We start from the raw sequence: 57,671 nt of genomic DNA on the forward strand, positions 1-57,671 counted from the left end.
CTTATATTGACTTTCCTGTTCAGATAAGTGGCCAATCTTTGAAATGTAATGATCAATTTCATGTTTATATTTGTTTATCTCTTTTTTATGTTGCCCTTCCTTATCTGAAAGTGCTTTCTCTAAGTGATTAATCTCCACTTTATATTGCTTTTCTTGATCGGATAAATGATCAATGGTTTTAGTAAGCTGATTCATTTCATTTTTATATTTCATTTCTTTTTCGTTGAGAGATTGAATGGTTCCTTTTAATTCTTGAATTTCATTTTTGAAAATATTTTGCTCGTGAAAATAAAACATAGCTTTTTCAATTAATTTCTCAATCTCTAAATTTATGCTTTGTACATCTAAATTAGTTATTTTTTTATTTACTGGAGCAAGAAGTGATTTCACCTCTGTAAGCCCATCCGCCATTTTTTGAAAACCATCATGGCTTTTTAATTGCTCATTTTTAACATATTGTTTTTGAGCAGACTCATAATCTTTAACTTTCTTTTGAAGAGAAGCAATTTCACTTTGTAATAATTTATTCTTATCTCCAAGAGTTTTTATGTCATTATTTTTCTTTTCGTCTTTTGTTTTGGTTTCTTTAAAGTACTGTAGTTCAGCCTTATATTTCTTAATTTCTTCTTCCAATTTCTGAACCTTGGTTTCTGCACTCTTCCTTTCATGTTCCTTCCGATTGATTAGTTCTTGATATGTTCTTTGTTCATTTACCATTTCTTCATTGTGTTTTATTAGTTTTCTTATTTTCTTTTTACTATAATCTACTTCGTATTCATTAACTTTTGATTTGTATAGGGAAAGTTCAGATCTAAGGTGAATGATCATTTGCTGAAGTTGAACTGGAGTTATTTTATTCAATTTACTTTTTTGAATTTCATTGCCTTTTTCATCATCTGTGTACAAAATAACCACTCCTTATTTTTGATCACATGTGAACAGGCGGCAATCTCCGGCCAGTACTAATAAGGAATCAATTAGACAGGGTGAGATTGAGCGACTGTAAATGACCAAGAAGTTCCTATGCGGAGATGTTTATCAAGATTTTTATGGGTGTGGAGTACCGTTCGTGAGAGTGTTGGTGTTGCTTCATGATTAGGAACACAGCGACATCCAAATCATTGAAGGGGGTATGGTAGACAAAAGAAAATTCCTCCTCATAAAATGATCATCTTGACCGTAAAATCTTTGTTTTCAATTTTTTATTATTCATGCGACTGGTTTTAATCAAATACTGATCCCTTTATAAATGATTCCATAATAGTTATATGTACCGTATTCAAATTGGTGATTATATTTATCCGCTTTTTGAATCCCTCATTAAATCCTTAAGAATTTAAGTGGATGAAGCACTACATTTCCTTTTAATATTGTATACACAAATTTACACAAGGAATTAGAGTCTGCTGAGTGCATTCTTTATCATTTCTTCATTCCTCTTACATATTATAAATATTGGGTGATATAAGGGGTGTGGGAAATGGGCCGTACGGTATTAATTAAATGGTAAAGCTGCTACCAGGATTAACAAGAAGGGGGATACATAAATGGATATTAAAGTAGAAGTTGGAGATAAAAGGGCAGGAACCATCCCCTATGAGTCTCTCCCGGCATTTACTTATCTTTTCAGGGAATTGGGTTTTGATGTGCAGCCAGACACTGAAAATCAGAAAGTACAATTAAGTTCTGCATTGCATGGAAAAAGAATTGTCATTTCTTCCGACTATGATGTTAAATATAACACCTTTAGAAAGCACCTTCTTGAAAGGAAGGTGCTGGAGTATATTCAAACATTCATGTCTGCATGCGGGGCAAAGGTGATACTTAGAGATGAAAAGAAGGAATCTGAAGGGGCTGATCTTCATGTATGCTTTTCACTCTTTGAAATTCCAGGAATAAAAGAGCCCATTCTTGAATTAATCCACAATTCGAAATCAGCTAATAAAAAGGTATTGGATATTTTTCATTATGAATGTACAAGAACTGGAACAAAATTTAAATCTAATGAGGTGGTCAGAAGCTCAAGTAATCCTTTTATTAATATACAGATTATGTATCCTGTTATTACGGATGAAGATTTTTGGAAAAAACTTGGTGAGAAATATGCGATGTCCATAACAATAGGAATATTGGCTAGATTTCACGAAAGTTCGCCTCTATCTGCTTTGTCATTAGTTCCAATTGAAATATTCTCAAACATGTTTCTTCATTCTGAAAAAACTGGGGTGAATTTAGAGCCTGCCATGCAAAAAGTAAAAAGGTTACCAGAAAAGAAAAAGTTCTTATTAAAGAAACCAGCTATTACTAAAAGAAAAGAAGCAGAAGTGTTTTTAGATTATCATATTTTTATTGAAGAACTTGAAGAACGTAACAAAATCAAGCTTATTGGAGATCTTCATATTAAAAATATAGGTACGGAAGTTTTGCGGAATCCCGTTATCTGTCTCCGTTCCAGCCCTTCAGAAAGTATAAAAATATCTGGGCAAATATTGCCGCCCAATGTTGCCGAAACTTTAGGGGTCATGAAAAATGAAGAAACAAAAGGGTGGAAATATATGAATGAGGAATGGTTTGAAGAAATGGAGAAGGGTGAAACCTGGATATGTCCAATTCAATCTAAAAATATAAACCCAAGGCAAACAGAATCTTTAACTAACTTACAAATAAGCGTCCTTCAACCTGAAGAAAACAGCAATATTCGTTTAGAGGCTTTTGTGTTTTTTAAAGAACAAGATCTGGAAATCAGTTCAAGCAATCAAATTTCCTTATTATTAACGAAGAAACAATAAGATAATAAATTTAATGGCATAGAAAACTGGGGGTGGGAGTGGGTGATTGAAGGAAATTATCACTTTGAGAAATACATATTAGATAATAGGAAAGTGATAAGATTGTTGGACCAAGCGATAAAACAGAATAGAGGCTTTTCTCTTGCCCGTTTTGGAATCGGTGAAATAAGCTATTTAAGCTATCCAGCCAATGGATTACTTGTACAGGAATTTAAACGGTATGAATCTTATGCGGGTGTATCACATGCACCAGAGTTAATCAGGAGGGAATTGGTCAGGGCATTGCGGGATACTGATATTGCTGGTTTGATAGCTCCTTGGAGACTTGACCCTTGGGCAAAACAAACTAGAACTGTACTTGAACAACTGAAGTTCATGCCTACGAAATCCTGTTGTGCTTGGATCATGCAGAGCCTCTTGGACGAGGGGACATTATGGCCATGGCTGAGTGATAAGAAGGTATTTCTTGTTGGACGCCGTTCAAAAGAAGCAGAAATCGTTTTTAGAGAACAAGGCATACAAATTACTGGCAGTATAGGTTTAAATGGGTATGACGAGTTAATTAGAGTGCAAAATGAGCTCCAGTCTAATCAGGAATGGGATATAGCGTTAATTTCCGCTGGGATCCCGGCAACCATTTTAGCTCCAAGAATTGCAAAATCGACCCAGAAGGTTGCCATTGATTTCGGGCATGCACTTGATATGATTCTTGATGGAGAAGAATATAAACTTTCCGTCTTAGTAAAAAAGTGGAATGATCAGTTTTCCTAAATAGGAAAACAAAAATTAATGTAACATTGTAGGGAAAAAAATAATACTCGCAAATTCAACCTTGAATTCATAGGAAGAGGTGCGAGTATCTTATTCACTAAATTCAGTTTACGAATTTTAATTGTATCGGAAACACTTTTTTTCCTGTTAGTTGAAAACATTTTAATTCAGGGGTAGAGCTTGCAAACGAAATAATAAGGTGACCTACCTCTGGGTAGTTATTTAAAGTAATATCTCCTTCTGACGGATAAGCACTATCTGTTGGGTGGGAATGGTAGATACCGATAAAATCTTCATTCCTCCTATCGATAAGTTCGAATACATGACGAATTTGATTTAAATCCATCGAAAAGGAAAAGGAGCTCCTATTTACATTCTCCATTGGCCAAATTGTTTCTGCAATCCCATTTCCCCCTGAAAGCAGTCCACAGGCTTCATAAGGAAGTTCTCGTTTGCAATGAGAAATCAATTTTTGCCTAACATGATTGGTCATGTAAAAAGTACCGAATGTTAAACCTGGATCATTTGTTTTTTCCACAGCAACCTTTTGCCCGTACTGGCCGAACCTGGAGGGCTGAGGGAGTGATTTGTTGATGTTGTTGGGCGGGCTGCGGGTTAGGCATTCCTAATTTTCTTCTAACTTTACGTCTTAGCTTATCAGATGCCATTTTTTTCTCTCCTTTTATAGGTATGCTCTATAAATATGAAAACATGAATCTTTATGTAACCTAATAATTAATAAATGGGTCGCCTAAAATGTGGGGTGCATTTACTAAGTATTGAAGTGAATGATGGAATTAGACTTACCCAAAAAAAAAACCGAGAGATAAGATCCCTCGGGTTTTTAGTATTATACAGGGAAACGATCGCAATCTCCTACTTCAACCTCTAATCCAGGGTTAGCTAATTCTGTCAGAGAAATTGTGATGCTTGTAGTTGGGCCAGTTATTACAAGTGTAGCGGCATCTCCTGTAGGGTCAGCATCAGTTAGAGTCAGTGTGAATGTCGCGTTTTCTGGTACACCTCCGGCTGGCGTTATAACACCGGTACCAGTTGCAGTAAGCCCAGTTACTAATCCAGTAGCAGGATCTGTAACACATTCAGGCTGGTTAAAGTCGTTGGCTGTAAACGTGAAGCTTTGGTCAAGATCAGCATCTGGTGTTCCAATTGGGGTAGGTCCTAATGTATCGATGTAGGTAACTTGTATCCTGCTACCAGAAAGGGTACATTGGTCACAAACCAGGGCAGTCAAATCTAGGTTTCCTGTTGTCGGACCACCTAGACCGCTTTCGAATACAAGGATGGATGCTTCGCCAGTAAAGTCTGCTGAACCTTGGCAGTCGCAGTTCAACGTCGGGAAGAAGGTTGGGCATTGTTGCGGGAATCGTGGTGTTGGGCATACGAACCCATCTTCTTCAATTGGAATGACAGGACGTGGTCCACAGAACTTAGCCTCGACCTCTAGCTTAACCTCAGCCTCGACTTGAACATCTTTACACATGGTCACATCAAGTACAACCATATCACCTAGCATTTGATTTAAAACAACTGTACATTGAACATCGAAAATATTACAGTTGATTTCTGTTCCCTCAGGGAAACATAGGATTACTTCATCCATGAAACTAACAGGTACTACGAAATTACAACCTGGTAGTGGTTCTCCATTGCAAAAGAATTGAACGCGGATATGGACATGGAAGGCAAGGGAAACAATTTGAGCCCCTGGAACACTAGGAATGTTAGCTGGAATGGCTCCGATAAAATCACAGCTTCGTGTACCAACTACTTCCGAACAAGTAGCGGTTATTGTGTTACCATCATGACGTGCATCTTCAATTGCCGCAAAGCATTCTTCAGGTATTTGAACTTTATTGCGGTCGCGATTTGTTAGAACAACCCAGTCATATACTTTAGTAACTCGAATACATTCAGGTCCGATGGGGTTCGGTACCACTTGTCGGCCCTGAATAGATTTGACGTTCCTTTTTTTCATCAAACATCTTTCCCTTCAGTATCAGGTTTTGAACACATTAACATACTATGGGGATATCTTTTTATGGGTACATTTTTCTTAGAAAATGGGCTAATAAATTATTATGAATTTATAAATGTATATTTATATAATCAAACTTCAAAACATAAAATCTTAAAAGAAAGATCAGGAGGTGAATAGGTGTTGGCTATTGAATGGCTTGATTTTTTTATTTTAATTTTGGCTACCTTCCGATTAACTCATTTAATTGTTTTTGACGAAATCACTTCATTTATCAGAAAACCTTTCTTGACTGCCACCATCCAAGAAAATGCCTCTGGACAACTGGAGGAAATCATTGAAATAAAAGGATCGGGACTTCGTCATTTCATTGGTACGCTTTTGAGTTGTTATTGGTGTGTAGGGTTTTGGTGTTCCGTCATTACTGTATTTATTTATTATTATTTTCCTGCTGTTTTTCCGATCATAGTGGTCTTTGCTGTTGCTGGAGCTGCCGCTTTTATTGAATCTAAAACATGAAAGCATAATCGTTTAAGGGGGAGAATTTTATGTAATTTGATATTCAGACTAAGATTATATGCTAAACATCATAAAAGTGCTTCATAGACAGAGTGGCTAGGTTTTGGATGATGATCTACCTAAAAAGCTGTTGTGGATTGATAGCAAGTACGAGGGGCGTTACATTTTATTATTAAGCATCAGGGAAGCTAATGATTGATTAAAATCCATTCTGTACGAATGGATTTTTTCTTAAAATAATAGGAATTGAAATGGGAAAAAACACAGTTTCTCCAGCAAAAAATGTTGGAACTCCCCATACAAAAGATGAAGGTAGATTAATATATATGGGATTAAGACAGGAAATGCTCAGGAGGTACTTAAAGCGACTTGAGTTTACTCGTCCTAAGGGTGGCTGAGTTCTTATTAGAGGCATGAAGATAAATGAAGGCGAGTAAGCTAATGTAAAGAGACTATTCAAAAGTTGATAGCTTTTGGAGGGGATGTATCCGGAATAATCAATTTTCCATTTCTATAATTCGGTATTCTTTATTCAACGAATGGAGAAGGATAGTTCAAGTATGTTATTGAGCGTTAGTAAATTTTAAGTGAATATACAATTGGAGGAGGATTAATGAAAGCAATCGTGTACACCAAGTACGGTCCCCCTGACGTTCTTCATTTGAAAGAGGTTAAAAAACCGGATCCTAAGGAGAATGAAATACTGATAAAAGTAAAAGCGGCAACGGTAACAATGGGGGATATTCGGTCACGGAGCTTTACAGTTCCCCTCTCTGTTTGGCTGCCAGCTAGATTTATTATGGGATTAAGAAGTCCCAAGAAAACCATATTGGGCTTGGAGTTATCTGGAGAAGTTGAGTCAGTGGGCAAAGATGTCAAGCTGTTTAAAGCAGGTGACCAGATTTTTGCAGCTTCCCAAGTGGGTTATGGTGCTTATGCCGAGTATAAGTGCTTGCGTGAAGACGGGCCCGTTTCCATAAAACCTAATAATTTATCTTATGAGGAAGCCGCAGCCATTCCAATTGGGGCACGTACAGCATTGTTTTATCTAAGAAAAGCTAACGTTCAGAGTGGTCAAAAGATTCTTGTCTATGGTGCTTCAGGGAGTGTAGGAAGTTATGCAGTACAAATTGCCAAGTTTTTCGGAGCAAAAGTTACAGGGGTTTGCAGTACCGCGAATATAGAATTGGTAAAATCTCTTGGAGCCGATAAGGTCATCGATTACACTTCAGAGGATTTTTCCAGAGATGGTGAGACCTATGATGTTATCTTTGAAGCGGTAAACAAGAGTAGGTTTTCAGCTTGTATGAAATCGTTGAAGAAGGACGGAACCTATCTAAATGTCACTGTACCGGTACCTGGCGTTCGAATGTTATGGACTAAATTGACAACCGGCAAGAAGCTGATATTGAGTCAAAATTCACCAGAAACTCCCGAAGCTCTAAACTTCCTCAAGGAGCTTGTTGAAGCAGGGAAGATAAAAGTGGTCATTGACAGATGTTATGCGTTTGAAGAATTAGTTCAAGCCCATAGGTATGTAGAGAAAGGACACAAGAAGGGAAATGTCGTAATAACTATGGAACATAATGGGGAATCCTGATGGGTGAAAAAACGAAGCCCTTAAAAAGCTAAGGAATGTGTTCTTAATTATAAGGCAGCAGGTTTATACGGAAGTATCGGGTACGGGTGTTATTTAGGTGCGCCGCTGGTACGATATAGGTCTGATTATAGAAAGGGAGTGGAAAAATGTTTCCGATTTTAGAAACAAAGCGGTTGGTCTTGAGAGAATTGGTTGAAGGTGATGCAGCAGATCTGTTAAAATGTTTTTCCAATCCGGATGTATTAAGATATTATGGGCAAACTCCATTAACGAATACAGATCAGGTGAAGCAAATCATTAGGAATTTTTCAAAGAGTTTCGAAGATAAACATGGAATTAAATGGGGAATTGAATGGAAAGGGAAGGAGGGCATCATTGGAACGATTGGATTTCAAGAATGGTCTCATGAACATAAAAGAGCCGAACTGAGCTATGCACTTTTCCCGAAATATTGGGGTAACGGTTATGCAACAGAAGCAGTCAGTAAAGTGATTTCTTATGGTTTTAAAGAGCTTGAATTAACGCGTATTGGAGCAATTGTTTTTATTGAAAATAAAGCATCCAACAAATTGTTGATCAATTTAGGTTTCAAAAAGGAAGGGATATTAAGAAATTATATGTACCAAAATGATGTTTCATTTGATACTAATCTATATTCCCTTTTACAGTAAATCCTTAATGATATGCCAAGGAATATTGAAAGGTTCACAGACAAAAAAGTGGGGGATGGTAACTGTTTTACGGAAATCAATAAATGAATATTCAGATATATATTTAAAAATTCATTGTTTTCCTGTAAGATAACAATATATAAAAAACCTGTCGACTTGTCGACTTACTTAGAAAACGTGAGGAATATAGTAATTATGGAATTCGAAAAAAGTGTTGAAAAAAGTTGGAGCAATCAACAAAACATAGGTTTAACAGCATATTTAAAGAAAATGAAGGGCGAAGCTAGGGAAAAGGATAGGATTGATTATATCGATTCTTTTGTTTCAGCTATAGGTGGGCTCATTGCTATAATCATTATTAGTTTTATAGCTGTCTATTTAGGATATCCGATGGCATTAGCTCCTCTTGGGGCGAGCTGTGTCATTGTTTTTGGCGCGCATAAAAGTCTCTTGTCACAACCCCGTAATGTTATTGGAGGACATATAATCTCTACAACAATAGCACTTACCATTTGGAGCTTCTTTGGTAAAAGCTTATTCATTATCGGTATCGTACTGGCCATTGTATTAATTATAATGACATTTACAAAAACTGTTCACCCGCCCGCAGCTGCTAGTGCCCTGGTTTCGATCAATTCTCAAGCTGGTTGGGGATTCCTGACTTCAATTGTAATAGGTACCTTATTATTAGTTTTTATATCGATGATTTATAATAATTTATTTCAAACAAGACAATATCCAAAACACTGGTTATGAAAATTTATATCACATACTTTTAATGTAAATGTTTTATGGCTCATCCCTTATTGTTGTAACTTCCTTACTTCAATAAGCGGGGAGCCGCTTTTTTTTTACTATAAGAGTTAAATCCTTACCTACCATACATAAAAATGAACTTATGATAATGATTTACTTAAGCTTGATGGGCAGTGGTAAAATCCCAGTAAAAAAGGTGAGTGTTCATGTCTGGATCTGTAATAGAAGACTCTTATCAAATATCCGCCATCACTCTCAGCATATCCATTTTGGAATGAAATTCTTTTCGTAATCCGAGGAGAAGTCGAGGTCATTGACAATCAAAATTCCTGGCATTTGGCGGAAAATGATCTCTTGCTAAATAATGCCAACGATGTCCATACCTTAAAGGGCATGAAGAAAATGTGGTTCTATTGCTGCAAATTCCTCTTAATTCCATCGATCAGCTTTATCGGGATCTTCATCATATATCGGTATAAAAGATGGTCATCCAGAATTATTTTCTGGCTGATCTTAAAATATGAACAGATGCGTTAGCTGAAGTTCTGAGCAGTCTCTTTATGAAGGCAGCTCTTTCTAATGCAAGTAAAGGTGCACTTGAGTCTTACACAATCAACCTCTATATACATATCATGTAAAATGAAATACTAAATGAAGGAGGTTAAGGTATGGTTACATTGGATCCTTTTGTGAAATCAAATATAGTGTTTGATGGTATCCATCTTGAATTTCTCACTCATAAAGAAGATGTTATTGTAGGTGATTGTTTAAGAAAGGGGGTCGTTTTCGAGAATCATATATTAAATTATCTAAAATCGATTATCAAACCGGGAAGTCGTGTTCTTGATGCAGGCGCAAATATCGGTGCGATCGCTATTCCCTTAGCAAAAACCCAACCATGGGCAACGATATATTGTTTTGAACCTGATCCTCTAAATTATTCACTTTTAATTTTGAATATTACGCTTAATGGTATAAATAATATCCTTGCTTTCAATTATGCATTGGGTGAGAAAGATGAATTTATAACGTTCTATAGAAATGATAACAATTTTGGAGATCATCGTACATTAAGGACACCAATAAACCACAAAAGTTTTAAATCTTCACCAAATCGTATTCATATGGTGAATCCCGTTACATTTTTAAAGCAATCTTTAGGCGAACAATCCCCCAATTACTTTGATATATTGAAAATAGATACACAAGGAGCTGACTTTGAAATTTTAGAATCATGTTTACCTCTCATCAAAGATGATTCAGAAGTCGTTATCGAATATTCCCCTATACATTTACGTCAATACGGGACACCAAAGGGAAAAATAAGTGATATAATTAGTTATTTTTCAAGCATTGGGGTTTTAGGCCACACGATTTCCAGTACAAGTAAAGAAAAAGTATTGTCAGATTTTGATATACTCCCTACCTTTTATGATATCGTGCTAAAAGGTAAAAAATAAGTTAAATATACTTTATGCAATGTGGCAGGTTATTTGAAGAAGAAAAATGGAATGTATGTGTAGAATTTTCAGGGCGTTCCAAGGTGCATTTTACCGTTTTTATACCTCCGGTTGAGGTTGATAAAAGGTAAAGTAACCTTTTTCTTTTCTCTACTGGAAAGGAAGAAAAGCTAACGGCAAGCCCGTAGATGTTTCGGCTTTTATTCGAACCTTGATCCCTAAATTTAAATCAAGTGATTTTTGAGCTAGGCAACATATCAAAATAAAAGAGATTAATAAAATGAATTTGTGTTAAGTCAATTTAATTTTTTTAAAAAATAAGGAGTTAATGATGATGATAAAGGTCATTTCAACACAATTTTTGACGTCCTTATTACCTTCAGATTCGACTTTTAAACCAACCGAGAACATCACTAAATATAACAAAAAATTATTGATTAGTGCAGAATCAGGAATCCCTCATAATACTTCAGAAGGATTATTCGAATTAGATATTAAAACAAATTCAATAAAACATTTATTTAAAGGGAACTTTGCAGGAATAAAAAAATATAATAATCATTATTATGTTTTAAACAGAGATTTCAATCAATTATGGATTTTAGATAAGCAGTTAAACCAAATTTCCCAGCTGCCGCTCGACCAATTCTCCAACATTGATGATCTTCATGGCATAGATATTTCTAATGATGGATATATTTACATTGTTGGCACTAATAGAAACAAAGTTTTAATTATAAATCAGATTACAATGCAAAAAGAAGCTGAACTAATCCTCACAAACGAAAAAGAGGATTTCCACCATATTAATGATATATGTGTTACAGAAGATAGCCTATATCTATCTATGTTTTCAATCCTTGATAAATGGAAAAATTTCGACTTTTCGGATGGTGCGATTGTAAAGTTTGATCGGAGAAGTTTACTTCCTAAGGCAGTAGTCTGTCATGGCTTAAAAGCACCCCATAGCGTACTTATTTCAGAAGACAATTTACTTTTTTGTGATTCCCTTAATTTGAATGTTTCAAAGGTGAATCTTAAATCTAATAATATCTTTGTAGTGGCTCAATTCCACGGGTTCACTAGAGGTTTGTTTTTAGATAACGATATTTTAATTGTTGGTCAAAGTAACATGAGACACTTACAGCAGTTAAATAATAAATTTAATAATATTTCTTTGAATGCAGGTATCCATATCTTTGACCTTAAATCAAATATTAATCAATACATTAAATTACCAGTTACAAATGTTTATTCTGTTATTCCGTTTTAAAAACAAGATATTTAGCCAGTTTTTTAACTGTACCCTATAGAGTAGACACTTTAAAAAGGTCAGCTCTATAGGGAATTTTTATTTATAATGAGTTCAATGCGCTATGTACTTTGCATTGCAGGCAAAATGAGAAAAGATGCCAAAAATGCAATTCCTCCGAGAAAGATCATTAAAAGGAAGTTTGCATTAATAACGACCAGTGTTCGCAGAAATAATGAGAGCCCCAATTAAAGAATAAATTCCTGCTGTGGCCAAAGCATTATACGGATTTAAATTCCATAATTGTGCAGCATAACAGGACGTCTGACCTTTCATGATCCAACCGTTACCACCGGAACGGCAAAACTTGTAAATCCTCTCTTTGTTGTGCCATTAAAACTATCCACCCAAACATTTGCATAATAATCATACGGAGCAACCGAATAAAACATTAGGTATCCCCAAGCCGTATGAAATAAGCACTTCCTTTTAGCTGCACATAACCATTTTTCCCACCGTTTTTATTTATATATTCTGTTTCATAGGTGAGTGGACTTTTATTCACACAGCCTGTCAAATAGTTACGTAGTAAAGGGATAGTACTCCATTCCCATTAATGGACGAATACGGGCCAGAGGCCTTTTTTTGATTTATTAATATATAAATTACATTGTTCTTATATTTTATTAATAATGCAAAGGTAGTATTTAAATTGGTAATTACCTAAAAATTTTAAATGAGGAGGATATTTGTCTTTTTGCAAAATGATTACATAATGTAAGGAGCTAAACGATAAGTGGGAGGAATTGATTTTGAAAGCGAAAAATAAATTTGCTGCAATGATGACCGTTGTAACGGTTGGATTAACAACTTCTTTATCAAGTGTACAAGCATTCTCTGAATCTTCAAATTCAGAAAATATACGTAAACCGGAGCTCGTTTTTCCTGTAATCAGTGATGTACATATTGATGATGGATCAACTGCTGATATGAACAAGTTTAGAACAGCCATGGATCAATTAAACAAAGCTGCGCCTAAACAGGATGCTTTTATTGTGGTTGGGGATTTAACGGACTATGGATACGCTACTGAATATGATAAGTTCTTTTCCATTTATAATGAGAAGAAACAAGCTGGTGTCCAATCCATGTTTACAATGGGAAACCATGATTATTGGAATGGACTTTCCGTTGAAAAAGCACAGGATCGTTTTCTCGAGAAATCAGGAATGGATTCCCTTTACTATCATAAAAAAGTAAATGGATATGATTTTATTACGTTAAGTCCCGAAAATGGTAATACGCATGGTTTATATTCCGTTAAGCAAATTAACTGGCTGGGTGAAAAGTTAGCTGCAGCGGAAAAAGAGAATCCGGACCAACCAATCTTTGTTTTTCTTCATCAACACATTAAAGACACTGTATATGGAAGTGACTTGTGGGGGACTCAGGAAAACAAAGAACTTTTATATGATACATTAAAGAAGCATCCACAAGTTATTACTTTTTCAGGTCATTCTCATTATCCACTTGAAGACCCCAGGACGATTCATCAAAAAGACTTTACGTCTGTTGGCACGTCTTCTGTAAGTTATTTGGAATTAGAACCGGGCAAACTTCAAGGGTTTCATCCAGAAGGATATCGTGATATTAGTCAAGGGATGATCGTAGAAGTATATAATAATGAAGTTATCATTAAAAAACGTGACTTTCATAAAGACGATTGGACAGGAAAACCATGGGTAATAAAAAATCCTTCTAAAAAAAATAAATTTAAATATACAGACGACCGAGATCAGTTGCCACCATCTTTTGCAGGTAAAGACAAGGCTTCGATTGTAAAAGAAAAATCGACACTAAGAAGTTTAAATGTGACATTTCCCCAGGCGAAAGATAACGTGCTCGTACATTCTTATCACATAACGGCCAAAAACAAGGAAACAGGGGAGCTAGACGCAGATTTCACCGCATTTTCTGAATTCTATCTTGATCCTGTGCCAAAGAATTTAGAGTTCCCTGTAACCGGACTTAAGCCAGGAATAGATTATGAAATTAAGGTACAAGCACTGGATTCATTTAACAATAGCAGTAAAAAGGTGTTACTGGCTGATGGTCAGACAAAAGCACTTGAAATGGTCTCTGCACAAGCTTCTCCTTCTTTAGTAACGACAGGTGAATCGACTACACTCCAAGTGAAGATGAAAAACTTTGGAAATGATAGTGTAAAAGGAAAAATTAAAGTTGATGCACCTGAAGGGTGGACTGTGGAGCATAATGAGCTTGAATATGAGCTATCAGGATCTGAAGAAAAGAATTTGCCAATAAAAGCTATTCCTAGTAAGGAAAGTTCCGATTCTTCACAATTCACGATTACTGCTTACGAGGACGGCCAAATAATTGGTTCCAAGAAAATAAATGTATTCGTCAACATGATGCTTGGGGAAAGTTTTGACCAATTGGACTCTGCATTAAAGCCAGCAGTGAATGAAAACATTCCAAGTTCCATTCTCGGATGGAGCCATACAGCTCCTAACGGCTGGTCGGTTACAAATAGCTCGAATATGCCAGCTGGTACCGAGGAGTGGCAAGGGTGGAGCTTCACAACAAAGGAATTTTGGACAAAAGCGGAAGACCAAGATCGCAGCAAATTTGAACTTGGACAAGGTGTTATAGCAGTAGCGGATCCTGATGAATGGGATGATAACGGTTCACCAGCATCAAAAGGATTTTTTGATAGTACATTAACTTCCCCTTCTGTAAAAGTTGAGGGTGCAAAAGATCTATACGTAGGATTTGCTTCTCACTATAAACAAGAAGGAACACAAACAGCTGAAGTAACTGCTGTCTTTGATAATGGGGAAAAACAACAAGTTCTCGTTTATGACAATAAAGCAGCTTCGGATAATAAAAATGGACATGTTTTGAATAGGTATGAAGTTAAATCGATTAAGGTTCCTGAAGATGCATCTTCTATGAAATTACAATGGAGAATGCATAATGCGAAAAATAATTGGTTTTGGTCGATTGACAATATTAGATTGGATGACCAAATGATCGTCTCGCCAAATTATTGAGAAGAACAGGTGAACTTTTCTTGAAATTTATAAAAAGCGGACTTTCCTTAAGGGGAAGTTCGCTTTTTTCTATGTCACACAAACTCGGGACAAATAGTAAACTAATAAACCTTCATGGTCTTTTCCGTGAGCTTGATAAAGGTATAGCCTAATTAATTTCGTATCTTTAATGATAAATACTGAAGTGCAGTTATATATAATCTTTGGATAATATATAAATAATATCATTTTTATAAAAGGTAAAAATATTTTAACAAAAAACAAGCTTGGCCGGGACACCGCGATGCTTGCGCCGAGGAAGCTTGGCAGATAGTCGGCGGAAAGGGAGCGGATGCTAGAATTCAGTTTTTCAAATAAAAAAATATCGATCAAAAATAGAATAGGATTTTTTCCATGTATTTTAGAAAATTTTAAGATTTGTGTGATATGTTTTTTTAGTTCTAAGAAAAATTATCATGGAAATGCAGGAACAGCAGATAAACGGTGAACTCTTCTATAAAGGAGAAAACGAGAGATCGATACGGGGTGAAAAATATTTGTCAATTAAAATGAGGTTTCTGTTGTCCTATGTTGGCGTAATTCTTATTTCCATCACTTTATTTTTAACAGCTGGATTTTTACTTATTTTTGCAATAACAGGTGATGTAAAATCGATAGAGCATTTATATAAAAACTCTTATCTCCAAAAACCTTTGACTGCAGTGGAAGAAAGTGTGTTTCTCGATTTAAAGCTTTTGGCAAAAAATAACCCTGAACAGCTTCTAAACGAAGAACAGCTGAAGAGTCTTGAACATGGAGATATTAAGATTGTCGTTAGAAAAGATAATAACATTGAGTTTGCGTCCCCCGCACTTGATAAGCTAGGCTTGGTTCAATCACTTCCCATGTTCGAAGAAACGAACATCAATACACGGGACACAATCAAAATGAAAGACTCTTTTTTCACTTATGTGAAGTTTGATTTTTATTTTTCGGATAAAAGTGAAGGAAGCATTTTTGTCATGAGAAAGGCAAGTTCCTATGCCGAGCTGACTCGGGAGTCATTTCCCATTTTATTCGCCCTATTGTTATTACTGTTTGTAATGATTATTGGACTATTAAATTATTTAGTTTCAAGAAGCATCATCAAACCAATTTCAATACTTAAAGAGGGAGCGGAGCGGATAAAATCAGGAGATTTAAACTTTGAAATCAAAGCGACTTCGAATGATGAAATCGGACAATTGAATAGGGAATTTGAGGAAATGAGAAAAAAGTTAAAGGAGTCCGTAAACCTTCAGCTTCAGTATGAGGAAAATCGCAAAGAACTACTTTCCAATATTTCACACGATTTGAAGACACCGATCACTTCGATTATGGGATATGTTGAGGGGATAAAAGACGGGGTAGCAAACACCCCGCAGAAAATGGATAAGTATTTATCGACGGTATACCTGAAAGCAAGGGATATGGATTCATTGATAGATGAATTGTTTTTATTTTCAAAGTTGGATTTAAAAAAGGAACTATTCACTTATGAGACGGTCAGAATGGATAAATATTTGAAAGACTACGTAGAAGAGCTTCAACTGGATTTATTTCAACAAGGAATCCAAGTTGAACTTCAACAGCTGTATAAACCGATATACGTGTCAGCGGATAGAGAGAAACTGAAACGCGTATTGGCCAACCTGATCAGCAATTGTGTAAAGTATATGAATAAAGATGAAAAACACATTTCCATTTCTCTGCATGAAGGACTATATGATGTAGTTGTGCAAGTAACAGATAATGGTTATGGAATAGAATCTTCCGCTTTGCCTTATATTTTTAACCGCTTTTATCGGGCTGAGCAATCCAGGAATTCCCTGACAGGCGGAAGTGGTTTAGGACTTGCGATCGCCAAAAAAATTATCGACGAGCATGGAGGAGATATCTGGGCTACCAGTGAGATAGGAAAAGGTACAAGTGTTTTCTTTTCCATAAAGAAAGGTGAGGAAATGTGAAAAAGATATTACTTATTGAAGACGAAGTCAGTATTGCTGAATTGCAAAGGGACTATTTGGAGATCAGTGATTTTAGTGTCGATATTCAACACACTGGTGATGCAGGTCTCCAACAGGCCCTTCAAGGAAATTATCATTTAATCATTTTGGACATCATGCTTCCGGGGTTAAATGGCTTTGAGATATGCAAACAAATACGTGCTGTCAAAAATATCCCGATTTTGCTTGTATCTGCGAAAAAGGAAGATATTGATAAAATTCGGGGGCTTGGACTAGGAGCGGATGATTATATTACAAAGCCCTTTAGTCCAAGTGAACTAGTTGCAAGAGTGAAAGCGCACTTAGCGCGTTATGAACGTTTATCTGGAAGTCACCCCAAATCTAATTCAATCTATGTTCATGGAATTTCAATAGATAAGTCAGCACGCAGGGTTCACATAAACGGGGAGGTGGTCCCGTTTACAACAAAGGAATTCGATACTTTAGTGTTTTTTGTCATGCATCCTAATCAAGTATTAAGTAAAGAGCAGCTCTATGAAAATATTTGGGGATTGGAATCGGCTGCGGATGTTTCGACTGTCACTGTCCATATCAGGAAACTACGTGAAAAAATTGAAAGAAATCCTGCACATCCTAAATTTTTGGAAACCGTTTGGGGGGCGGGGTATCGCTTTAATGTTTAAATAGTATATTTTATGACCCGTCACGAAGGTGACGGGATTTTTTTATAAAACCTTAAGAAACTTTATGAATAAGTTAATCATTTTTTAAGAAATTGTTTAGAGGGAGTTTAAGATTAAGCACTAATATTATGGAGACGGATTGAGAAAAGAACTAAAAAATAAAAGGGAGAAAAATACTCATGCAACCTCAAACACATTTATAGCACAAATCATTTTGCATCAAGATCACCTCTAGGCAGATGAAAGGATGGTGTGTTTCATGCAAGGACGGCTAATGATTGTCATCGGGTGCCTATTCATCCTTCAAGGGTGTGCCTTAGATAGCGAAAGGGAGCCAAATAATCAGCAAAAGGAGTCAGGAAAGGGAATGAATGAATTACTGATTCAAGCAGTAGAACGAAAAGAAACGGAAAGAATAAGGAGTTTGATTGATGAAGGTGCAGATATTAATACACAGGACTCGGCAGGGCGAACCGCCACTATGATTGCGACTTATAACAACGATGCAGAGTCTGCAAATATCCTTATTGAAGCGGGTGCAGACGTCAACATTCAGGATGAAATGAAAAATAGCCCCTTCTTGTATGCCGGTGCTGAAGGGTATCTAGATATACTTAAACTTGCGATTGAAGCAAATGCCGACCCGTCCATAACCAACCGTTATGGAGGAACGGCTTTAATCCCTGCTTCGGAACATGGATATGTAGAGGTTAGTAAAGAACTTCTAACTAAAACTGATATTGATGTGAATCATGTAAAAGATCTCGGTTGGACAGCTTTGCTAGAAGCTATCATTTTGAAGATGGTGATGGAAAACAGCAGCGAACAGTGCAATTGTTAATAGATCATGGTGCAGGTGTCAACATTCCTGATAATAATAATGTGACCCCTTTACAACATGCCCGCGAAAAAGGATTTAAAGAGAATGAACAAATTTTATTAATAGCAGGAGCAAAATAACCAGATTGCGATACTTTCATTTTGTAATGTCAATTGCACCGCTAGTTAATTAAAATCACAATAAGATATGAGGAGACGAAAAAATGAACAAAAAAGCAAAAATTTCATCATCTATACTACTTGGATTAACATTGGCCCTAACAGGATGTAACACAAATGCACAAGACAGTCATAATGCACAGAAGCAGGAACAAAATGCCAAAGATAGTAAACAAGAAAATAAGTTAACAGCAGGCCAGGAATTGACTAAAATTCTTAGTGGCACGAATTGGCAAGGTACAAAAGTTTATGATAAGAATAATAATGACTTAACAAAGGAGAATGCTAACTTTATTGGTCTCGCAAAATATGACGATGAAACATCCAGATATGAATTTTTTGATAAAAATACAAAAGAAAGTCGTGGTGATAAGGGAACTTTCTTTATTACCAATGGGAAGATGCGTGTGTTAATTTCAGAATCGATGGGTTACCAGGCCGTTGTTGAAATAACAGAACTGAACAAGGATATGTTTACTTATAAAAGAATGGGTAAAGATGCTAATGGTAATGACGTAGAGGTGTTTGTTGATCATATTCCTTATACGGAAACAGAACTTTCCTTTACAGATCCAGACAAAAATTTGGAAACTTACACAGGGGACGTAGAAACAGATGTTGATGGAGAGAAAATTTTATCAAGCACCCCATGGCAAGGAACAGTGGCATTGGATGAAAAGGGAAATGATGTATCAAGCTATAACTCGAATTATTTAGGTCTGGCAAAATATGATGATAAAACAAATAAGTATGAATTTTTTGATGCTAAAACCGGTGAAAGCCGTGGTGATTACGGCTATTACGATGTTGTTCACGGCAATAAGATAAGAGCCCATGTTTCACTAGGGGAAAATAAATATGGCGCAGTTCTTGAACTTACAGAGCTTAATGAAAATAAATTCACTTATAAACGAATCGGTAAAGATAAAGAGGGAAAAGATATAACGATAACAGTGGAACATATACCTTATGAAGGTGATTTGAAACTAAAATCTACTAAGTAAAATAGTAAGAAAGGGATTTTGCATGAATAGCAAAATCCCTTTCTTTATATAGTAATAGAATGGTGGTTAGAGATGTTTAAACGTTAAACCGTTCAACAGATGTTTCAAGGTCATTTGCGAGCTTAACCATTGAGGAGGTGGAGAAGGAAATGTCCTCCATGGATTTCGCTTGTTGATCGGTTGATTGTGCCACTTGCTTTGAAGCCACTGCCGTTTCCCTTGTCAACCCTGCAAAATCTTCTATCGAAGCATTGATTTCCTGAGAACTTGCTGCCATTTGCTCTGTAATGGCTGATATTTCTTGAATCTGATCACTAACATGCTCAAAAGATTTTATAGTCTGTTTAAATGTTTCTCTTGTATTCAGCACAAATTTTGTCCCTTCCTCTACCTCATTAGTTCCAGTTTCCATCATTTTCACTGATTCATTTATGATGGATTTAAAATGAAGCAGGGACTCTTGAATATGGATTGCAGATTCCTTCGTGCCCACTGCCAATTTCCGTACCTCGTTCGATACCACCGCAAAACCTTTACCTTGTTCACCGGCTCTAGCAGCTTCAATTGCCGCATTTAGTGATAGCAGGTTTGTTTGCTCGGCAATTCCTGTAATTACGTGTACAATATTCACGATCTCATTTGCTTGTTCGTCCAAATTCTTTATTCTTGAACTCGTTTGCAGCATCACATCTTTTACTTGCAGAATTTGATTTGAGAGTTCATTTATATCTTGATTTCCAATGGACATCCTAGTTGAAACATGATTTGTCTGCTCGCTGACTTCTGAAGAAGCTTCGGCAATTCTTTGTATACCTATGGTCATTTCCTCGATGACCCTCGATGATTCTTCACTTCTGTGCAATTGTACTTCCGCAGCTCCTGCAACTTGCTGAATCCCATTGACGATATATTGTGTGGAAGTATCCATTTCCTTGATTTTGTGTTCGATATCACTTGATGATTCCAATAACTGGAATGATGAGCTTTTCATGGAATTGACGATCATAGTTGTATTGGTGATCATTTCCTCAAAGGATTCCACTAAAACCTTGATTTCGTCGTTTCCCTTAACCCTTGTGTTGCTAATCAGTTTATTGGCTGTTAATAAATCTCCATTTGAGATTTCCTTTGCAGCCAAGCTGACCTTGAGAAGCGGGCTTAACTTTTTAGTCAAGAACCATATTAGTGCACCCACTACGATCGCCATTAAGATTACATTGATTATTATCATAAGGGGAAGGGTGCCACCCAGAACCGTACTGGCCGTAGCATCGACTTTGCTGGCATCGATATCCACCCCTAGAATTCCAATGACCTCGTTTCCATTCTTTATGGGAACGAAAACGGATAAATAGTCACCATATTCAGGATCATGAACGATGGAAGTGGTAGAAACCTTGCCCTTCATGACGCTTTCTACATCCTGAAATGAAGTTGCGGTTGTGGTTGTTAAAATGGGAGATGCTTTTTTATCTCCCTTCCCCATTCCGTCTATAAGAATATGGACTTTTTCGCTATTTTCGTCAATCCCCAATGTATAGACATATAATGCTCCAGTTTTTTGTTTATAATCGTATAACTGTTCGCGTATCTCCCAATATGTAGAGGTTTCGGATTGATTACTTAAAAAATCGGCATAAGATGTTGGATTTATTCCTTGAGCGATGTTGCTTGCAATGTCCAGACTGCTCATAGCGATTGTTTTCTCAACCGTATCATTTGTACTCTTATACATCAATAGTAAACTTCCAATTAATGTGATGACCATGCCTGTTAAAAGAACAAAACCTATTTTCGTACTGAGTTTATTCATCTTTGTTTATTCCTTCCCCGTGTTATATATTAACCATGTTTTATATATCGGTAATAATTGAATATATTTAATGAGACTTTAAAAGCTTCGTTGGAGTTTTTAAACTTTTATGTTAAAGCAGAATCTAAAGGAGTATGAAGGAATTGGAGAGGGGGGAAATAATAAGACCCCATGACACTGCGAAGCCATTTTTTTAAGAATGGCAGTGTCGTAGGATCCGTTAGTATTTTTATATAGAAAGTCACGAAATCTAGGGTTTGCTGTAGCCGTTAGGCTGATATGCGTTTATTTTTCCGTTGAATAATCCATATTTCTATTGCTCCGGAGCCAAGCAATACTCCTGAAACAATGAATATAAGTCCAATGAAATGTGCAGGAACTATGGCTTCATTAAGGAAAAATGCTGCCCCTAACAAAGAGAATAAGGTATTTAAGTTAAGAAATATCGATGATTCGGCTGCGCCTACCTTCCCGATGGCATAATTATAGCTCATGTGCCCAAGGGCAGTGGCAAAAATAGCGGAGAAAAAGAAAGCTCCCCAGATGGATGGCGGTGCCGTTGCCAGTGAAGATAAGCCCTCTGGTTCCTTCCATAAGCTGATGGCAAAAAGAATAAAAGATCCGATAAGCATCATGTAGCCGGTTAATAATCGTGGATCCATTGTTTTTGAGGCTTTATTAATTAGTATGAAACTCAGTGCCTGTGAAAGAATGGAAAGGAGAATATCCACATCTCCCAGATTAATAGAATGAAGTCCTCCGCTTCCTGCCATAACGGTAAAACTTACACCCAGGGAACCGCAAATAAAGCCCAGCAGTTTGATTAACGTAGGTTTTCTTCGAAAGAAAATCATGGTCAAAATGACAGTCAATATTGGCCCCATGCCCAAAATCAATCCAGCATTCGAGGCGGAAGTCTTTGTCAATCCCTCAGCTAAAAAATAATGATGAAAAACGACACTCAAAAGTGCTCCTCCAAAAACGTAAAAAAGTTCACTTTTTTTAGGAAGGCGTATTAGTCCAAAGAAGAAAAGGATAATAATGACGATAAGAGAAGCAGTGAAAATTCTCAATGAAGTGATCGTTACTGGTTGCGTATGCGCAACTAAAATTTTAATAACTGAGACATTTAACCCCCACGTGATCATTATTCCGGTAAGTAAGATGTATATTTTCAAAAAACTCATTCCAAACAACCTTTCAAACTTATTTAACAATTGATATATTATACAACTTTCACCAAATTAATAGCAAAGAGTAAAATTTGATTGAAAAAAATCTGAAGCTGCCAATCATTAAAAAAGAGCGATGAAACAGTTCTTATCCGTTTTCCGTTATATGATTTTTTATCTTAACTTTAGCAGAAATATCATAAAAAATAATATCGAATAAAAATAAAATTACAAATTATCAAACTTTTCTATTGTTTTTGGTAGGGTTTTCATTTACAATTTCCTTATGATTTACCAAACCGGTTTAGTAATTAACTAAATCGATTTAGCAATGAAGCTTAATTAAAGTGATATGATCAAATGTTTTCTTTTTATTTGTGAATGTTCGAAAGAAGGAGGTACTGTATTGTCAACAAAATATGGTGTTTTAACGCTGGGCGACGCCATGATTACGCTAAATCCGGAAGAGACAGGACCTTTAAGATTCGTTAACCGTTTTGAGCGAAAAGTCGGAGGCGCTGAACTGAATTTTGCGATTGGCTGTGCAAGGCTAGGCTTGCGGTCAAAATGGATAAGCCGTTTAGGCAAGGATGAGTTCGGCAGAGTTATCTATAATTTCGCTCGTGGGGAAGGCGTGGACATGAGTGATGTGGCCTATGTAAATGGATATCCAACATCCCTTAACTTTAAAGAGATCCGGGAAGATGGTTCCGGAAAGACATTTTATTACCGCTATCAATCTCCCATTTTAACTTTAAAACCTGAAGATATAACAGAAAAGATGTTTGAAGAGATTGATATAGTCCACCTTACTGGAGTGTTTTTGGCCATAGATCCTAAAAATGTTGATATTGCCAAGAGGGTAATGGACATTTCAAAACAAAAAAACATACCTGTTTCTTTTGATCCAAATATCCGCTTAAAGCTATGGTCCATCGAGGAAGCAAGATCAGTTTACTATGATATTTTTCCATATGTTGATATTTTGCTTACAGGTTTAGATGAAATAGGATTAATCATCGGAACGGACTCTAAAGAATCATTGGCGGAATTCGCAAAGGTGAATGATATTGATCAGCTTGTTATTAAGGACGGGAAACATGGTTCAAAACTTTATACCAAAAATGAATGGCATGAAAAAGAAGCTTTCCCTGTAATACCTGTAGATACAGTTGGTGCGGGAGATGGTTATGATGCCGGTTATATTTACGGATACCTTAATGGTTTATCTATTGATGAAAGATTGGCATTCGCAAATGGTGTAGGAGCTCTTGTCACCACTGTTGCAGGGGACAATGAAGGATTACCATATTTGGATGAAGTAATACCTTTCATACAGAATGAGACTGTAATAGAAAGATAGTAGGCAGAAAAGAAATGGGAGGGAGAAAATGGCAACAGTAACGATACAAGCCGAGGAAGCAAAACGATTAGTCATAGAGCAGCTGACCAAAGTGGGTTTGAATGAAGAAACTGCCGGAAAAATTGCGAAAGTATTGGTTCATGCTGATCTCAGAAATGTCAATTCCCATGGTGTTTTACGAACAGAGCATTATGTGAACCGTTTACAGGCAGGAGGAATAAATCCCGATGCACAGATTTCCTTCCAAAAGACAGGGCCCGTTACCGGTGTAATCGATGGAGATGATGGATTTGGGCATGTGATCAGCGACGTGGCCATGGACCATGCAATCGATATGGCGAGAGAAAATGGCGTGGGCATGGTGACTGTTTTTAATAGCAGCCATTGCGGAGCACTAAGCTATTTCGTTCAAAAAGCCGCAGATGCAAAGTTGATTGGCATCGCGATGTCACATACCGATAAAATTGTGGTCCCGTTCGGGGGAAAAACATCATTTCTTGGTACCAACCCAATCGCTTACGGAGTTCCAGCCAGAACGAAGAAACCCTATATTCTTGATATGGCAACATCCAATGTTGCATGGGGTAAAATTCTCCAGGCACGCGAAGAAGGAAAGGAAATCCCTGAAGGATGGGGTGTCGATGAAAATGGAACTGCGGTCACGGATCCGAATAAAGTCGTTTCCCTTTCCACTTTCGGAGGCCCGAAAGGCTATGGTCTATCCGTAATTGTAGATGTGTTTTCTGGATTATTGGCCGGTGCGGCATTTGGCCCGCACATTGGGAAAATGTATGACGATCTTGATAAGAAACGGAAGCTGGGACATTATTTTTGTGTAATTAATCCTTCATTCTTTACAGATACCGATATATTTTTAGAGCAAATGGATCAAATGATTGAAGAGCTGCAACAGGTTGAACCTGCTCCAGGGTTCGATCGCGTATATGTACCGGGTGAGATTGAACAAATCAATGAAGAAAAAAACCTGAAACAAGGTATTACGATAGCATCAAGTGTTTATGAATTTCTTACAAAGTAGGTGGAGAAATGAAAGCGGTTCAAGTACGGAAAGCTCATGAACTTATCATACAAGAAGTGGAAAAACCACGGATTTCAAACTCGACGGATGTCCTTGTAAAAGTAAAAAGAGTCGGGATTTGCGGATCGGATATGCATATTTACCATGGTACGAATCCTCTTGCTACGCTGCCAAGAGTCGTCGGGCATGAAGTAGCGGGAGAAGTTGTGGAGATTGGACAAGGCGTCGAGGGCATAAAAGTTGGGGACCATGTTGTTATTGAGCCCATCAGTTACTGCGGGAAGTGCTACGCCTGCCGCAAAGGGCGCCAAAATGTTTGTGAAAAACTGTCCGTTTTTGGCGTACATGAAGATGGTGGTATGAGAGAATGGTTCGTCGTTCCCGAGAAACAATTACATGTTGTGGATTCCGCGTTGGCCTGGGAAGAAATAGTATTGGCTGAGCCATATACAATCGGCGCACAGGCAGTTTGGAGAGGCGAAGTGGAGGAAGGGGAAACAGTGCTTATCCAGGGAGCTGGGCCTATTGGAATTTGCATATTAAGGATGGCAAAGCTTCAAGGAGCATCAGTGATGATCACGGATTTAAGTGAGGAGCGTTTGGAATTCGCTAAAGAAAGCGGCGCCGATATCACTGTCCATGCGGGAAAAGAAGATGTTCAAAAACGAGTGGAAGAATGGACGAATGGAGAAGGTGCCAATGTCGTCATTGATGCAGTATGTTTGCCGATGACATTTGAATTGTCCTTTGATGTCGTATCGACGGCGGGCCGGATTGTCGTACTCGGTTTTGATGAGCGTCCTTCAGCGGTTTCCCAGCTGCCAATAACTAAAAAGGAAGTATCGGTTAAAGGATCTAGGTTGCAAACCAATCAGTTCCCAAAAGTGGTTAAACTTTTGAATGAAGGAAAACTCAGACAAGAAGGTTTAATTACCCATACATTTTCGTTGGATGATATCCAGGAAGCATTTAATTTTGTGGAAAATCATCCCGAACAAGTTCGAAAAGCGATCATCGTTTTTAATTAAAGGGGGGCAGGAGTTATGGACAAGCATTCAATCATTCATCGAATAAAGGAAACGAAAGTTGTAGCTGTTATCCGGGGACAGGATGCAAAGGAAGCGGTACAGCTGTCCAAAGCAGCTGTGGAAGGCGGTGTTCGGGCAATAGAATTGACGTATACAACACCGGGAATTGAAGAGGCTTTCAAAGAACTGCAGAATAAGGATGCACTCTTAGGGGCAGGATCGGTACTTGATTCTGAAACGGCTCGACATGCGATTTTAGCTGGTGCCAATTTTATCGTCAGTCCCTATTTTGTCAATGGTGTAGCCGAACTTTGTAATCGATACGGCATTCCCTATATGCCTGGTTGCATGACAATCAAAGAAATGGCTACGGCAATGGAAGCAGGTTGTGATGTTTTGAAGTTATTTCCGGCAAACCATTTTGAACCTTCTTTCATCAAGTCGGTTAATGGTCCATTGCCTAATGTAAGTATCATGCCAACCGGCGGAATTAATCTGGATAACATGAAGGACTGGCTGAATGCAGGTGCGGTAGCAATCGGGATCGGCAGTGACTTGAACAAAGCCTATCAAAATGGCGGCTATGAAGCAGCAGTGGAATTAAGCGGAAAATATATGCAAAAGATTGCGGAATGACAGAGGTGCATGATGAACATTACATTTAGATGGTATGGGAAAGACAATGATACCGTTACATTGGAGCACATTAAACAGATTCCTGGTGTGAAAGGGATTGTATGGGCACTACACCAAAAACCTGTTGGTGAGGTATGGGAAAAGGAAGAAATTAAAGAAGAAATCGAATATATCCAATCATTTGGTTTTCATACGGATGTTGTAGAAAGTGTAAATGTCCATGAATCGATTAAATTGGGTAACGAAGACCGCATGATATATATTGAGAAATACAAAGAAACGATACGAAATCTCTCGGACGCTGGAGTGAAAGTCATTTGTTATAACTTCATGCCGATCTTTGATTGGACTCGTACGGAAATGTTCCATCCTTTGGAAGATGGCTCAACTGCCCTATTTTATGAAAAGGCGAAAGTGGATACGTTAGAACCGCAAGATTTGATTCGTACTGTGACGGAAGCTTCAGATTTAACTTTACCAGGTTGGGAACCAGAAAAGATGGATCGAATTTCTGAATTATTCGAAGCTTACAAAACTGTCGACGAAGAGCAGTTATGGGCGAATCTTGAAATATTCCTAAAAGAAATATTACCGGTTGCCGAGGCTTGCGGCATTAAAATGGCTATTCATCCAGATGATCCGCCATGGTCCATTTTTGGCTTGCCAAGAATCATCACTGGAGAATCGAGCTATGAAAAACTGATCTCGATTTCGGATTCACCGTCGAATGCATTTACCATGTGTACAGGATCGATGGGGGCAAACCCAGAAAATGATATGGTCCAAGTGGCTAAAAAGTATGCAAATCGTTCGCCTTTCTCCCATATTAGAAATGTGAAGATTTATGAAAATGGCGACTTTGTGGAAACATCGCATCATACCCAGGATGGATCCATCAATATACAGGGCGTCGTGGAAGAATTGAGTAAGCAGAATTATACTGGTTATGTCAGACCGGATCATGGCCGCCATATATGGGGTGAAGATTGCCGCCCTGGATACGGTTTATATGACCGAGCATTGGGAATCATGTATTTGCTCGGATTATGGGATGCATATGAAGCTGGTAAATCAGGTGCGGTATCATGATCCCCATCCATGAAAACTTAACGAACAGAGTGGCAGTCATTACTGGAGGCAGCGGTGTTTTATGTTCGAAAATGGCTGTGGAATTGGCCCGTCATGGTGTCAGGGTAGCTATATTGAACAGAACGGCCGAAAAAGGGCAAGAAGTGGTCGAACTCATTGAACAAACAGGGGGCACTGCATTATCCATAGCAGCAGACGTTTTGGATAGAGCCTCATTGGAGAATGCAAGAGGAAAAATAATAGAAGCATTCGGAAGAGTGGATCTATTAATAAATGGGGCGGGAGGCAATCATCCTGATGCCATTACAGCTCCAGAGAAATATGGGGAAGAAGCGGAAGGGAAATCCTTTTTTGATTTAGATGAAAATGGTTTCTCCCAGGTTTTTGCCAGTAATTTCACCGGTACATTTTTGGCCAGTCAGGTTTTTGGAAAAGAGTTATTGCAAGTGGAAGCACCAGTTATCGTAAATGTATCTTCCATGAGTGCCTACGCTCCGATGACTAAAGTGCCAGCATACAGTGCTGCCAAAGCTTCGATAAATAATTTTACCATGTGGATGGCTGTACATTTTGCCGAAGCGGGTTTACGGGTGAATGCGATTGCTCCAGGATTCTTTTTGACGAAGCAAAATCGGGATCTTCTGCTTAATGAAGATGGCAGCCTAACAGCAAGGTCTGATAAAATCATTACTTCAACACCCATGAAGCGTTTTGGGCAGCCTGAAGATTTACTTGGAACGTTGCTTTGGCTCGTTGATGAATCCTATTCGGGCTTTGTCACAGGCATTACGGTACCGGTCGATGGGGGCTTCATGGCATACTCCGGTGTCTGAATTCAGCTCCTATAAAAAAGCAAACAAGTTAACGTGATTACATTAGTTCCATGGTATGGGAAATTGACTTTTTTACTGCATCGGAAGGTGATTGTAAAGCTTTACTTATTATAATAGAATATTCCTTATATACTGAAATCACACGACAGGAATGAATGAAATGAAAACCATTACAATTACTGATGTCGCCAATCACGCGAAAGTATCAAAAAGCACAGTTTCCCAATACCTGAACAAACGCTATGAATATATGAGTGAAAAAACAAGGAAAAAGATTGAAGAAACAATAGAAGAGTTAAACTATCAGCCTAATATAATAGCGCGCAGTTTAAAACAAAAATCCACTTTCACTGTTGGAGTAGTGGTTGCCAATATCCTTCACACGTTTTCAACGCAAGTTATTAGAGCGATAGAAAACTACTTTTATGAACAAGGGTTCCATATTATCGTATGCAATGCGGATGACAATCCTGAAAAGGAAAAGAATTATATTGAAATGCTAAGGGCTAAACAAGTGGATGGGATCATCATTTTCCCCACGGGGGACAATCTTGATTTATATCAACGTATGAAGAGTGATCGATTCCCGATTGTTTTCATGGATAGGACAATCCGAGAATTGAATATTGCTACAGTCATGCTCGATAATCACCTTGCTTCCAAGTTAGCGGTCGATCGGTTTATTGAAAAGGGTTTTGAAAACATTGCAATCATAACCACTTCAATAATACGCGATATCAGCCCTCGAATCGAACGGATCCAAGGGTATAAGGATTCACTCGCGTCACATGGGATACCAGTCAATTCTGAATATATAAAAACCGTGAATGCAGACGAAATTCCGCTTGCACTTTCAGAGTTTTTCGAATTGGAAAAACCGCCTCAAGCCATATTGGCAGGAAATGATATCGTACTCAATGAAGTATTGCGTTATATGAAACAGCATGAAATCCATATACCTGATGATATAGCGGTCATAGGCATCGATGATGTACCATATGCGAGTTTCTATACACCGACCATCACAACGGTTAATCAGCCAGCCATTGAAATGGCCAACTTGGCAGCGGAGTTACTGCTTGGTCAAATCAATAAAACAGGAAATGAGGATACAAGCGTGCATCGCTTGAAACCGACTTTGCTTTCAAGGAATTCTTGCTAGAAACGGAGGTAAGATTCCTGTGAAAAAGAAAGCGCTTTTTTACAGGAATTCTAAACCGATTTAGTTAAAGATCTTTAGACTTTACTCTTGGTTATTAAATGGAAACGTTTCCAAAAATGATTGCGCATTTACAGAAATGTATAGGGGGGTACAATATGTTTTCAAATGGTAGAGGAATGGTTATCGCATTCTTGTTCTTGGCAGGGGTAATAAATTATCTGGACCGATCTGCACTGTCCATTGCAGCTCCGTTCATTCAAGATGATTTATCTTTAACAGCCACACAGATGGGAATTATTTTTAGTAGCTTTTCCGTTGGTTATGCCATATTTAACTTCCTTGGAGGAATGGCATCCGATAAATGGGGAGCAAAGCTAACGCTTTTCGTGGCGATGATCGTTTGGTCTTTATTCAGTGGTGCGCTGGTACTTGCTGTCGGTTTTGCCAGTATGATCGTCATCCGCATCCTGTTTGGGATGGGCGAAGGCCCTCTTTCAGCAACCATCAATAAAATGGTGAATAACTGGTTCCCGTCAAATCAACGGGCATCTGTCGTTGGTTTGACGAATAGCGGGACTCCGCTTGGTGGCGCAATCGCAGGTCCGATAGTTGGATTCATAGCCATCTCATATGGATGGAGAGTTTCTTTCATTGCCATAATGATAATTGGTCTTATATGGGCGGCTTGCTGGTGGAAGTTCGTTAAAGAAAAACCACAAGAGTCAAAAGAACAGAAACATACAGGAAAATCTTATGTAGCGGCAACATCTGAAGGAAAGGTGAAATTCACCTTTTATTTAAAACAAAAAACGGTTTTATTTACAGCTCTAGCCTTTTTCTCCTACAACTATATTCTCTTCTTTTTCTTAACTTGGTTCCCAAGCTATTTGGTGGATGCACGCGGCCTAAGTGTGGAAAATATGAGTATCATTACAGTGATTCCTTGGATTTTTGGATTCATTGGACTAGCTTTGGGTGGATTCGTGTCGGATTTCTTCTATAAAAAATTCGCTCAAAAAGGTGTTTTATTCTCACGTAAACTCGTGCTTGTAACATGTTTGTTCTTATCAGCGGTATGTATCGGTTTTGCCGGACTTGTATCCACAACGGTCAGTGCAGTAACGCTTGTAGCACTTTCCGTCTTCTTCCTATATTTGACTGGTGCCATTTACTGGGCAATCGTCAACGATGTCGTCGACCCTGGTAATGTTGGATCTGTTGGAGGTTTTATGCATTTCCTGGCAAATACAGCAGGAATCATCGGACCGACGTTAACAGGATACATTGTCGATACCTCTGGCACATACACAGTTGCATTCTTGCTTGCTGGTGGATTGGCCATCGTTGCATCGCTTGCAGTCATCCGTTTTGTACGACCGATAGTTAAGCCTGCGTAATGGATTGTTAGAATGGAAGTGTCTCCCAAAGGGAAGACACTTCCATTTTTCATTTGTATTAGGCACACCTAGCGAATCCGATTTTCTTTTCGAAATGTAGCTGGTGTCTTTTCATTGTATTTCTTAAAGGTACGATAAAATTGCGGCATGCTTTCAAAACCACACATATCGGCAATATGGGCAATGGTGTGATTCGTTTCCAGCAAAAGTTCCTTTGCCTTGATGATTCTTTTCGTGTTTAGATACACGATTAAGCCAATTCCAGTCGTTTCCTTAAAAACCCTGCTGAAATGAGCGGGACTGACCAATGCTTTTTGTGCAAGGATCGTCAGCGTCAATGGTTCATCCATATGTTCATTAATATAGATTAAAATATCTTTCATCCATTCTGAACTATAGCTCTTGCCCTCGGATAAATCTTGTTTGCCATTTATCCGGGTACGGTATAAATCAAGTATGATCTGATGAACGATCAGTAAACAAGCATGCCTCGAGCCCATCGATCGGCTAATCGTTTCTTGCAGGATGAGCTGTAGCTGTTCCTCCAACTTTACTTGTTCCTTCTGCGGCAATGATATTTTGTAATTCTTACTCTTTTTTGTCAGATCAAACAAGTGTAAATATGAAAAAGAATCATCAACCACATCTTTATATATTAATGTGGGACTGAAAAAGATAATGGTGGAGGTGACAGGGTCGTCCTTATTCGGTAATGCCCTATGAATGGTATTATTCGGGATCAGGAATACATCCCCTTGCTGCATATCATAAAACACATCACCGATAAAAAAGGTCCCTTTACCGTTATAAACATAAACAATTTCATAATGGTCATGCATATGATCGGACAATTCATTCTGGGGACTTTTCGTATCTTGATAGACAAAAGAGAATGGGAAGAGTAAATCATGGTTTATTGCATTATGAATTTTTTTCATTGGGTCATCTCCTGAAAGTATAATACAACAAGAATGAGTATATTTATAGCAAAAAACGCAATTTGTATCTCATAAATTGATGTTAAAATTAAAATAGATTTAAAAATTAAAAAATTCAAGGGAAAAATGAAAGGGCTTTCGGAATGAATTGACGTTTGGTTCTATACGTCTTACTCATGATAAGGAGGGATAAAATGAATAAATTTGTTCAATTGCATTCAAACGATAATGTTGTTATTTCCTTGGAGGGGATTCATAAAGGACAGAGCTTCCAGTTTCAATCTGAAGACAGGGGAATGATCCATATCAAGGCAAATGACGACATTCCTAAAGGGCATAAAATGTTAGTGAAAGCGGTTAAACGAGGGGAGGACGTAATCAAATTTGGCTACTCGATCGGAAAAGCTAAAGAAGATATCTCCATTGGCGATTGGGTTCACACCCATAATCTAGCATCCGGTTTGCATGGTATATTGGATTATTCCTATCAACCTAGCAGACAAAATACAAAAGAACCCAGTCAAAATTATACCTTCCAAGGATATATCCGTGAAAATGGGGAAGTGGGAATCCGGAATGAAATTTGGATCATCAATACGGTAGGCTGCATCAATAAAACATGTGAACTTCTCGCTAAAATGGGTAATGAGCAGTTTAAAGATCGACAAATCGATGGGGTTCATCACTTTTCCCACCCCTACGGTTGTTCTCAATTGGGAGACGATTTGACCCATACGCAGAAACTATTGGCAGCCTTGGTTCAACATCCAAATGCAGCAGGGGTTTTAGTTGTAGGATTAGGGTGTGAGAACAATCAAATCGAATCATTTAAAGAAGCCATAGGCGAATTTTCTCCTAATCGGATTAAATTTTTAAAAGCCCAGGAGGTTCAAGATGAATTGGAGAGCGGCTTACGTTTAATGGGGGAATTAGTGGACTACGCGGAAGGGTTCGTACGCCAGAACGTACCAGTTTCAAAGTTGAAAATAGGCTTGAAATGCGGTGGTTCCGATGGTTTTTCAGGCATTACCGCTAATCCATTGGTTGGTGCGGTTTCCGACTTAATAGTGGAAAATGGCGGGACCACGATATTGACAGAGGTTCCTGAGATGTTTGGAGCGGAAACGATATTGATGAACAGGGCAAGGGATGAAGAAACCTTTAAGAAAATCGTTGGCCTTATTAATGATTTCAAACAGTATTTCATTCGGCATGATCAGGAAATTTATGAAAACCCTTCACCTGGAAACAAGGAAGGCGGCATAAGTACACTGGAGGAAAAATCACTTGGATGTACACAAAAAGGGGGCCATGCCACTGTAGTGGATGTAAGCCCATATGGACAACGAGTAGAGAAGCATGGTTTGAATTTAATAAATTCTCCTGGAAATGACCTGATTTCGGTGACGGCTTTGGCAGCAGCAGGCGCACATATCGTTCTATTCACTACGGGAAGAGGAACACCATTCGGTGGACCGGTACCAACTGTAAAAATAGCTACGAATTCTGATTTAGCCGATCGTAAAAAGCACTGGATTGATTATAATGCCGGACGGTTGATAGAAGGTCAAAAGATCGATGAATTAAAGGACGATTTATTCCATTACATTCTTGAGCTTTCATCCGGTAAAAAGAAAACGAATAATGAAAAATTTGGATATAGGGAGATTAGCATCTTTAAAGAAGGAGTCATTCTCTAATATACACAATTTCTATCAAGTTATTAAAAAGGAGTGTTAATCAGTGAAAAGCATCGTTTGTGAACAACCTTTTGAATTTAAGATGATCGAATCGGAAAAACCTTTTCCAAACTCAGGGGAAGCTTTGATTCGTGTGCGGCGTATAGGTATATGTGGTACGGATATTCATGCCTATGGAGGTAATCAGCCCTTTTTTAGCTATCCTCGAATACTTGGCCATGAATTATCCGGCTTTATTGAATCCATACCAGAAAATGTATCAGGGCTTAATGTCGGGGATCAGGTATCGATCATTCCCTATATGGAATGTGGAAAATGCCTGGCTTGCAGAAGTGGAAAAACGAACTGCTGCACGGATATGAAAGTGTTGGGGGTACATGCTGAAGGCGGCATGAGTGAGTGGATTACGGTTCCTTATAATCATTTGGTGAAAACAGAAGGTCTCACACTTGATCAATCCGCAATGATAGAGCCTTTAAGTATAGGGGCTCACGCAGTTAGGCGCGCCGCAATCCATAAAGGGGAATTTGCACTAGTAATTGGTGCTGGTCCCATTGGCTTGGGAGTCATGGCCTTCGCTAAAGAACAGGGTGCGAAGGTGATCGCAATGGATGTAAATGATGAACGCCTTGCGTTTGCCGGCAAATGGGCAAATGTCGATTATACTTTGAACGTTATGGAGAATCCAATGGAGAAATTGGCCCAATTGACGAATGGAGATATGCCAAGCGTGGTATTTGATGCTACAGGTAATGCTAAGTCAATGATGGACTCATTTAAATATCCTGCTCACGGGGGAAGATTGATTTATGTAGGTTTAGTTAAAGCGGATATTACCTTCAATGATCCTGAATTCCACAGTAAAGAGCTTACATTGATGGGAAGCCGTAATGCAACAAAAGATGACTTTGATTATGTCGTGGATTCGCTGAAGAATGACAAGCTGGATATGAGCCAGTATATTACACACCGCACTCATTTGGATGAATTGATCAATCAGTTTGAAGGGTGGTTAACTCCTGAAGCTAAAGTGATCAAGGCGATTGTCGAAATATAAGCATTGGGTATGCTGATAAACCGTACTTTGAATTGGCTATTTCCATAAGAAGGGAGTTCTTTGATCATGAAGATAAATACAAGTCAACTAAAGCGGTTGAGTAAAGATACAAAAGCTGTCCAACATTCACATATGATGGATTTTCCCATAAAAGTATTGCAGATTGGGGAGGGGAATTTTCTTCGGGGCTTCTTTGATTGGATGATTCATGAGTGTAATAAACAAGGTCATTTCAAGGGAAGCATTGCAGTTACCCAGCCTCGGCCCGCCGGGAAAGGGAAAATAGAAGAAGTGAAGCGGCAAGATGGACTGTATACATTAATGTTACGTGGTTTTCACCAAGAGGAGAAAGTGGAAAAAACAGAAATCATTTCCGTTTTTTCTAAGGTAATTGATCCATATGAAGAATGGATGGAATTTTTAGAACTATCAGAAAACACTGAATTGGAATTTGTAGTTTCCAACACGACTGAAGCAGGAATCAAATATCAGCCGATTCCTTTGGAAGAGGGAAAACCAATGGAATCTTTTCCAGGAAAACTGACTGCTTTTTTGTATCATCGTTATCTGCATTTCAATGGGGATGCGAAAAAAGGATTGATCATCCTTCCATGTGAGCTTTTAGATAGAAATGGTGATACATTGAAGAAATGTGTTCTTAAGCATGGCAGGGATTGGGATTTACCCAAGTCATTCATTGAGTGGGTGGACCGGGACAATCTCTTCCTAAACTCGCTTGTAGACCGAATCGTTACAGGATTCCCAGTCAATGAGTCGGAAAACCTATTTGCGGCATGGGGATATAAGGATACTCTGCTAAATACGGCAGAACCCTACCATTTATGGGCTATTGAAGGTGACCCTAGTATTGATCAACGTCTTCCTTTACGACAATCCGGATTGAATGTGCGTTGGGTAAAAGATTTGACACCTTATCAAATGAGGAAGGTACGGATACTTAATGGTTCACATACCTTGTTAGCTCCTTTAGGAATTTTATCTGGATTGGAAGAAGTGAAACAGGCAATCGATCATCCGGAATTCAACCAATTTCTGAGCAGTGCCATCGAAAAGGAAATAATTCCTTCATTACCTTTTGATCAAAATGAGATGAAGCTATATGGGGAAAGTGTTCTTGAACGATTTAAGAATCCTTTTGTACATCACCTCCTGGCGGATATTTCGCTGAATAGCATCTCGAAGTTCAAGGTTCGTCTCCTGCCTAGCTTAGAGGAATATCATAGGGCGAAAGGCACGCTGCCCGACTGTATCGTAAGAGGTTTTTCGGGCCTGATCCGATTTTATAGGGTTAACGAAACCAAGGGGAGTTATATGGGTAAAAGCTTTGCGGGTAAAGCCTATGTCGTCAAAGATGATATAAAGGCAATTGAATTTTTTAGGGAACAATGGCTTCGTTATGAGAGGGAAGAAATCCCGCTTAGACAATTGGTAGAGGCTACGTTAAGTAATCAATATCTATGGGGGAAGGATTTGAGCGGTATCCCTAACCTTGGAAACGAATTATGCCAATATCTAGAAGGGATGATTGACTGAAATTATCCGTTTAAAGGATTTGGACAAGGTTAAGTTCCTGAAAAACATTACTATCTATTATTTTTTTCTTTATTTTATTTGTAATTTTGGTATACTGAATTAGTGATATTTTTTCTTGGTAGTTTCCTAATGGAAAGATATTAAAGAACTACATATTCTTTATTCCCGTGAAGGGGAGTAGCGTCAGGGATAACCTGAAATAAAGTCGTCATTACGTGGGAACCCCACCGGCTTTATTGGCCTAATTCATTTAGTGCTTAGCGAGACCTTTGCCATTTATGGCAGAGGTCTCTTTATTTTTGTAAAAAGGAGGAATTTGTGTTGGATTTTTTAACAGGTGAATTCATTTCAGGACTTTTAGCGATCATTATGATAGATTTGGTTCTAGCCGGTGATAATGCGATCCTTATTGGATTGGCTGCAAGAAAGCTTCCAAAAGAGCAGCAAAAAAAGGTGATAATATGGGGAGCGGTCGGCGCAATTGTGATAAGGATCATTGCAACGCTGCTGGTTGTTTGGCTATTAGAGGTGCCAGGACTGCATTTAATAGGGGGATTACTTCTTGTATGGATTGCTTATAAGCTCCTTATCGATGAAGAAGAACATGATGTGAAGCCTGCAGACTCGATGTGGGCTGCTATAAAAACCATCATTATTGCAGATGCATTGATGGGATTGGACAATGTCCTAGCCGTTGCAGGTGCTTCTCATGGTAACTTCATTTTAGTGGTGATCGGTTTACTTGTATCAATTCCAGTAGTGATGTATGGAAGCACTTTAATCCTGAAATTGATCGAACGCTTCCCATTCATCATAATAATTGGTGCGGGAATACTAGGCTGGACAGCCGCTAAAATGATCGTAGCTGAACCTTTCATGCACGACTACTTTGCAAATCCATTCATTAAATATGGATTTGAAGCGATAGTGGTTATTGGAATCCTGTTTGCCGGGATTTCAAGACAGAAAAATATCGAAAAAGAAAAAGCTAACAGAGAAAAAATGCAAATTGAACGTAATGGATAATCGGTACAAAGAGACCTTTCGGATGAAAGGTCTCTTCTTTTTGTCTATGCCCACAAAACAAGAAAAAGGATGTACCAAAGTCTTAACTTTGGTACATCCTTTTGCGAATTAGCAAAAGATAACATGCACTTCAATCATGATATCTTAGCCAAATGAGCATATGGAACGTTTAATCTATTTTTTAGTTTAAGTTAATCCAGACACTTTTGACTTCCGTATAATTATCCAAAGCATAACTGCCCATTTCCCGACCGATTCCACTTTGTTTATAACCGCCAAATGGAGAAGCTGCATCAAATGCGTTATAGCAGTTTACCCAAACTGTACCCGCTTTTAATTCATTAGCCACATAATGGGCCTTTTTTACATCCTGTGTCCATAAACCTGCAGCCAATCCATATTCTGAGTTATTTGCACGGTTTATCACATCATCCAAATCATCAAAAGGCATCGCAGCTACAACAGGACCGAAGATTTCTTCTTTAGCTATTGTCATTTCGTCTTCAACGCCTGCAAATATTGTTGGCGTTACAAAATAACCCTCTCCTTGTCCGTAATTACCTCCGGTAACCACTTCAGCTCCTTCAGACTTTCCTTTTTCAATATAACCGCCGACTCTTTCCATTTGTTCACTGGATACCAAAGGCCCTATCTGGGTAGATGGGTCAAGACCGGCCCCTTGTTTAATGTTTTTTGCATGGGACACTAAGTCAGCTACCACGTTATCATAGGATTTCTTTTGAATGTACAGGCGGGAACCGGCACAGCAAACTTGTCCTTGATTAAACATGATGCCCATTAAAGCTCCAGGAATGGCTTTACTCATATCTGCATCCGGTAAAATGATATTAGGTGATTTCCCGCCTAATTCCAACGAGATTTTTTTCACGGTTCCCGAAGCTTGGCGCATGATCATTTTCCCTACTGAGGTTGAACCGGTAAAGGCAATTTTATCGACATCAGGATGATCTACAAGCGGTGAACCTGCTGTTTCACCAAATCCTGGTATGACATTGAGAACGCCAGGAGGAAAACCTGCTTCAAGCGCCAATTGTCCTAAATATAAGGCTGAAAGCGGCGTTTGCTCCGCTGGTTTTAAAACGATCGTACATCCGGTGGCAAGGGCTGCGCCTAATTTCCATGCGGCCATAAGTAGAGGGAAATTCCAAGGGATGATCTGTCCTACCACTCCAACCGCTTCATGACGGGTATAATTGAAGTAATTCCCCGCAACAGGTATTGTTTGTCCTACTATCTTAGTGGTCCATCCCGCATAATAACGGAAGTGATCGATTGCAAGGGGGACATCGGCATTAGTGGTTTCGCCAATTGGCTTGCCATTATCCAGAGTATCCAATTGTGCTAACGCCTCTTTATGTTCCTCCATGAGGTCCGCTAATTTGTAAATGAGGCGACTGCGTTCCGATGCACTCATTTTTTTCCAAGGACCGTTGTCGAAAGCCGAACGGGCTGCTTTGACTGCTTTATCTACATCTTCCGGACCTGCTTCACTCACAACCGCTAAAACCTTGCCGTTTGAAGGATCGAGAGTCTCAAAGGTTTTTCCTGAAGCAGCTTCCACCAATTCCCCATTTATTAAAAGCTTTTTAGTGCCCTTCAAGAATGCTTGCACACGTGGATTGAGTTTAATAGTTTGTTCCATGTATATTACCCCTTTTCAATTGGAATATATTGTTCGATATCTGTTTGGACAATGGCTCTAAGTAAAGGATCAGGCACTATGTTTTTTTCCAATTCCCTTTGGCAGACTTGCAGCAATTCTGACTATCTTGATTTCTTTCCCCCCTTTATCAAAAGGAATCAATATCTCGACATGTAATTATGCAAGACTGATGCCATAACAAAAAAACGATGAAATCAGTTAAAAAGATGGTGGAGGGAAAAGGGATGGTGCCATACTGTTCCATATTGGAACAGGCAGGTGTTCCAATATGGAACAAAAAAAGTTTAGTAGTTCACATTAGCTTGTTTTCATTTTGGTGGATATCTGAATTTTCTGTTATAATTAAATTGAAGGAACGACCCTGATTGTTCTGAAACTTTGGATCACTTAGAGTTTCATTAATGAAATTGAATAAAAAACAGAAGCCGATTTACTTGATTATACATACGGGAGGATTATTCAATGTCTGTAAATATAAGCGCGGATAAAGGAACCATACCGGCATTTATTCAAGAATCATGGCAGCGGTGCATTTCGAAGGGACTTCAGCCAAGCATGATGGATAAGGAAGATATGCTTGGTGCTTTTGAGTTGGCCGAATACCACGATCGATATGCGGAACTCCTGTACCATTCTTCTCCCATTTTAGAAGAAGTGTATCACTCGATTAATGGTTTGGAGTCCATTTTATTACTTGCTGCTCCTGAAGGATATATCATCGAAACAGTTGGGGATCCAGCTTTCATCCGCCATGCAGATATTGTTTCCTTAAGAAAAGGGGCCAATTGGCTAGAGGAATCAAAAGGAACAAATGCAATAGGAACAGCCATAGTGGAGAAGAACCCTGTATTGATTCATGGCAGTCAACACTTTCATCAGGATAACCATTTTCTTACTTGTTCAGCATCGCCCATTTATCACCCTGATGGGCACCTGCTTGGTGTTTTGAACTTAAGCAGTCATCAACAGAATTATCATCCTTTTTCCATTAGCTTAGTCCAGAGGGTGGCTGATAGCATCAAACAATCACTCTTGTTGTCCCAAACACAAAAAAGGGAGAAAAACCTTTATTTTATATATGATTCATACCCTGATCCGTTAATTACCCTAGATAAAGAAGGGAAAGTTACAGATCTCAATTCAGCGGCGTCAGATGTTATCGGCACATTGGAGAAACCGGTTTCGAATATTGTATCAGGAACTGACCCACTCATTTTAGAACGGAGGGTTTCAATTAAAGACCAGGAATTCTTGGTTCAAACCCTTGGCAAAAATATGGAACATCAATCATCCGTGATCGTAAGGTTAAAAAAACAGAAATTGATTGATGGATTAACAACCAATCGTTATCAATTTACCGATATAATAAGTAATGATCCGCAAATGAATCAAACCATATCCATTGCTAAAAGAGCTTCAGCGCTTGATATCAGCTTGCTAATCACTGGAGAAAGCGGAACGGGAAAAGAACTGTTCGCTCAATCCATTCATGGGTATAGCTTAAGAAGTGATAAGCCATTCATCGCCATCAATTGCAGCGCAATTCCAGAAAACTTATTGGAAAGTGAGTTATTTGGGTATGAAAAGGGTGCCTTTACTGGAGCAAAAAGCGGCGGGCATAAGGGGAAGTTCGAAGCTGCAGATGGCGGAACCCTGTTTTTGGATGAAATCGGGGACATGCCGCTTCAAGCTCAAGCGTCACTGCTCCGTGTGCTTCAGGAACGATGTGTGACGCGTGTCGGCGGACATGCTTCCATTCCAATCGATGTCAGGGTCATTGCTGCCACCAACAAAGACTTACAAAAAGAAATGGAAGCTGGAGAATTCCGTGCAGATTTATTTTTCCGCCTTTGTGGATTATCTTTAAAACTTCCAAATCTGAGGAGTCGTAAAGATTTATTGCTCTTAGCAGAATACATTTTAGCGGATTTACCTTATAGGAGCGAACATACTGAACTAACAGTCGAAGCTAAAACATTCATTTTGGAATATTCGTGGCCAGGAAATTTCCGTGAATTGCAAAACGTTCTCGGACAGGCTGCATTCCTAGCTGATAAGGGCCCGATTACAAGGGACATGCTTGTGGCACTTTGTCCTGTTTCTTCCATTACAAATGAGGAAGTGACAATTGCCGATCGAGAACCAAGAAACTTTCAAGAACAAGAAACCCAGCTTATCAGAAATGCATTGGAACGAACAAGTGGGAATATCAGTAACGCCGCGAAACAACTCGACATCGGTCGAAATACGCTTTATAGAAAAATGAAAAAATATGGAATCAACTTTCAAAAGTAATAGTTCCTTAGTATATAAAAAAACATGAATGATAATTTTTCTTTTAAGATCTCAGATTCCCGACCTGATTTGGCCGGTTCTTGTTATTGTATATGCGAACATGCATACCTTGTCTCTTTATAAGCTACATTTCACTACTATAAATAATGAAGCGCAGGAAATCAAACTCATATAGAATGATGTTATTGATATAGTATCTAAATTTCCGTAAGGGGATGTGTGGTCAATAGTATGAAGTGGTCATCTGAACATAAGAAGTATAAATTTGTATTGATTCAATATTTGGAAGAAAAAGAATCCGAGTTTTTAAATGAATGGAACGAGACTATTAAGATCAATGAAATAGATCCCTACAAAGAAAAGATTAAAGAAAATGGTTATGGAATGTACTCACTGGTGATCCAAACGTTCAAGGAAGTACTATCTGAAGATATGCTGATTAAATTGGCTTACCAGGTTGCAAAAGAACGTCTTGAAGCGAATATCAACATTGGGGATTTTCTATATAATATCAATTTGGGGAGAAATATCATAATCAGAAATCTTTTTGAGGCAAATATCCCGATTAATTATATGCAGAAATTCATTAATGACATCAACTTGCACTTTGATACGTTCAGTTACCATGCAGTAACGAGATATACGAATCTTACAAATGAAGTGATTGAGGAAAAAAAGTCTTATATTAGTGAAAACCACAAAGATAAATTAGCGGTACTGGGTCAGATATCATCAAGCTTTGTACATGAGTTCCGAAACCCTCTTACAGCTATCATGGGGTTCAATAAATTACTGAAGAGGGAGAACCCTGACTTAAAATATTTGGATATCATCGATTATGAGTTAAATCAGCTGAATTTCAGGATAACCCAATTCCTCCATACCTCTAAATCAGATTTTAATGAGGAACAAAGAGAGGAAATTTCAGTGTTAACGTTAATTGAAGAAATACAAGAGCTGACTTATGCAAATATTGTGGATGCCAGTGTTAATGTGGAAATAGATATTTATCCAAACTTCGTCATGACAGCGAGCAAGGATGGGTTAAAACAAGTGTTCTTGAATCTTTTTATAAATTCGATTGATGCCTTAAAGGATAAAGAACATCCAAGAATTTTGAGGATAAACTCTTTAATCGAGGCGAATGAGAGAATAATTAGGATTTCAAATAATGGACCGGCCATTGCCAGTGAATTGATTGAATCTATTTTTGAACCTTTTGTCACAACGAAAGAGTTAGGAACGGGAATTGGGTTATACGTATGTAAAAAGATCATTGAAAGTAATGATGGATATATGAATTGTGTCTCCAATGAAAATTTAACCACATTCAGCATCCATTTCCCTAAAGTCCAAAATGAACTTATAAGGGTTTAATACATATCATATAGTTACTTTTTATCTAACATTTTAGTATACATATCATTATTTTTCGAAGCATGTACAAATCTTTGATTAATAGGAAAGGTCGTTTTGGGACTGCTAGTATTTTACATAAAATCATTCTCAATGAAAATAAATATATTTGGAAGATGCGAAATCATATTTGGTTTTTGGCATCTTCTTTTTATCTCTGTTATTTTTCGGTATGTAAAGGTGTCGAAATCTAAAATGAAATCAGTTGAATTGTATTTTTTTAATTCAATTGTGAATCAAAAAGGGTCAATAATTAATATATGAATCAAAAAATGCATTTATGATGCAACAATGAATCATTTTTAATCCATAAAAGCGTTAAACCCTAATTAACTAACTATCCTTTTTTTGGCATGGATATTGCTTTTATTTTATAAAGGTATGAAATTTTAATGAGAGAGGGTGCTTTTATAATAAAAGAAGATTGAGGAAAGAAAGGATAAGAGCTGGTAATTTTACATAAAAGAACTTCACTCAACACATAGCGAAAGTGAAATATCAACAAGGACCATTGTACGTTCATTGTAATTCGTTGAGGAGCTGATGGTAGTAAAGAGACAGTATAAATAGAATTGCATTACCCGTCAATAGAATATACGCTGTGCAATATACATATAACGATTGTGAATATGGCCTCATTAAAACCAATGATGAAACGGGGATAGGACTGTAAACATTGTATTTTTGAATGAAAGATATCTACTAGGGTACCCATGAGCAGTGGTTTACTGCTTACAAAACGGTAAATTGACAGTTTTAAAGGATGGTGACAATAGTGGCACTTCAAACAAATGAATTGAAACATGGTCTCAAGACCAGGCATGTCACAATGATTTCTATAGGCGGGGTAATTGGGGCAGGGCTATTTATCGGAAGCGGAACCATAATTGATTCAGCAGGTCCTGGTGCGATTTTATCATATATAATCGCAGGATTGATGATCGTACTTATAATGCGTATGTTGGGTGAAATGGCTGTTGTAAATCCTGATAGCGGATCCTTCTCTACATATGCACATCAAGCATTCGGTCCTTGGGCCGGGTACACGATTGGCTGGTTATACTGGTTCAACTGGGTTATCATCATTGCTATTGAAACTACGTTATTGGGAACTATGATTCATGATTGGTTTCCTGGTATACCTATGTGGGCTGCCAGTCTGTCTTTCCCTATATTAATGACGATTACGAATATCTATTCAGTCAAAGCTTATGGAGAATTTGAATACTGGTTAGCTTTCATGAAAGTGGCTGCCATTGTAATATTCCTCTTCCTTGGTGCCGCCATGATTTTTGGATTGGTTCCGGGATTTGATTCACCAGGCCTTTCAAACATAACTGGAGCGGAAGGATTTTTACCAAAAGGTTTTCTGCCTGTCCTTCTTAGTGTGATATTCATTACTTTCTCTTTATCGGGAAGTGAGGTAGCTGCCATTGCTGCAGGAGAGTCTGAAAACCCTGAAAAAAACATTATTAGAGCCATAAACAGTGTCGTATGGCGTCTGCTTCTTTTCTTTGTTGGTTCAGTGACCGTGTTGGTTCTCGTAATCCCCCAAGGTGCTGAAGATTTACTGAAAACCCCCTATGCCAGCGTATTTGACATGGCAGGCCTGCCGGCAGCGGGTCAAATCATGAATATCGTAATCTTCACTTCATTGCTTTCTGTTTTGAATTCAGGCCTATATACTAGCTCTCGTATGTTATATTCTTTATCAAAAAAAGGTGATGCACCGAAAATCCTTTCCCGAGTGAATAAGCGGGGAATCCCGATTTGGGCGTTAATGGCAAGTGTTTTCTTTGCTTATGTGTTCACGACATTTAAATTTGTTTCCCCTGATAAATTGTTTGCTTTTCTCGCAAACAGCTCGGGAGGTGTCACGATGATCATGTATATCTTTATCGCCTTCTCCCATCTTTATTTACGGAAAAAGACGGAAAAAGAAAATCCCGGGACACTCAAAGTGAAAATGTGGCTATTCCCTTATTTAACCTATGCGACCATTGCCGTCTTATTTATTATATTCGTTGCTCAGGCGTTTATAGATTCCATGAGATTGCAATTCTTTCTTACAACCCTTCTCACGATTCTAGTTATTGGGTCATACTTCCTGTTTTATCATAAGAAAAACGTAATTGCTGCTGAACAAGAAGGAAAATTAAAAAATATCCACGTTAAGGAAGGGTAAAGGATACAGTATTTGTTTCAATTACAGAAAGAAAAGATTGACTATTCAAACAAAAGGCTGCTCTTAGTGGGCAGCTTTTTTTCTGGTTCCAAAAATGATTGCATTCATTTTATAGGGGCTGTTAATGTATGATCGTAACAATGACTGCCACCCCCTCTGATCAATTATGATGCTCATTCATTTGCAACTTTGAAATCCTTTGCTAGAATATAATCTATAGAAAAGATTAGGAGTGGTGACTGTGGCTGAAACTCCAGCTGAAGATTTGATTCATTATATTGCACCAAAAGGAGAGTATATCCCTTTTTCAGATGATACGGACTATATCGCTAAAGGATTGGAATGGAAATTATTCACTGCCCGTTCGGTTAAAAAAGAACTATTATACAAAAGCGGCAGTTTTCAAGCAAAAGTCAAATTGGCAGGTTATGAACAATATGGCAACGGACTTGACACTGTAGTCGTTCAATTTGAAAATGGTAAGCTTAGCTGCATTAACCCTTCCTATTTAAAGGAAATGCAAAGCTCCAGTTTCGGAAAAGAATTGTTGAGTGGACCGGTATCCGAAACATCCGCAGATTCAAATGATACTGATCAGGTGATGGAAGCACCAATTACGGAAAACCCCGGACAGCCAAGTGAAGAACCAAAAAAAGCAAAAACCAAAACTAAAAAGACGACAGCAAAACCTAAGTTGGACTTACCTGGGGAAAAAGTGCATTTCACCGCGACCGTCAAGGAGTTCACGGCAAAAATGAACCATTTCACTGGTGAAGAAGATGAAGTCATACTCTTGGAGAATGTCAAAGTGACAACGGAGCCTGTATTGACTATCGGCGATGCTTGGTGTGGATATAGCAAGACATTAAAAAAAGCTGAGCTCGAAGAAGGAGACGCAATCGAATTTGATGGAAAAGTGGTCGACAAAAAATACAATAAAGAAATACGCTATAAAATAAATAATCCATCAAAGTTAGTGAAAAAGGAAGGATAAACGCTTGAAGTTATATGGAGTAAGCCGCCGCTTACTCCTTTTTTTTATTGCAGTATTCATGCTTCTAAAGAAATGAATGCTTTCATTGTGAACGTATTAGAATAGAAGCGTCAACTCCTGGAATATATTCGTTTGTTGGAGCTACAGCTAAGAAACATTCTCCATTCGTATAGGATGGGGTTTTCGTTTTGTGGTTTCATATTTTCCAGTGTTGGGGATAATACATTATGATCATGCATTTATAAAAAGATTAGGGGGGATTTTTTATATGAAAGAATTATTTCAGTTATTGAAACAAGGTAATAAGTCGGCTTTCATTGCAGCCTGTGTGAATAGTATCATCGCTGTCCTAAAAGGGATTGCCTATTTCATGACAGGGAATGTCGCTATGTTTGCTGAAACTTTACATACATTGGGCGATGCTGCGAATCAGTTTTTCGTCTTCATTGGTTCCGCACTAAGTAAAAAGTCACCAACAGATCGATTCCCTGATGGTTTTGGACGTTTGGTTAACCTTGTATTACTAGGGGCAGTATTGGTTGTCGGGATCATGTCCTATGAAACGATTAAAGAAGGGTTCCATCACATTTTGCACCCTGTAGAATCAACTGGTATCCTTATTAACTTGTCCGTCCTTTCGTTAGCGGTTGTGTTGGAATCATATGTATTATTTAAAGCGATGAAAGAAGTGGTCCATGAGACTGGAATCGAGGCTAAAGGAGCAGCAGTCATATTCAAGAGCTTCTCAGGTTTAAAAAGGGCAAAACCAGCGACGAAATTAGTATTCATGGAAGATATGGTAGCGACCGGTGGCGGCGTCCTTGCGATAATTGCCATTTTATTAGCAAACTTCACTCCTTTCATCCAAGCGGAGGGAGTTGCTTCCGTCATGATCGGTCTTGGTATGTTCTATGTGGTTGGAAGGGTCTTTCTTGACAATGCTGCAGGTGCTCTTGGGGAAGCCGATATTGAAATGCGGCAAAAAATTGGAACGATGGTCATGGATGATCCAGACGTAAGGGATATACAGAAACTGGCCGTAATAAAAGAAGGGGAAGACTTTCATGTTGAACTTGAAGTAGAGCTTGATCCCCATATTTCTATCGCACAGGCGGACGATATTAAAGATCGGCTGTTTAATCAGATATTCAAGGAAAGAGGGGTAACGGATGTCATTATAGAATTTGATGAAAATGATGGTATCCCTAAATGGGAAGGTCAGATAAAAAAAGAATTGAATGAAATGAAAAAAGACAGGGAGTAGAAATAATGGCAGCATACTAAGTGTCATGATCATGAAATTTATTTGATTATAAAATCATGACACTAATGATAAGCCTGTTCAATTCATCACTTACTTTCCTTGGGTATGCATTATAAGCTATCATGGACTTAGTTACATAAAGAAGGATTATGGAGGGGGAATAAGGATGCATAAACAAGATATTAAGCTAGTTGCACTTGATATGGATGGTACGCTTCTCAATAAGGCTGGAGAGATATCTGAAGAAAATCGGAGAGCGATAAAAGAAGCTGAAAATCAAGGGGTTTTTGTGGTATTGAGTACAGGAAGATCCTATGCGACATGCAGTGATTTTGCAAAGTCAATGGAGCTTCAATCATATCTCATAACGGTAAACGGAAGCGAAATTTACGATAATCAAGGAAAACTGGTGGAAAGGAATATCGTCGATAGCGATTCCATACAATGGATGTGGGAATTAAGCCAAAAACATGGTACACATTTCTGGGCCATTAGCTGCGATAATATTTACAGAGCTGAAATGCCTGAGAAAATCCATGATTCGCAATGGCTTAAATTCGGATTTGATACAGATGATGAAAGCATCCGCCAAATCATCATGGATGAACTGGTTTCAAAAGGAAACTTTGAAATAAGCAATTCAAGCCCGACGAATATAGAAGTCAATGCCATGGGCGTCAATAAAGCGAAAGCGATAAAGCTCGTATGTTCATTGCTCGGCATTACCATGGAGAATGTTATGGCGGTGGGTGACAGCCTTAATGACCTTGCAATGATTTCTGAAGCAAAAGTGGGTGTGGCAATGGGAAACGCCCAAGAAATTGTGAAAGAAAAAGCAGATTGGATCACAGCGACAAACGAAGAAGATGGGGTAGCTAAGGCCATTCATAAATGGGTGCTTTCAAATTGAATCGAAACTGTATATGGGTATTCCATATACAGTTTTTTTATTGAAATGGCGCTGCATGACAATTAAATTTTAGCTACTGAATTAATTTCTTGAAAATTGCGTCTTTTAGAAGTATGATAATCTTGTAGTGTTATATTTTGGTAATATATTAATAATGGGAGGTTTAAGGATGACTAGTAGTTTGCCTGAACAATGGTGGAATCAATTATCTTTACCAGTAATCTCAGCACCTATGTTTTTAATATCCGGTCCTGAGTTGGTGAAAGAATGCTGTTTGAATGGGGTGATCGGCTCTTTTCCAGCACCGAATGCGCGGCCGATAGAGGTACTGGATCAATGGATGGGTGACATAAACGATACATTGATTGCAGTGAAGGATAAAGAACCAGGCTCAAAGATAGCTCCGTGGGCAATGAATATGGTTGTTCACCGTACATATAGCAGGCTTGAAGAAGAGTTGGAATTGGTCAAAAAGCATCAGCCTCCCATCGTCATTACATCATTAGGTTCACCAAAACATGTGGTGGATGTCGTACATAGCTATGGCGGGTTGGTCTTTTCGGATGTCAGCTCTGTGGATTTTGCAAAAAAAGCTGCGGAGTCAGGTGTGGACGGATTGATCTTGGTTGCTGCAGGAGCAGGCGGTCATGCTGGTGAGATAAATAGCTTTGCTTTCGTGGACAGCGTAAGGACATTCTGGGACGGCATCATTTTGCTTGCCGGATCCATAAGTACTGGTCACAGTATTTTGGCAGCTCAGGCAGCTGGAGCGGATCTTGCATATATGGGTACACGTTTTATCGTGGCGAAAGAGAGCAGGGCAAATGATGAATATCGTGAAATGCTTGTCGATTCTGACCATGATGACATCATCTTGACTGATGCATTTTCAGGCGTTAATTGTAATATGCTTAAGCCGAGCATAAGGAAGGAAGGATTGGACCCAGAACAATTAGCCAAAAAAGAAAAAGTCGATTTTGACAGCATGTCCAAATCGTCTGAATCTAAAGCGTGGCGTGATATTTGGTCAGCGGGTCATGGTGTGGGAGCGATAAAAAAAATAGATACCGCTGCAGGCATCATAAAACAATTAGAAAAAGAGTATCACGAGTCCTTGAAGAAATTGACCGGACAGGCGGAAAAATTAAAGGGAATTATATCGAAATGATATGAAAGCGCTTTATTTAATTATGTTAATATAGCCAATAAAAAGGGTATCCATTATGGGTACCCTTTTTTTGCCATGAAATATCAGAGCTAATTCATAATGAACTTATCAGCTTAAAAAGCAATCTAAATAGGATTTAATGATAAAAGCAGTAAATATAGGATGTATGGCTGTGAAAAAATATTGATAAAAAGATGGATAAATGTTATATTATTTTCATGATAATGACCAAATGAACAATCTAGTCATAAATTATTAGTTGTTTAAAAAGCAATATATATCTAGGTGAAGATAAAGAATTTTAAATATAACTTAATTTTGTATTCTTCCGTTTTCACCGAGATAGATTAAATAAACGGCATATTCGTCGTATAGGAGGGCTTGGTAGGCGTGTTAAAATCTTTAAAGGGTGAATTTTTAGCCATAATAAAACATCCTATGATACTCATTTCCATAATAGGGATCATACTGATTCCTTTATTATATAGCGGCACGTTCCTTTGGGCATTTTGGGATCCATATGGTAAGGTGGACCAATTGCCTGTAGCCATTGTCAATTTGGATGAGGGTGCGGAGTTCAATGAAACGGAACTTACAATAGGAAAAGATTTAGTCAAGGAGTTAAAGGAAAAGAAGGATTTCGATTGGCATTTCGTCAGTCAAAAAGAAGCCAATGAAGGCCTGGAAAATCAAGATTATTACATGAAAATAGAAATTCCGAAAAACTTTTCGAAGAATGCAACTACCTTGCAGGAGGACAATCCGAAAAAACTTGATTTAATTTATACGTCCAATGAAGGGTTCAATTATATATCCACTAAAATAGGTGATGCAGCTTCGGAGAGAATCAAAGGGGAGGTTTCGTCGGCGGTTACGAAAACCTATGCGGAGTCTATGTTCGATAATTTGAACGAAGTGGCTGACGGACTCAAAAGTGCCAGTGATGGGGCTGGAGAATTGAAAGACGGAACAGATACAGTGAAGAACGGCACCAGTGAACTTGGTGAAGGGATTATCTCAGCTAAAGAAGGTTCCAAAAAAGTGGATGAAGGAATTGATTCCCTTCATTCAGGTTCTGTCGAAATCCATGAAAACCTGGAAAAATTAGCTGAAAAATCATTGACCTTTTCGAATGGGGTCGGTTCGGCAGCTGCCGGATCAAAGGAACTTAATCAAGGGTTACAACAGTTCAGCTCTGGTGTTGGGCAAATGAAAGATGGTCAATCCGAGCTTTTGCAAGGAGCCAAGAAATCTGAAGCGGGAACTGGTGAATTGGCCTCTGGATTGCAGCAGTCATTAGAGGGCTTCAATCAAATAGAAGAAAAGCTGCCCGCTTTGACTGAGGGAGCAAATGGTGTTGCGGCTGGTGCCACCCAGCTTTCAGGTTCATTGTCTGAATGGAGTGCAGCATCGAACGAAGCAAAAGCGGGGGCATCTGAAGTTTCGGCAGGTTTGGATGAGGTTATTTCCGGATTGGAACAACAATCTGAAGCTACGGATGATCCTGCAGAGAAAGCGCGTTTGGAGGGAGTGATTTCTTCTCTAACACGCATCAGTGAAGGTAGTAAAGGAGTATCTGAAGGAGTTGGGAAACTATCGGCCAGTGCAACCGAAATTGCTAAAGGCTCTAATAGCCTTAGTGATGGAGCCAATCAGTTAGGTGAAGGCACAAGTTCGTTAAGCGACGGTTTCACGCAATTGAAGCAAGCTCAGGGTAAACTCGCCAATGGGGCGAATGAACTGAAAAATGGCCAAGGTCAACTGGTGTCTGGTTTGACAACATTTGGCGACAGTATCGATTCAGCGCAGAGTGGCCTTGGACAATTAACGGAAGGCAGCAATAACTTGGTGAGCGGGCTTGATCAGCTTGAAGATGGTTCCAAGCAATTATCAAGTGGAACCTCACAGCTTTCCGAAGGTTCGAAAGGTCTGGTTACAGGAACGGATAGATTGAAGGAAGGTTCAAACAGCCTAACTAGTGGTATGGGAGAACTGGCGAATGGAGCCATTAAGTTACAAGATGGAATCGCCAAAATTTCTGATGGATCTGCAGAATTACATGACGAATTGAATGACGGGGCAAATGAAGCAGGCAAGATCAAATCCAATGAAGAAGTGTATGACATGTTTGCAAGCCCAGTTAAAGTGGATAAATTACCAATTAATAATGTACCGAACTATGGCACTAGTTTTGCACCATATTTAATTTCATTGAGTTTATTTATCGGGGCTATCGTTCTGACGATCATTTTCCCGTTAAGAGATCCTGCTGTTAAACCTGCGAGTGGATTTAGCTGGTTTATTAGTAAATACGGCGTCATGGCACTCATCGGAATCTGTCAAGCCATATTGGTGGACTCGATTTTAATTTTAGGTCTTGGAATCGATGTTACGAGCCTGCCGCTGTTTTTTGCAGTAAGCATTCTTGCTAGCTGCACATTCATGGCAATCATCCAGTTCCTGGGTTCAGCCTTTGACAATCCAGGCCGGTTCATAGCATTATTGATTTTGATTCTCCAACTGACCAGCAGTGGCGGAACATTCCCAAATGAATTAGTACCTGGTTTCTTGCAAGGATTCACACCGTTCCTACCGATGACTTATTCCATTAATGCTTTTCGTGCTGTCATCTCAACAGGAGATTATAGCTTCATGTGGCATAATCTTGCCATATTGGCGATATTCCTCGTTACGGCATTAACCTTATCACTTCTTTACTTTATTTATCGGTATAAGAAAATGAAAGGTACATTGAATGAAAATCAGGAAGAAGCAACTGTACAATGATCAAAAAAACAGCGACCCAGATGGGTCGCTGTTTTTTTGATAAATATCAGGTAATAAGTGAAATGCAGGAAAATAAAAGTTTCCCTAAAATAACCCCATCTTTAGATTTTCATACAGGCAATGGTTTGTTTGTGACAAAACATTGGTGCAGCATGAACCATGAAGTAAGTATTAAACACCTATACCCTTGTCTTTTGGGATGCAGGTGCATATTTCTTCATCGGATTTTTTGCAATGACTTCCTTTAAATAAGGATGGCCGGAAGGACCTGGTTTTCTCATAAGCTCCATTAGGTAAGAAATATCGTCCATGGCCCTGTGTGTTTGAAAATTGGTGATATTATGTGCCTGCAGTAATGTTAAGAGTTTACTATTCTCAAATCCATATTGCTTCCAAGGTACATTCCGCATCGTACAGTACCACTTTTGATCATTGATTTCCGGATACATTTGGTAGAGAAAACTTCTATCGAACGAAGCATTATGTGCAAAAATCGAATCGGTACGGTCAATGAAGGTTTTAATTTTTTCATCATGAAAACTCTTTCCTTCTACGGAGCTGTATGGAATTCCATGAATTCTGTATGCTTGATCATAATTCCTTCTTGCACCATAGGAGAGAGGCTCCCTTAAAAATGATTCTTGATCAATAAGATTAATGATTTCCCCTGTTTCACTGCTGTATGTAAAGAGTATAAGGGCAAGCTCGATAATTTCATCTGAAGAGGGACGTAAACCAGTTGTTTCTACGTCGAGTACCAAACCTAATCTATTAGTCAATTTTTTTTCCTCCAGTTGGGTTACATTCTTCTATTATAACTGACATGGAAGAGCTATTGAAAGTGTAATGATCGTTTTAAAGGATTTGAAAAGGTAAAAATGAACTAACGACACTAAAAAAAGATAGAGATTCCTTTTTTAAAGCAATCTCTATCTTTTTTATCCATATGTTCATACGCAGTGCAAAATGTTATCCAATTCATGTTCGGCAATTTGTACGAATTCTTCGTTTTTTTGAAGACTGAAAATGTTTTTGGATTGCTTAATATAGTGCAGTCCTTCTTCAGGTTGTTGCAGATGAACCAGATTCTTACCAGTTAAAAGATGGAGTTCAGCATATAAATATAGTGATTCTATCGAATTACAAATGTTGATCCCTTTAAGGGTATAATTTAATGATTCCTGATAATAATGGAGTTCAGTCAATGTTTGTGCTAATCCATGAATGATCTTCACGATAATGGTACCTTCCTGATTCACATGGGGAATATTCTCGATAAATTCAAGTGCTTCATGGAAGATGGTGATGGCTTCTTCATAATTTTTCGTTTTAAAATGGATGATTCCGATATTATTTAAAACTTCTATTTCCTGTTGATGAAGAATGACCCTTTTACCCATGGTAATCTGCATGGCCTCATTCAATAATTTTATAGCCTTTTGTTTGTCCTTGTACAAATAAAAAAAAGAGATGCCTTCATGCCATTTTAAGAATTGATAAAATGATATCGATTTTTCCGGAGCAGTTGCCATTTCTTTTTGGACGATTTCATAAATTGCTTCATAATTACGTGTCCGTTTGTATTTGTTAATCAAAAGTTTAATGGTTTCTATGTAATTATAAATCGGTTCATTTTTGGTAGTGAAGAAATACGGAAGGTCAACTTTAAGTTTATCCGCAAAAAGTGCCAATTCATCAATGGTTGGAGAAGTGATGCTTCTTTCATAATCTGACAGGGCATTAGGTTCACATATATCCTTAGCCAGTTCTTCTCTTGTAAGATTTTGTTTTATTCGTAATTCGTTGATAACAGAGCCAACCTCTATTTTCATTACAATTGCTCCTTTGTACCTATGTCTAGAATTCTATTTTAACATAATTTAATTTTTATCAGTAAGATAATTGAAAGATAGTATGATATAACTACTATACGTGTTTTCCTTGGGTATCAACCAACTAAAAAATAATTAAGAAGAAGCGATTAAACTTAAAATGAAGTCTTTTCTATATAAAGTGAGAAAGGGATATAATTACAGCTTATAGCAATCATTTGACTTGGAGTATAAGAATAAATAAAAAGAGGCGGCAATCTGCCGCCTCTAAAGCTTTTAATTTCCAATGAATTGTTGAGTCCAATAGTGGGCGTATTTCCCTCCGGTTACATGCCCGATTCCAATGTGCGTATAGTTCTTGTTAAGGATATTGGCCTTATGTCCAGGGCTGTTCATCCATGATTTCATGACTGCATCCGCACTAGGTTGACCTGCAGCGATATTTTCCCCTGCGTACTCGTATCTGATCCCAAAGGATTTCATCATTTCGAAAGGCGATCCATAACTGGGGCTTGTATGATTGAAATAATTATTATCACGCATATCTTCAGATTTTAGAATGGCTACGTTGGAAATGGCTGTATCCATTTTAAGTGAAGGGAGGCCTGATTTTGCCCGTTCTTCATTAACTAAACTAAGTATCTGCCGTTCAACTGATTGACTTTCTTTGCGATTAACCGTCGTATTGGATGATTCGGGAAGATTTATGATTTGTCCGATTCGAATTTGATTTGCATCGTTGATAGCAGAGTTCGATTTAAGTAATTCGTCAATGCTGACATCATATTCAGAAGCGATTTTCGTTAAGGTATCTCCTTCTGCCACCTCGTAAGTATTGGCTCCGAGTGCAACTTTCGGAGATAGAAGTGATAGTGACAGTGCTGATAAAAGGATGATCTTTTTCATTTTAATTCCTCCTAGTAGAATATCTGGATTGGAAGTATAGTATCCTATAAAAATAGTTTTGTGTAAAATTAGCTCATTCTCATTCTTTATAGGACTAGGAAAAAGGGATAGTATGAGAATATACATAATACGGGTCCATGTAACTTGGCAGATGATATGGCAAATCCAAATCATAGGTCTATTTGATAAATTGGAATGATGAATTTCTGGAAAAAAAGAATCAATTTACGTTTCCAGTCCTTGTTTGTCAGGGTAAATAATAAGTACATCTAAACGATATAGTTATATGGAACTAAAAAGGAAGAAACTAATCAATTATCCCAAGGGTGGAGCTTGTATGGATTTAAAGGCAGGGAAAGTGTTTTGGAAGGATACATTTGAAGCGAGAAAATATCCCATGTTGGAGGAAGACCTTTCATGTGATGTTTGTATAGTAGGGAGCGGCTCTTCAGGGGCACACTGTGCCTATTTTTTGGCAGAGACTGGTCTGAATGTCGTCCTGATCGATAAAAGGGATATAAGTGAAGGAAGTACGGTTGCGAATACTGGACTTTTACAGTTTTCAAATGATAAAACATTAACTTCCCTCATTCATAGTTTTGGAGAAGAAGCTGGGACACGGCATGTTCAGCTTTGTTTGGACGCCATTCGGACACTTGAGAAAGAGATTGTTCCAAGTTTAAAGGAAAATCCGGATTTTAAAATAAGAAAAAGCTTGTACTATGCATCCAATCCCAAGGATGTTCCTAAGCTTAAAGAAGAATATAGGAATCTTAAAACCCGCAATTTTCCTGTTGAATATTATACTGAAAAAGAGATTAACAGGAAATTTTCGTTTCCGAAAGCAGGAGCGCTGGTTACAGATAATGATGCTGAAATCAATCCTTATAAACATGCACATTTATTGATTGAAAAGGCAGTTTCGAAAGGCGTACGTGTCTATGCAAAAACAAAAATCAATGGAAAGATACTAAAAGAGAATCAAACCCAGTTATTTACCGAAACGGGTCACACGGTACATGCACAGACGGTCATCTTCGCAACTGGTTATGAAGCCCAAGAAGAAGTGAAAGATAAAAATGCAGTGATTCTCAGTTCATATGCCATAGCAACAAATCAAATAGCCGATCAAGCTAAATGGCATGATAATATGATGATTTGGGAAACGGCACGGCCTTATTTATATGCAAGAAAAACTCCTGACAATCGAATTATCATTGGTGGCCTTGATGAATCGACCGGTTATCTGGAGAAAAGAGATTCAATGATTTTGAACAAAAGAGATAAATTAATAAAGCAGCTTGTCAATCTGTTTCCAGAATTAAAGAATCGGATTTGGGCTGATTATTATTGGGGAGCTTTTTTTTGTGAGACCCATGATGGTTTACCGACAATAGGAATGTATCCTGACTATTCTAATTGCTACTTCTTATTGGGTTATGGCGGGAATGGAACGGTTTACAGTGTCATCCTTTCCCAAATCATCAGGGATTTGATTACAAAGGGAGGACAGGAGGACTCGGCATTGTACGTTAAGGAAAGGCATTTTTCAAAAAGTATTGTCCATTAAGACAGGTATCTCTTCATCATGAATAGAATTAAGTAGACAGCTGAATATACGGAGGGATTCTTCGATGTGGTTTAAGGAATTGGAAACAGAAAGGCTACATTTAATCGAAATAGGTCACCATCATGCCGAGAGTCTGTTTGAAATCCTCTCTAAAGATGAAGTGACCAAATATGATGGGATGGAAAGTTTAACTCTAGTAGAAGATGCCCGCCGCTTAATCGACTCGTTTAAAAGTGCTTATATAAACAAGCGAGGGATGCGGTGGGGAGTCATTCTAAAGGATTCAGGCAAATTCATCGGTACTGTTGGCCTGCATCAATTGAGCCTAGCCAACAAACGCGCCGAAATAGGATATGAAATCCATCCTGAATATTGGAGGAAACACTTTACGTCTGAAGCTGTCAATGAAGTACTGCGCTATTGTTTTGAAGAATTGAGACTAAATAGAATCGCCGCTTTAACTTTCAAGGATAATATTGCATCCAGAAACCTTCTGAAGAAATTTGGATTCAAAGAGGAAGGCAACCTCAGAAGTTACCTATTCCTTCGTGATCAGTCGCATGATGCCCTGGTATTTTCCTTGTTGAATACGGAGTATTGCCAGTTAAGGCAACAAAGTGTTCTGGAATCTTATAGATTTTAGTTTGGTATAGAAATTTAAGCAGCTTCTAAGACCTTAGTTCGGTATTGTATCGGACTCAGGTCTTTTAATTTTACCTTCATTCGTTTGTGGTTATAGTATTGAAAATAATCATCTGATTCCTTTTCAAAGTGCTCCATACTTTCAACTATATTGCAGCTAAGAATAAAGCAGCAGAGGCCAAGTTGGCGGTAATCAATTTAAGGGAAGAAGAAGCAGAAGCATACGGGAATATGAAACACTGGGAAATGCATTTGAGAGCACGAAAGAAGAGATCAATGCTTTGAAGTATCGCGTGAGGATAAGTATACAAGATGGATCAAGTAGGAGAGGAAGCTAATTGGCAGCTGCAAGCAAACTAAAAAAAACAAATTTTAAACGAAGCAGAGTTATATAGTTATCGTGATACTTTGAAAGAAGTTAAATTCCTTCCATGATCTTCCACAATTGCGCCATATTGAGGAAGATCATTATTGAACTTACGCTTTACTTCAAGTACATTATTTCACAAAGTTAATATTCATAAATGATAATGGAATGCGCAGTATTCTTGTACTGCGCAGCTGGAAAGTTGTTCTTCTTAAAGATAAGCGCCCTACAGATCATAAAGAGAAAGTGGGTTAATCCTTTACATCTTCCTTGCATATTTCACTA

General features: G+C 38.2%; 45 protein-coding genes and 2 pseudogenes. 36 read left to right on the forward strand and 11 right to left on the reverse strand.

Annotation, left to right across the window (positions count from 1 at the left end; translation table 11 throughout):
- The coding region (locus tag J7I90_RS15550; RefSeq protein WP_214772757.1) for a hypothetical protein at positions 1-906 on the reverse strand (906 nt) is incomplete at its 3' end.
- Positions 907-1,634: 728 nt separating this feature from the next.
- Here J7I90_RS15550 and J7I90_RS15555 point away from each other — a divergent pair.
- Both J7I90_RS15555 and J7I90_RS15560 read left to right on the forward strand, forming a co-directional pair.
- Positions 1,635-2,789, forward strand: a complete 1,155-nt coding sequence (locus J7I90_RS15555; RefSeq protein WP_214772758.1) for a hypothetical protein — start codon at positions 1,635-1,637, stop codon at positions 2,787-2,789.
- Between the two features lie 42 nt (positions 2,790-2,831).
- Positions 2,832-3,560, forward strand: a complete 729-nt coding sequence (locus J7I90_RS15560; protein WP_214772759.1) for a GT-D fold domain-containing protein — start codon at positions 2,832-2,834, stop codon at positions 3,558-3,560.
- A 103-nt stretch (positions 3,561-3,663) separates the two neighbouring features.
- Here the strand turns inward: J7I90_RS15560 and J7I90_RS15565 are convergent, their stop codons facing one another.
- Both J7I90_RS15565 and J7I90_RS15570 read right to left on the reverse strand, forming a co-directional pair.
- The gene (locus J7I90_RS15565) at positions 3,664-4,098 is read right to left on the reverse strand and encodes a M67 family metallopeptidase (RefSeq protein ID WP_311315191.1); all 435 of its coding nucleotides are present in this window, start codon (positions 4,096-4,098) and stop codon (positions 3,664-3,666) included.
- Positions 4,099-4,410: 312 nt separating this feature from the next.
- Entirely contained in the window at positions 4,411-5,517 is a 1,107-nt protein-coding gene (locus tag J7I90_RS15570) for a BMQ_0737 family morphogenetic spore coat protein (protein ID WP_214772760.1), read from the reverse strand.
- A 219-nt stretch (positions 5,518-5,736) separates the two neighbouring features.
- Here J7I90_RS15570 and J7I90_RS15575 point away from each other — a divergent pair, with 219 nt between their 5' ends.
- The 12 genes and pseudogenes from J7I90_RS15575 to J7I90_RS15630 all read left to right on the forward strand — a co-directional run bounded on the left by J7I90_RS15575 (position 5,737) and on the right by J7I90_RS15630 (position 19,559).
- Complete coding sequence (locus J7I90_RS15575; protein WP_214772761.1) at positions 5,737-6,075, forward strand: DUF1360 domain-containing protein; 339 nt, start codon at positions 5,737-5,739, stop codon at positions 6,073-6,075.
- A 251-nt stretch (positions 6,076-6,326) separates the two neighbouring features.
- Positions 6,327-6,473 (forward strand): hypothetical protein, encoded by a 147-nt coding sequence (locus J7I90_RS15580; protein ID WP_214772762.1) that lies wholly within the window; start codon positions 6,327-6,329, stop codon positions 6,471-6,473.
- 215 nt (positions 6,474-6,688) lie between these two features.
- Positions 6,689-7,675: an NAD(P)-dependent alcohol dehydrogenase gene (locus tag J7I90_RS15585; RefSeq protein ID WP_214772763.1), complete on the forward strand. Its 987-nt coding sequence runs from the start codon at positions 6,689-6,691 to the stop codon at positions 7,673-7,675.
- A gap of 146 nt (positions 7,676-7,821) precedes the next feature.
- The gene (locus J7I90_RS15590; RefSeq protein ID WP_214772764.1) at positions 7,822-8,346 is read left to right on the forward strand and encodes a GNAT family N-acetyltransferase; all 525 of its coding nucleotides are present in this window, start codon (positions 7,822-7,824) and stop codon (positions 8,344-8,346) included.
- A gap of 195 nt (positions 8,347-8,541) precedes the next feature.
- Positions 8,542-9,102, forward strand: coding sequence for an HPP family protein (locus J7I90_RS15595; protein WP_214772765.1), 561 nt, complete (start codon positions 8,542-8,544; stop codon positions 9,100-9,102).
- 668 nt (positions 9,103-9,770) lie between these two features.
- A complete protein-coding gene (locus tag J7I90_RS15600) occupies positions 9,771-10,562 on the forward strand; it encodes an FkbM family methyltransferase (RefSeq protein ID WP_214772766.1) in 792 nt (263 codons plus the stop codon).
- Positions 10,563-10,896: 334 nt separating this feature from the next.
- Positions 10,897-11,835 (forward strand): DUF4915 domain-containing protein, encoded by a 939-nt coding sequence (locus J7I90_RS15605; RefSeq protein WP_214772767.1) that lies wholly within the window; start codon positions 10,897-10,899, stop codon positions 11,833-11,835.
- 791 nt (positions 11,836-12,626) lie between these two features.
- Complete coding sequence (locus tag J7I90_RS15610; RefSeq protein ID WP_214772768.1) at positions 12,627-14,888, forward strand: metallophosphoesterase; 2,262 nt, start codon at positions 12,627-12,629, stop codon at positions 14,886-14,888.
- Between the two features lie 536 nt (positions 14,889-15,424).
- Complete coding sequence (locus tag J7I90_RS15615) at positions 15,425-16,873, forward strand: sensor histidine kinase (RefSeq protein WP_214772769.1); 1,449 nt, start codon at positions 15,425-15,427, stop codon at positions 16,871-16,873.
- A complete protein-coding gene (locus J7I90_RS15620; RefSeq protein WP_034307161.1) occupies positions 16,870-17,556 on the forward strand; it encodes a response regulator transcription factor in 687 nt (228 codons plus the stop codon). The genes J7I90_RS15615 and J7I90_RS15620 overlap by 4 nt, the downstream gene beginning before the upstream one ends.
- Before the next feature lie 259 nt (positions 17,557-17,815).
- Positions 17,816-18,516: pseudogene (locus J7I90_RS15625) on the forward strand (ankyrin repeat domain-containing protein).
- A gap of 83 nt (positions 18,517-18,599) precedes the next feature.
- A complete protein-coding gene (locus J7I90_RS15630) occupies positions 18,600-19,559 on the forward strand; it encodes a DUF4822 domain-containing protein (RefSeq protein ID WP_214772770.1) in 960 nt (319 codons plus the stop codon).
- Between the two features lie 76 nt (positions 19,560-19,635).
- Here J7I90_RS15630 and J7I90_RS15635 read toward each other — a convergent pair whose 3' ends face one another.
- Entirely contained in the window at positions 19,636-21,372 is a 1,737-nt protein-coding gene (locus tag J7I90_RS15635) for a methyl-accepting chemotaxis protein (RefSeq protein WP_214772771.1), read from the reverse strand.
- 269 nt (positions 21,373-21,641) lie between these two features.
- A complete protein-coding gene (locus tag J7I90_RS15640) occupies positions 21,642-22,559 on the reverse strand; it encodes a DMT family transporter (RefSeq protein WP_214772772.1) in 918 nt (305 codons plus the stop codon).
- A 391-nt stretch (positions 22,560-22,950) separates the two neighbouring features.
- Between J7I90_RS15640 and J7I90_RS15645 the strand changes: the two genes are divergently transcribed.
- From J7I90_RS15645 to J7I90_RS15680, 8 genes are all read left to right on the forward strand, one after another.
- Positions 22,951-23,907, forward strand: a complete 957-nt coding sequence (locus J7I90_RS15645; RefSeq protein ID WP_214772773.1) for a sugar kinase — start codon at positions 22,951-22,953, stop codon at positions 23,905-23,907.
- 28 nt (positions 23,908-23,935) lie between these two features.
- Positions 23,936-24,946, forward strand: a complete 1,011-nt coding sequence (allD, locus tag J7I90_RS15650) for an ureidoglycolate dehydrogenase (RefSeq protein ID WP_214772774.1) — start codon at positions 23,936-23,938, stop codon at positions 24,944-24,946.
- Positions 24,947-24,954: 8 nt separating this feature from the next.
- Positions 24,955-25,974: a zinc-binding alcohol dehydrogenase family protein gene (locus J7I90_RS15655; RefSeq protein WP_214772775.1), complete on the forward strand. Its 1,020-nt coding sequence runs from the start codon at positions 24,955-24,957 to the stop codon at positions 25,972-25,974.
- Between the two features lie 15 nt (positions 25,975-25,989).
- Complete coding sequence (locus J7I90_RS15660) at positions 25,990-26,610, forward strand: bifunctional 2-keto-4-hydroxyglutarate aldolase/2-keto-3-deoxy-6-phosphogluconate aldolase (RefSeq protein WP_214772776.1); 621 nt, start codon at positions 25,990-25,992, stop codon at positions 26,608-26,610.
- A 12-nt stretch (positions 26,611-26,622) separates the two neighbouring features.
- A complete protein-coding gene (gene uxuA / locus J7I90_RS15665) occupies positions 26,623-27,699 on the forward strand; it encodes a mannonate dehydratase (protein WP_214772777.1) in 1,077 nt (358 codons plus the stop codon).
- The gene (locus tag J7I90_RS15670; protein WP_214772778.1) at positions 27,696-28,532 is read left to right on the forward strand and encodes an SDR family oxidoreductase; all 837 of its coding nucleotides are present in this window, start codon (positions 27,696-27,698) and stop codon (positions 28,530-28,532) included. Before uxuA ends, J7I90_RS15670 begins: the two co-directional genes overlap by 4 nt.
- Positions 28,533-28,692: 160 nt before the next feature.
- Positions 28,693-29,694 carry a LacI family DNA-binding transcriptional regulator gene (locus J7I90_RS15675; RefSeq protein ID WP_214772779.1) on the forward strand — a complete coding sequence of 334 codons (1,002 nt, stop codon included), beginning with the start codon at positions 28,693-28,695 and terminating at the stop codon, positions 29,692-29,694.
- 155 nt (positions 29,695-29,849) lie between these two features.
- The gene (locus tag J7I90_RS15680) at positions 29,850-31,091 is read left to right on the forward strand and encodes an MFS transporter (RefSeq protein ID WP_251025308.1); all 1,242 of its coding nucleotides are present in this window, start codon (positions 29,850-29,852) and stop codon (positions 31,089-31,091) included.
- A gap of 68 nt (positions 31,092-31,159) precedes the next feature.
- Here the strand turns inward: J7I90_RS15680 and J7I90_RS15685 are convergent, their stop codons facing one another.
- Entirely contained in the window at positions 31,160-32,029 is an 870-nt protein-coding gene (locus tag J7I90_RS15685) for an AraC family transcriptional regulator (RefSeq protein WP_214772780.1), read from the reverse strand.
- 194 nt (positions 32,030-32,223) lie between these two features.
- On the opposite strand from J7I90_RS15685, the gene J7I90_RS15690 reads away from it, so the two are divergent.
- The 4 genes from J7I90_RS15690 to J7I90_RS15705 all read left to right on the forward strand — a co-directional run bounded on the left by J7I90_RS15690 (position 32,224) and on the right by J7I90_RS15705 (position 37,366).
- Positions 32,224-33,729, forward strand: coding sequence for a UxaA family hydrolase (locus J7I90_RS15690; protein ID WP_214772781.1), 1,506 nt, complete (start codon positions 32,224-32,226; stop codon positions 33,727-33,729).
- Between the two features lie 43 nt (positions 33,730-33,772).
- On the forward strand, positions 33,773-34,786 hold the full coding sequence (locus tag J7I90_RS15695; protein WP_214772782.1) for a zinc-binding alcohol dehydrogenase family protein: 1,014 nt from the start codon (positions 33,773-33,775) through the stop codon (positions 34,784-34,786).
- Between the two features lie 66 nt (positions 34,787-34,852).
- Positions 34,853-36,340, forward strand: coding sequence for a tagaturonate reductase (locus J7I90_RS15700; RefSeq protein ID WP_214772783.1), 1,488 nt, complete (start codon positions 34,853-34,855; stop codon positions 36,338-36,340).
- A gap of 321 nt (positions 36,341-36,661) precedes the next feature.
- On the forward strand, positions 36,662-37,366 hold the full coding sequence (locus J7I90_RS15705; protein ID WP_095679524.1) for a TerC family protein: 705 nt from the start codon (positions 36,662-36,664) through the stop codon (positions 37,364-37,366).
- Between the two features lie 181 nt (positions 37,367-37,547).
- Here J7I90_RS15705 and J7I90_RS15710 read toward each other — a convergent pair whose 3' ends face one another.
- A complete protein-coding gene (locus tag J7I90_RS15710) occupies positions 37,548-39,029 on the reverse strand; it encodes an aldehyde dehydrogenase family protein (RefSeq protein ID WP_214772784.1) in 1,482 nt (493 codons plus the stop codon).
- A 483-nt stretch (positions 39,030-39,512) separates the two neighbouring features.
- Here J7I90_RS15710 and J7I90_RS15715 point away from each other — a divergent pair, with 483 nt between their 5' ends.
- From J7I90_RS15715 to J7I90_RS15750, 8 genes are all read left to right on the forward strand, one after another.
- The gene (locus J7I90_RS15715) at positions 39,513-41,345 is read left to right on the forward strand and encodes a sigma-54-dependent Fis family transcriptional regulator (protein ID WP_214772785.1); all 1,833 of its coding nucleotides are present in this window, start codon (positions 39,513-39,515) and stop codon (positions 41,343-41,345) included.
- Between the two features lie 231 nt (positions 41,346-41,576).
- The gene (locus J7I90_RS15720; RefSeq protein WP_214772786.1) at positions 41,577-42,722 is read left to right on the forward strand and encodes a histidine kinase N-terminal domain-containing protein; all 1,146 of its coding nucleotides are present in this window, start codon (positions 41,577-41,579) and stop codon (positions 42,720-42,722) included.
- An 805-nt stretch (positions 42,723-43,527) separates the two neighbouring features.
- Positions 43,528-44,946, forward strand: coding sequence for an amino acid permease (locus J7I90_RS15725; protein WP_156404363.1), 1,419 nt, complete (start codon positions 43,528-43,530; stop codon positions 44,944-44,946).
- A gap of 241 nt (positions 44,947-45,187) precedes the next feature.
- Complete coding sequence (locus tag J7I90_RS15730) at positions 45,188-45,940, forward strand: hypothetical protein (protein WP_214772787.1); 753 nt, start codon at positions 45,188-45,190, stop codon at positions 45,938-45,940.
- A 268-nt stretch (positions 45,941-46,208) separates the two neighbouring features.
- Positions 46,209-47,204 (forward strand): cation diffusion facilitator family transporter, encoded by a 996-nt coding sequence (locus J7I90_RS15735; RefSeq protein WP_214772788.1) that lies wholly within the window; start codon positions 46,209-46,211, stop codon positions 47,202-47,204.
- Positions 47,205-47,370: 166 nt separating this feature from the next.
- Positions 47,371-48,114: a Cof-type HAD-IIB family hydrolase gene (locus tag J7I90_RS15740; RefSeq protein ID WP_214772789.1), complete on the forward strand. Its 744-nt coding sequence runs from the start codon at positions 47,371-47,373 to the stop codon at positions 48,112-48,114.
- A 169-nt stretch (positions 48,115-48,283) separates the two neighbouring features.
- Positions 48,284-49,282 carry an NAD(P)H-dependent flavin oxidoreductase gene (locus J7I90_RS15745; protein ID WP_214772790.1) on the forward strand — a complete coding sequence of 333 codons (999 nt, stop codon included), beginning with the start codon at positions 48,284-48,286 and terminating at the stop codon, positions 49,280-49,282.
- A gap of 390 nt (positions 49,283-49,672) precedes the next feature.
- The gene (locus J7I90_RS15750; protein WP_311315190.1) at positions 49,673-52,069 is read left to right on the forward strand and encodes a YhgE/Pip domain-containing protein; all 2,397 of its coding nucleotides are present in this window, start codon (positions 49,673-49,675) and stop codon (positions 52,067-52,069) included.
- Between the two features lie 179 nt (positions 52,070-52,248).
- Here the strand turns inward: J7I90_RS15750 and J7I90_RS15755 are convergent, their stop codons facing one another.
- From J7I90_RS15755 to J7I90_RS15765, 3 genes are all read right to left on the reverse strand, one after another.
- Positions 52,249-52,848: an exonuclease domain-containing protein gene (locus J7I90_RS15755; RefSeq protein WP_214772791.1), complete on the reverse strand. Its 600-nt coding sequence runs from the start codon at positions 52,846-52,848 to the stop codon at positions 52,249-52,251.
- A 171-nt stretch (positions 52,849-53,019) separates the two neighbouring features.
- Positions 53,020-53,901: a helix-turn-helix domain-containing protein gene (locus tag J7I90_RS15760; RefSeq protein WP_214772792.1), complete on the reverse strand. Its 882-nt coding sequence runs from the start codon at positions 53,899-53,901 to the stop codon at positions 53,020-53,022.
- A 276-nt stretch (positions 53,902-54,177) separates the two neighbouring features.
- Positions 54,178-54,807 (reverse strand): CAP domain-containing protein, encoded by a 630-nt coding sequence (locus tag J7I90_RS15765; protein ID WP_214772793.1) that lies wholly within the window; start codon positions 54,805-54,807, stop codon positions 54,178-54,180.
- A 337-nt stretch (positions 54,808-55,144) separates the two neighbouring features.
- Here J7I90_RS15765 and J7I90_RS15770 point away from each other — a divergent pair, with 337 nt between their 5' ends.
- Positions 55,145-56,377 carry an NAD(P)/FAD-dependent oxidoreductase gene (locus J7I90_RS15770; RefSeq protein ID WP_214772794.1) on the forward strand — a complete coding sequence of 411 codons (1,233 nt, stop codon included), beginning with the start codon at positions 55,145-55,147 and terminating at the stop codon, positions 56,375-56,377.
- 64 nt (positions 56,378-56,441) lie between these two features.
- Positions 56,442-57,020, forward strand: a complete 579-nt coding sequence (locus J7I90_RS15775) for a GNAT family N-acetyltransferase (protein WP_214772795.1) — start codon at positions 56,442-56,444, stop codon at positions 57,018-57,020.
- A gap of 14 nt (positions 57,021-57,034) precedes the next feature.
- Here the strand turns inward: J7I90_RS15775 and J7I90_RS15780 are convergent.
- A pseudogene (locus tag J7I90_RS15780) lies at positions 57,035-57,160 on the reverse strand (IS3 family transposase); the annotation flags it as partial.
- Positions 57,161-57,671: the final 511 nt, after the last annotated feature.

This window comes from Bacillus sp. ISL-57, from assembly GCF_018613135.1.
Lineage (GTDB): Bacteria > Bacillota > Bacilli > Bacillales > DSM-1321 > Peribacillus > Peribacillus frigoritolerans.

Coding starts and splice junctions, on each gene's coding strand:
- J7I90_RS15580 (WP_214772762.1), top strand. CDS start 6,327: ATGGGAAAAAACACAGTTTCTCCAGCAAAAAATGTTGGAACTCCCCAT.
- J7I90_RS15585 (WP_214772763.1), top strand. CDS start 6,689: ATGAAAGCAATCGTGTACACCAAGTACGGTCCCCCTGACGTTCTTCAT.
- J7I90_RS15590 (WP_214772764.1), top strand. CDS start 7,822: ATGTTTCCGATTTTAGAAACAAAGCGGTTGGTCTTGAGAGAATTGGTT.
- J7I90_RS15595 (WP_214772765.1), top strand. CDS start 8,542: ATGGAATTCGAAAAAAGTGTTGAAAAAAGTTGGAGCAATCAACAAAAC.
- J7I90_RS15600 (WP_214772766.1), top strand. CDS start 9,771: ATGGTTACATTGGATCCTTTTGTGAAATCAAATATAGTGTTTGATGGT.
- J7I90_RS15605 (WP_214772767.1), top strand. CDS start 10,897: ATGATAAAGGTCATTTCAACACAATTTTTGACGTCCTTATTACCTTCA.
- J7I90_RS15630 (WP_214772770.1), top strand. CDS start 18,600: ATGAACAAAAAAGCAAAAATTTCATCATCTATACTACTTGGATTAACA.
- J7I90_RS15635 (WP_214772771.1), bottom strand. CDS start 21,372: ATGAATAAACTCAGTACGAAAATAGGTTTTGTTCTTTTAACAGGCATG.
- J7I90_RS15640 (WP_214772772.1), bottom strand. CDS start 22,559: ATGAGTTTTTTGAAAATATACATCTTACTTACCGGAATAATGATCACG.
- allD (WP_214772774.1), top strand. CDS start 23,936: ATGGCAACAGTAACGATACAAGCCGAGGAAGCAAAACGATTAGTCATA.
- J7I90_RS15655 (WP_214772775.1), top strand. CDS start 24,955: ATGAAAGCGGTTCAAGTACGGAAAGCTCATGAACTTATCATACAAGAA.
- J7I90_RS15660 (WP_214772776.1), top strand. CDS start 25,990: ATGGACAAGCATTCAATCATTCATCGAATAAAGGAAACGAAAGTTGTA.
- uxuA (WP_214772777.1), top strand. CDS start 26,623: ATGAACATTACATTTAGATGGTATGGGAAAGACAATGATACCGTTACA.
- J7I90_RS15670 (WP_214772778.1), top strand. CDS start 27,696: ATGATCCCCATCCATGAAAACTTAACGAACAGAGTGGCAGTCATTACT.
- J7I90_RS15675 (WP_214772779.1), top strand. CDS start 28,693: ATGAAAACCATTACAATTACTGATGTCGCCAATCACGCGAAAGTATCA.
- J7I90_RS15680 (WP_251025308.1), top strand. CDS start 29,850: ATGTTTTCAAATGGTAGAGGAATGGTTATCGCATTCTTGTTCTTGGCA.
- J7I90_RS15685 (WP_214772780.1), bottom strand. CDS start 32,029: ATGAAAAAAATTCATAATGCAATAAACCATGATTTACTCTTCCCATTC.
- J7I90_RS15690 (WP_214772781.1), top strand. CDS start 32,224: ATGAATAAATTTGTTCAATTGCATTCAAACGATAATGTTGTTATTTCC.
- J7I90_RS15700 (WP_214772783.1), top strand. CDS start 34,853: ATGAAGATAAATACAAGTCAACTAAAGCGGTTGAGTAAAGATACAAAA.
- J7I90_RS15710 (WP_214772784.1), bottom strand. CDS start 39,029: ATGGAACAAACTATTAAACTCAATCCACGTGTGCAAGCATTCTTGAAG.
- J7I90_RS15715 (WP_214772785.1), top strand. CDS start 39,513: ATGTCTGTAAATATAAGCGCGGATAAAGGAACCATACCGGCATTTATT.
- J7I90_RS15720 (WP_214772786.1), top strand. CDS start 41,577: ATGAAGTGGTCATCTGAACATAAGAAGTATAAATTTGTATTGATTCAA.
- J7I90_RS15735 (WP_214772788.1), top strand. CDS start 46,209: ATGAAAGAATTATTTCAGTTATTGAAACAAGGTAATAAGTCGGCTTTC.
- J7I90_RS15740 (WP_214772789.1), top strand. CDS start 47,371: ATGCATAAACAAGATATTAAGCTAGTTGCACTTGATATGGATGGTACG.
- J7I90_RS15745 (WP_214772790.1), top strand. CDS start 48,284: ATGACTAGTAGTTTGCCTGAACAATGGTGGAATCAATTATCTTTACCA.
- J7I90_RS15760 (WP_214772792.1), bottom strand. CDS start 53,901: ATGAAAATAGAGGTTGGCTCTGTTATCAACGAATTACGAATAAAACAA.
- J7I90_RS15765 (WP_214772793.1), bottom strand. CDS start 54,807: ATGAAAAAGATCATCCTTTTATCAGCACTGTCACTATCACTTCTATCT.
- J7I90_RS15770 (WP_214772794.1), top strand. CDS start 55,145: ATGGATTTAAAGGCAGGGAAAGTGTTTTGGAAGGATACATTTGAAGCG.
- J7I90_RS15775 (WP_214772795.1), top strand. CDS start 56,442: ATGTGGTTTAAGGAATTGGAAACAGAAAGGCTACATTTAATCGAAATA.